This window comes from uncultured Faecalicoccus sp., from assembly GCF_944325745.1.
Classification (GTDB): domain Bacteria; phylum Bacillota_I; class Bacilli_A; order Erysipelotrichales; family Erysipelotrichaceae; genus Faecalicoccus.
The window spans coordinates 1-41,221 of the sequence record NZ_CALVBG010000004.1; the positions used below are offsets into that span (position 1 = coordinate 1).

General features: G+C 41.4%; 44 protein-coding genes, 1 tRNA gene and 1 pseudogene. 32 read left to right on the plus strand and 14 right to left on the minus strand.

The features are described 5' to 3' along the window. Positions 1-132 (plus strand): annotated as a pseudogene (locus Q0J48_RS00975) (PTS system mannose/fructose/sorbose family transporter subunit IID); the annotation flags it as partial. A gap of 95 nt (positions 133-227) precedes the next feature. Here the strand turns inward: Q0J48_RS00975 and Q0J48_RS00980 are convergent. Together Q0J48_RS00980 and Q0J48_RS00985 are read right to left on the minus strand one after the other, a co-directional pair. Continuing rightward, the gene (locus Q0J48_RS00980) at positions 228-806 is read right to left on the minus strand and encodes a hypothetical protein (protein ID WP_296240780.1); all 579 of its coding nucleotides are present in this window, start codon (positions 804-806) and stop codon (positions 228-230) included. 55 nt (positions 807-861) lie between these two features. Next, positions 862-1,749 carry an HNH endonuclease gene (locus Q0J48_RS00985; protein WP_296240781.1) on the minus strand — a complete coding sequence of 296 codons (888 nt, stop codon included), beginning with the start codon at positions 1,747-1,749 and terminating at the stop codon, positions 862-864. A 141-nt stretch (positions 1,750-1,890) separates the two neighbouring features. Here Q0J48_RS00985 and Q0J48_RS00990 point away from each other — a divergent pair, with 141 nt between their 5' ends. The 3 genes from Q0J48_RS00990 to Q0J48_RS01000 are packed head-to-tail and all read left to right on the plus strand — an operon-like array spanning position 1,891 to position 2,802. Next, the gene (locus Q0J48_RS00990) at positions 1,891-2,244 is read left to right on the plus strand and encodes a DUF6442 family protein (RefSeq protein ID WP_296240782.1); all 354 of its coding nucleotides are present in this window, start codon (positions 1,891-1,893) and stop codon (positions 2,242-2,244) included. Continuing rightward, a complete protein-coding gene (locus tag Q0J48_RS00995) occupies positions 2,241-2,597 on the plus strand; it encodes a DUF6442 family protein (protein ID WP_296240784.1) in 357 nt (118 codons plus the stop codon). Before Q0J48_RS00990 ends, Q0J48_RS00995 begins: the two co-directional genes overlap by 4 nt. Further along, positions 2,587-2,802, plus strand: a complete 216-nt coding sequence (locus Q0J48_RS01000) for a helix-turn-helix transcriptional regulator (protein ID WP_296240785.1) — start codon at positions 2,587-2,589, stop codon at positions 2,800-2,802. The genes Q0J48_RS00995 and Q0J48_RS01000 overlap by 11 nt, the downstream gene beginning before the upstream one ends. Positions 2,803-2,835: 33 nt before the next feature. Here the strand turns inward: Q0J48_RS01000 and Q0J48_RS01005 are convergent, their stop codons facing one another. Next, a complete protein-coding gene (locus tag Q0J48_RS01005) occupies positions 2,836-4,164 on the minus strand; it encodes a class II D-tagatose-bisphosphate aldolase, non-catalytic subunit (RefSeq protein WP_296240786.1) in 1,329 nt (442 codons plus the stop codon). Positions 4,165-4,350: 186 nt separating this feature from the next. On the opposite strand from Q0J48_RS01005, the gene nagB reads away from it, so the two are divergent. The 8 genes from nagB (at position 4,351) to Q0J48_RS01045 (ending at position 11,783) form a co-directional block, all read left to right on the plus strand. Continuing rightward, entirely contained in the window at positions 4,351-5,070 is a 720-nt protein-coding gene (gene nagB / locus Q0J48_RS01010; protein ID WP_296240787.1) for a glucosamine-6-phosphate deaminase, read from the plus strand. 72 nt (positions 5,071-5,142) lie between these two features. Next, positions 5,143-5,871: a class B sortase gene (gene srtB, locus Q0J48_RS01015; RefSeq protein ID WP_296240789.1), complete on the plus strand. Its 729-nt coding sequence runs from the start codon at positions 5,143-5,145 to the stop codon at positions 5,869-5,871. Positions 5,872-5,913: 42 nt separating this feature from the next. Further along, positions 5,914-7,002 (plus strand): undecaprenyldiphospho-muramoylpentapeptide beta-N-acetylglucosaminyltransferase, encoded by a 1,089-nt coding sequence (gene murG / locus Q0J48_RS01020; protein ID WP_296240791.1) that lies wholly within the window; start codon positions 5,914-5,916, stop codon positions 7,000-7,002. 1 nt (position 7,003) lies between these two features. Beyond that, entirely contained in the window at positions 7,004-7,900 is an 897-nt protein-coding gene (gene murB / locus Q0J48_RS01025) for a UDP-N-acetylmuramate dehydrogenase (protein WP_296240792.1), read from the plus strand. Further along, the gene (locus tag Q0J48_RS01030; protein ID WP_296240793.1) at positions 7,894-8,949 is read left to right on the plus strand and encodes an FtsQ-type POTRA domain-containing protein; all 1,056 of its coding nucleotides are present in this window, start codon (positions 7,894-7,896) and stop codon (positions 8,947-8,949) included. Before murB ends, Q0J48_RS01030 begins: the two co-directional genes overlap by 7 nt. Before the next feature lie 44 nt (positions 8,950-8,993). After that, the gene (locus tag Q0J48_RS01035; RefSeq protein ID WP_296240794.1) at positions 8,994-9,353 is read left to right on the plus strand and encodes an Asp23/Gls24 family envelope stress response protein; all 360 of its coding nucleotides are present in this window, start codon (positions 8,994-8,996) and stop codon (positions 9,351-9,353) included. An 8-nt stretch (positions 9,354-9,361) separates the two neighbouring features. Further along, the gene (locus Q0J48_RS01040; protein WP_296240795.1) at positions 9,362-10,996 is read left to right on the plus strand and encodes a DAK2 domain-containing protein; all 1,635 of its coding nucleotides are present in this window, start codon (positions 9,362-9,364) and stop codon (positions 10,994-10,996) included. A gap of 55 nt (positions 10,997-11,051) precedes the next feature. Further along, positions 11,052-11,783 carry a metallophosphoesterase gene (locus Q0J48_RS01045; protein ID WP_296240796.1) on the plus strand — a complete coding sequence of 244 codons (732 nt, stop codon included), beginning with the start codon at positions 11,052-11,054 and terminating at the stop codon, positions 11,781-11,783. 15 nt (positions 11,784-11,798) lie between these two features. Here Q0J48_RS01045 and Q0J48_RS01050 read toward each other — a convergent pair whose 3' ends face one another. Together Q0J48_RS01050 and Q0J48_RS01055 are read right to left on the minus strand one after the other, a co-directional pair. Next, positions 11,799-12,761 carry an L-lactate dehydrogenase gene (locus Q0J48_RS01050; protein ID WP_296240798.1) on the minus strand — a complete coding sequence of 321 codons (963 nt, stop codon included), beginning with the start codon at positions 12,759-12,761 and terminating at the stop codon, positions 11,799-11,801. A gap of 98 nt (positions 12,762-12,859) precedes the next feature. Then, entirely contained in the window at positions 12,860-13,987 is a 1,128-nt protein-coding gene (locus Q0J48_RS01055) for a trypsin-like peptidase domain-containing protein (RefSeq protein ID WP_296240799.1), read from the minus strand. A gap of 221 nt (positions 13,988-14,208) precedes the next feature. Here Q0J48_RS01055 and Q0J48_RS01060 point away from each other — a divergent pair, with 221 nt between their 5' ends. Together Q0J48_RS01060 and Q0J48_RS01065 are read left to right on the plus strand one after the other, a co-directional pair. Further along, positions 14,209-15,417, plus strand: coding sequence for a neurofilament protein (locus Q0J48_RS01060; protein WP_296240800.1), 1,209 nt, complete (start codon positions 14,209-14,211; stop codon positions 15,415-15,417). Positions 15,418-15,489: 72 nt separating this feature from the next. Then, positions 15,490-15,747 (plus strand): hypothetical protein, encoded by a 258-nt coding sequence (locus Q0J48_RS01065; protein ID WP_296240801.1) that lies wholly within the window; start codon positions 15,490-15,492, stop codon positions 15,745-15,747. Positions 15,748-15,750: 3 nt separating this feature from the next. On the opposite strand, the gene Q0J48_RS01070 is transcribed toward Q0J48_RS01065, so the two are convergent. Together Q0J48_RS01070 and Q0J48_RS01075 are read right to left on the minus strand one after the other, a co-directional pair. After that, positions 15,751-16,755 carry an isocitrate/isopropylmalate dehydrogenase family protein gene (locus Q0J48_RS01070; RefSeq protein WP_296240802.1) on the minus strand — a complete coding sequence of 335 codons (1,005 nt, stop codon included), beginning with the start codon at positions 16,753-16,755 and terminating at the stop codon, positions 15,751-15,753. A 21-nt stretch (positions 16,756-16,776) separates the two neighbouring features. Then, positions 16,777-18,036, minus strand: coding sequence for a citrate synthase (locus Q0J48_RS01075; RefSeq protein ID WP_296240803.1), 1,260 nt, complete (start codon positions 18,034-18,036; stop codon positions 16,777-16,779). 96 nt (positions 18,037-18,132) lie between these two features. Between Q0J48_RS01075 and Q0J48_RS01080 the strand changes: the two genes are divergently transcribed. The 9 genes from Q0J48_RS01080 (at position 18,133) to Q0J48_RS01120 (ending at position 28,668) form a co-directional block, all read left to right on the plus strand. Further along, a complete protein-coding gene (locus Q0J48_RS01080; RefSeq protein WP_296240804.1) occupies positions 18,133-20,052 on the plus strand; it encodes an aconitate hydratase in 1,920 nt (639 codons plus the stop codon). Between the two features lie 108 nt (positions 20,053-20,160). Continuing rightward, a complete protein-coding gene (gene nagA, locus Q0J48_RS01085) occupies positions 20,161-21,300 on the plus strand; it encodes an N-acetylglucosamine-6-phosphate deacetylase (protein WP_296240805.1) in 1,140 nt (379 codons plus the stop codon). A 126-nt stretch (positions 21,301-21,426) separates the two neighbouring features. Beyond that, the gene (locus Q0J48_RS01090; protein ID WP_296240807.1) at positions 21,427-22,104 is read left to right on the plus strand and encodes a transaldolase family protein; all 678 of its coding nucleotides are present in this window, start codon (positions 21,427-21,429) and stop codon (positions 22,102-22,104) included. Positions 22,105-22,146: 42 nt separating this feature from the next. Then, complete coding sequence (locus tag Q0J48_RS01095) at positions 22,147-23,037, plus strand: DMT family transporter (protein WP_296240809.1); 891 nt, start codon at positions 22,147-22,149, stop codon at positions 23,035-23,037. A 111-nt stretch (positions 23,038-23,148) separates the two neighbouring features. Further along, positions 23,149-25,710: an AAA family ATPase gene (locus Q0J48_RS01100; protein ID WP_296240811.1), complete on the plus strand. Its 2,562-nt coding sequence runs from the start codon at positions 23,149-23,151 to the stop codon at positions 25,708-25,710. A gap of 82 nt (positions 25,711-25,792) precedes the next feature. Then, a complete protein-coding gene (locus Q0J48_RS01105) occupies positions 25,793-26,161 on the plus strand; it encodes a hypothetical protein (RefSeq protein WP_296240813.1) in 369 nt (122 codons plus the stop codon). Between the two features lie 24 nt (positions 26,162-26,185). Beyond that, positions 26,186-26,905, plus strand: coding sequence for an NAD-dependent protein deacylase (locus tag Q0J48_RS01110; protein WP_296240816.1), 720 nt, complete (start codon positions 26,186-26,188; stop codon positions 26,903-26,905). A 43-nt stretch (positions 26,906-26,948) separates the two neighbouring features. After that, positions 26,949-28,295, plus strand: coding sequence for an MATE family efflux transporter (locus Q0J48_RS01115; protein ID WP_296240818.1), 1,347 nt, complete (start codon positions 26,949-26,951; stop codon positions 28,293-28,295). A 160-nt stretch (positions 28,296-28,455) separates the two neighbouring features. After that, positions 28,456-28,668, plus strand: coding sequence for a helix-turn-helix transcriptional regulator (locus Q0J48_RS01120; RefSeq protein ID WP_022790655.1), 213 nt, complete (start codon positions 28,456-28,458; stop codon positions 28,666-28,668). Between the two features lie 32 nt (positions 28,669-28,700). Here Q0J48_RS01120 and Q0J48_RS01125 read toward each other — a convergent pair whose 3' ends face one another. Next, positions 28,701-29,483 carry an HAD family hydrolase gene (locus Q0J48_RS01125; RefSeq protein ID WP_296240820.1) on the minus strand — a complete coding sequence of 261 codons (783 nt, stop codon included), beginning with the start codon at positions 29,481-29,483 and terminating at the stop codon, positions 28,701-28,703. A gap of 81 nt (positions 29,484-29,564) precedes the next feature. Next, positions 29,565-30,842 carry an adenylosuccinate synthase gene (locus Q0J48_RS01130; protein ID WP_296240823.1) on the minus strand — a complete coding sequence of 426 codons (1,278 nt, stop codon included), beginning with the start codon at positions 30,840-30,842 and terminating at the stop codon, positions 29,565-29,567. A gap of 166 nt (positions 30,843-31,008) precedes the next feature. Between Q0J48_RS01130 and Q0J48_RS01135 the strand changes: the two genes are divergently transcribed. The 7 genes from Q0J48_RS01135 to Q0J48_RS01160 all read left to right on the plus strand — a co-directional run bounded on the left by Q0J48_RS01135 (position 31,009) and on the right by Q0J48_RS01160 (position 34,320). After that, positions 31,009-31,371: a BlaI/MecI/CopY family transcriptional regulator gene (locus Q0J48_RS01135; RefSeq protein WP_296240824.1), complete on the plus strand. Its 363-nt coding sequence runs from the start codon at positions 31,009-31,011 to the stop codon at positions 31,369-31,371. An 89-nt stretch (positions 31,372-31,460) separates the two neighbouring features. Further along, positions 31,461-31,534 (plus strand) — tRNA-Trp (locus tag Q0J48_RS01140). Between the two features lie 543 nt (positions 31,535-32,077). Further along, positions 32,078-32,389, plus strand: a complete 312-nt coding sequence (locus Q0J48_RS01145) for a nucleotidyltransferase family protein (protein ID WP_296240827.1) — start codon at positions 32,078-32,080, stop codon at positions 32,387-32,389. Between the two features lie 64 nt (positions 32,390-32,453). Continuing rightward, positions 32,454-32,816, plus strand: coding sequence for a type II toxin-antitoxin system RelE/ParE family toxin (locus Q0J48_RS01150; protein WP_296240828.1), 363 nt, complete (start codon positions 32,454-32,456; stop codon positions 32,814-32,816). A 4-nt stretch (positions 32,817-32,820) separates the two neighbouring features. Next, positions 32,821-33,102 carry a helix-turn-helix transcriptional regulator gene (locus Q0J48_RS01155; RefSeq protein ID WP_296240829.1) on the plus strand — a complete coding sequence of 94 codons (282 nt, stop codon included), beginning with the start codon at positions 32,821-32,823 and terminating at the stop codon, positions 33,100-33,102. Between the two features lie 491 nt (positions 33,103-33,593). Continuing rightward, positions 33,594-33,998 (plus strand): CPBP family intramembrane glutamic endopeptidase, encoded by a 405-nt coding sequence (locus Q0J48_RS07440; RefSeq protein WP_366937040.1) that lies wholly within the window; start codon positions 33,594-33,596, stop codon positions 33,996-33,998. 19 nt (positions 33,999-34,017) lie between these two features. Continuing rightward, positions 34,018-34,320: a hypothetical protein gene (locus Q0J48_RS01160; protein ID WP_296240830.1), complete on the plus strand. Its 303-nt coding sequence runs from the start codon at positions 34,018-34,020 to the stop codon at positions 34,318-34,320. A 48-nt stretch (positions 34,321-34,368) separates the two neighbouring features. On the opposite strand, the gene Q0J48_RS01165 is transcribed toward Q0J48_RS01160, so the two are convergent. From Q0J48_RS01165 to Q0J48_RS01185, 5 genes are all read right to left on the minus strand, one after another. Further along, a complete protein-coding gene (locus Q0J48_RS01165; RefSeq protein ID WP_296240831.1) occupies positions 34,369-34,731 on the minus strand; it encodes a hypothetical protein in 363 nt (120 codons plus the stop codon). Between the two features lie 103 nt (positions 34,732-34,834). Then, on the minus strand, positions 34,835-35,161 hold the full coding sequence (locus Q0J48_RS01170) for a hypothetical protein (protein WP_296240832.1): 327 nt from the start codon (positions 35,159-35,161) through the stop codon (positions 34,835-34,837). Between the two features lie 51 nt (positions 35,162-35,212). Continuing rightward, positions 35,213-37,318 (minus strand): transglutaminase family protein, encoded by a 2,106-nt coding sequence (locus tag Q0J48_RS01175; protein WP_296240834.1) that lies wholly within the window; start codon positions 37,316-37,318, stop codon positions 35,213-35,215. Between the two features lie 30 nt (positions 37,319-37,348). Next, the gene (locus Q0J48_RS01180; protein ID WP_296240836.1) at positions 37,349-38,278 is read right to left on the minus strand and encodes a DUF58 domain-containing protein; all 930 of its coding nucleotides are present in this window, start codon (positions 38,276-38,278) and stop codon (positions 37,349-37,351) included. Then, the gene (locus Q0J48_RS01185; RefSeq protein WP_296240838.1) at positions 38,271-39,209 is read right to left on the minus strand and encodes a MoxR family ATPase; all 939 of its coding nucleotides are present in this window, start codon (positions 39,207-39,209) and stop codon (positions 38,271-38,273) included. Before Q0J48_RS01185 ends, Q0J48_RS01180 begins: the two co-directional genes overlap by 8 nt. Positions 39,210-39,343: 134 nt before the next feature. Between Q0J48_RS01185 and Q0J48_RS01190 the strand changes: the two genes are divergently transcribed. Next, entirely contained in the window at positions 39,344-40,456 is a 1,113-nt protein-coding gene (locus tag Q0J48_RS01190) for a polysaccharide deacetylase family protein (RefSeq protein WP_296240840.1), read from the plus strand. Positions 40,457-40,494: 38 nt separating this feature from the next. After that, a complete protein-coding gene (locus Q0J48_RS01195; protein WP_296240842.1) occupies positions 40,495-41,196 on the plus strand; it encodes a TIGR00266 family protein in 702 nt (233 codons plus the stop codon). Positions 41,197-41,221 lie beyond the last annotated feature (25 nt).

Consider the following 41,221-nt stretch of genomic DNA (forward strand, 5'->3'; position numbering starts at 1 on the left):
TCTAAGAAGGGATGGACTCCTGTTAAGTGTATCGGATTGTTCCTTGTTATCGGTATCGTTGGTGGTATCTTCGGTATCTGGGCAGGAACATATACACCACTAGTACCAGTTCCTTGGAACGTAGTTGCTTAATTGAAAGCAAATTCTCTCTAATTTCCACAAAAAGAGGGCTTCGTATTCGAAGCTCTTTTTTTCTTGTTCAAATAAAAAATGGCAAGCGTTTCTGCTTACCATTCAACGATATCTTCATTACTATCTGATTTGTTTTGAGTATTTTCCTGTTTTAAGAGAATGTATTCTTTAAAAGGTGTAATGATTCCCGAATCAATCTTTTTATGACTACCTTCCAAGATTTGTAATTGATCTTGGAATATCGAAGACTGTGTTAATTTTTCTCCCACCTTGCCGGCTTTAAAAGGAGATGGTTCCTTGTCCATTTGCATGAACAGGGTCTTTAATTCCATATATTTTGCTTGATGATCAGTTCCTGTGCTTTCATATACTTCGTCAAGAATGGCCTGACAAAACATCTTGACAACACGCATATCAACATTGCTTTTAAAGATCAAGAAAGGAATCTTGTCATTGGTTACTTTTAATGGCTGAGACGTGATGAATTTATGGATCAACGCATCATAACATTCATCAACCATCGCATCCATATATAAGTTATAGTCTGCATCGGTTTTAGCCCTTTCCTCGTCTTTGATCATCTCAAAGTAGAGCGTCGGATTGATACTGCAATGTTTAAAAAAGGTCCCTTTAGTTTTTGTGGCATAGAGTACGGGATATTGTTTTTGACTCATAGAAATCCTCCCAAATGTATTCCTATTCTACTATGATTTTTAATATTTGAAAAGTTTAGAGAGGATCTCTAAAAATGTGTTTTCGATGATATTCCATATACAATTGACGACTCTTTGTCATCAATTTAGGATCCAGATCATGGAGGGTAAAATGCTCCGGATGTTTTAAATCTCTGGACATGATGAGTTTTCCGTTGGGGCCAAACGTAATATAGCCCTGGTCAAATAAGAAATCGTGATTTCTGCATAGAAGCAATCCGTTGTTGTGGTCTGCGGCCTCAAAGATATGCGCACAGTCTCGGAAAGGCTTGATATGACTCGCAATCAACATATGCGGCATATGGATCCCGCAGATCGGGCAGGTTCGATCAAATTCATGCATTAGCGTATCTTTGAAAAAAACTTGCAGATCTTTGGAAATATCACGGTTTGTCGGGATCCCTCGCTTTGGCATGATCTTTAAGAGAAAATCTTTGCATTCTAAATTGACCATTTCCCGATCTTGATTCTTATAAGGAATCGAAGAATCTTTGTGAATAATGGAATCCGTATATAGAATGGATAATGTATCACTGATGATCTTATGGGGATCTTCTTTTTTGATGCGATCGATATACGAATAAATTTTTTTATCTTTGATCTTGATATCACATTCGGCCAATAACTCTTTTTCAAATTTAAACATTTCCCAAAATGCCAGGATCTCGGGAATACTATTATGTTTTGCCCGGGCAAAGATCACAGCACAAGGGAAGAGATCCACTTCATCGCCGATCCATTCTAAGGCATGATGCCTTTGCAAGGTGTTGAGTGTCGATTCAATATATCGTTTAGAAAATTGTGTTTCTTTTTGTACATCTAAGATCAGCTCATGGCGGGTTGGATTTTCTAAGCTGCTTCCATTGATCGCCAGGATCAACTTTTTTAAAGTGTTTTTATTCATAATTCCAGTTTACCATAGTTTATAGAAAAAATAATGGATGACTTGGATCGTTACTTGTCTTTTTCGGTCGTCTGATTGACAAGTATACTTGGCAATGCAATAATAGAATTGACAAGAAAACTTGGTAAAGGAGGCGTTGTCATGAACAAAGATGAGATTCTGCGAAGAAGTCGCAATGAGAATATAGATGGTGATGAAAGAGAAGTGCTGCTGACAAAATCCGCTGCAAACAACGGATTTAAGGCCATCGCCATTTTGTCGGGAAGCTTAATGGCTTTGGGTTGTATCGGTTTAGCTTCGGGAGATGTAACAATTCTTGGGATCCAAATGCCTTTTGACATATTGATGTCATTGATCTGGTTTATAGGTATGGGTGTCGAATGTTATTCAAAATATCAAATTCGTAAAAAGAAAAAATATTTGGTCTATCTATTCGCGTGTTTTATCCTATGCGCTGGAATTGTGATCAAATCTCTTTGGAGGTATTTTTTATGAATCGAGAAGATGTTTTATCAAAAAGCCGTTATGAAAATAAAAAGGGAGACGAAAGAGAACGTTTATTAAAATACCAATCTTATTCGATCAGTTTTGCGATCCTTGCGGCGAGTTTGATGATTGTTTCTTTTCTTTCTTATCTTAACGTGATTCATGGGAAAATCCGGATGGGAGAAATCACTTTTTCTCTATACGAATTAACATTGTTTCTGCTTTTTGAATTTGGGATCATATTTGGTCTTTCACGATTTGTTTTATTAAAAAAGAAAGTTTCTTTAATTTGGATCCTGATCAGTTTTGCGGGGTTTCTTATGTTATTTTTAGGAATCTATGGAGTCGGGCATGCAGGATGAGTTGATTTTAAAGAACCGGTTAAAAGAGGTACGTCAAGAAAAAGGACTTTCTCAGGCTGCTTTGGCAGAACTGGTAGGGGTATCTCGCAATACCATCAGCTCGATTGAGACGGGACAGTTTAATCCGACCGCAAAATTGGCGTTGATCTTGTGTATTGCCTTGGATCAGAAATTTGAAGAATTATTTTATTTTGAAGAGGAATAAAAAAGCCGATCGGTTGGGATCGGCTTTTGTCTATTATTCGTTGACCAGTTTTTCTTGGTGGCTGGCGAATGTATATTCTTCGATCGTATAAGCAACGCGGGCTTTGATCAAAGCTTCAGGTGTATTTTCCAGTTTTCCTTCTCGAACTGCCGTATATTGGATCGGCATGTATTGCGACAACAATGGGAGAGAAACCGGATGTTCTTTTAAATTGCTCAATAATGTATCCAAAGCTTTTTGAACTTTTGGATTTGGCATATAGTAACGAGAACGGTCGGAGAAAGAGTATTGACGTTTGAAGGCAATTTCTTTTTCCGTTCCATGATAATAAGGAGCCCATTTTCCTGGATTCTCTAACATCACTTCATCCAATACTTCTTTAAAATGACTCGTTTCAAAGCCATAAACTTTTGCCAATTCCTCTTCGATCATACACAAAGAGAAAATTCCTTCGCGAGCGGCATAAGTCAGACCCGGGCCCACTTTCAAGATGCCGACACCATCTTCGATCAGTTCTTTTAATTTATATTTTGTTTGATAGTCTGTAGAGTGGCCTTCAAATACCAGATTGTCATAATCTTTGATGGATGCCATCAGTTCTTTAGCACGATCACGGTCATATTCTTCACATCCGGCATCTTTTTCTTCTACACCCGGTTGAACGACGGCTGCCATAACATATTGCCAGGCATCTTGGATTCCCATCTCTTCAAAAGCTTTTTCAAAAGTAGATACGGTGGATTTGAAATCTTCTGGTCGAGTGACCTGCATGCCGGCATCTTCACTGACAGCACCGCCTGGGATGGGAACTTCGCTGCCGACGATATAAACAGGATGGATCGCATCTGGTTTTTCTTCTAACAGTTCCTGATAAGCTTCTTCACAAACTTTTGCCAATGTTGCACCACGGCGTGCAATCGTCTCATCGCTTAAACGTGTATTTGGATCATCGTCGGCGACTTTCATACTGGTATCGATATGGATCTTGGTGAAACCAGCACGGACATAATCATGAACCAAAGTCTTTGCATATTCCATGGCTTCCGCTTCTGGCTTGTTGGAAACTGTCAAAGGTCCAAGATGATCCCCGCCTAAGAAGATGCGGTCTTCCGGGAGTCCTGCTTTTTTAGCTTCGTTCAAGCAATAAGCATAGAAATCCTTCGGTGTCATTCCGGAATATCCGCCGTTTTGATCAACCTGATTGGCAGTGGATTCAATCAATACACATGAGTTTTGTTTTACAGCCGTTTCCACAGCGGCCTCAATGACAAAAGCGTTACTGGAGCAGCAAGAGTAGATCCCTACAGCTTCGCCTTGTTTTTGTCGTTTTATGATGTTTAATAATGGGTTTTGTTTTGGCATAACCTTTCCTCCTAAGACATCTTTATTATACTATTTCTGTTTGTACAAGTTTAATTTTTTCGTAAAATTTGCAAATAAAAAGTATAAAAGTGTAAACTCGTTAAAAAAGATAAAACGTTTACAAAAAATGGACTTCGAAACTATTTTCTGTATGGTATAATTTGAATAAATGACGGAGGTATTACTATGAAGGTAATTGTATGTGAAAACTATGATGAAATGTCAGCGAAGGCATTTGAAGTCATGAAAGAAGTTGTCGCAAAAGACAACGTTGTCCTGGGGTTGGCTACCGGAAGTTCGCCAGTTGGACTTTACCAGTGCATGATCAAAGATCATGAAGAAAATGGAACAAGCTACAAAAATATCCGTACGTATAACTTGGATGAATATGTAGGAATCGATCGTGACAATGCACAGTCTTATTACACATTCATGAAAGAAAATCTGTTTGATCATATCGACATCGATCCTGAAAACACACATGTTCCTTACGGAAACTGCAAAGAAGACTGCGAAGCTTATGAAGCGCAGCTGGATAAAGTTTCTATTGATTTGCAGCTGTTGGGAATCGGACGCAACGGACACATCGGATTCAACGAACCAGGTACATCTTTTGATGAATTGACTCACATCGTGTATTTGACTCCAAGCACGATCGAAGCCAACGCACGTTTCTTTGACAATGATATGAACAAAGTTCCTAAACAAGCCATCTCTATGGGAATCGGAACGATCATGAAATCGAAAAAGATCTTGTTGGTTGCATCTGGAAAAGATAAAGCAGAAGCAGTGAAAGCGATGGTGGAAGGACCTGTGACAACAGATATGCCGGCATCTGCGTTGCAAAACCACCCAGATGTGACGGTCGTGGTCGATAAAGAAGCTGCTAGTTTATTAACGAAGTAATCGAAGCCAGGGAGTTTTTGAAGCTCCCTTTTTTTATTGCGAAAAAGAGTCAAGATAGTTTATGATGAGGATATGAAAAAATGGATCTATCGGATTTTGATGATCGTCTGTCTCGTTGTGTTTGGCTTTAGCGCCTATCAGCTATGGACAATCTATTCCACGCAGAATACCGTCAAAGAAGAGACGGAAGAATTGGAAAAACTAGTCGTTTCCGATCAGGGATTTGAACCCGATTGGCAAGCCTTGCAGGCCCAGAATCCGGATATCATTGCCTGGATCGTCGTGCCGGGCTGCGAGATTTCTTATCCTGTTGTTCAAGGAGAGGATAATTCATACTATTTGGATCATACAGTCAATCAAGAATATAACCGGTTGGGATCGATCTTTTTGGATGCGAATGCTCCTTCTGATTTGAGTCAGGATAATTCGATCATCTATGGTCATTCGGTTGATATCGGAGGCATGTTTACCAATCTTTCTTATTTTGAGGATGCCGATTTTTTTACAGCCCATCCGACTTTTTATCTGCTGACCCCTGCGGCCAACTATGAATGTTCCATTGTCTTCTTTGCGAAAGATGTGGATGGGTCGGTCTACTATACGACTTCGTTTGGAGACTATCGGGAAGAAAGACTTTCGGAAATGAAAGAGAAATCTCTTTATCAAAATGCGGTGGATACATCCGAAGGGAATTTTGTGACATTGTCGACGTGTGATCTGGATTATGGTTTTGACAGCAATCAGCGTCTGATTCTGATGGGAAAGCTAAAAAAGACAGAAGAACCTATCAAAGTAGACTAAAAATCTTTGAATCTAGTATTTTTGTGATATACTTATTCAGATATGAAAATAGCATGTGTAACGGGAGGTACGGGAGGACATATCTATCCGGCATTGGCCTTGATGGAGCTGTTCAAAGAAAAGGACCCGTCCTGTGAAATTTTATTTATTGGAAACGATGATCGGATGGAAGCACAATTGATCCCCGAAAAGGGATATCCATTCGCATCGCTTCATACATCGGGTTTGGTTGGATCGCCTATTCGCAAGATGAAGGCGGTCGGTCAGCTCTTTTTTGCGTATCAAAAAAGTAAAAAGATCTTAAAGTCCTTTCAACCTGATCTTGTGATCGGTTTTGGAGGTTATGTTTCTGCACCTGTCATTTTGGCAGGGCATGCGTTGGGAATCTGTACCGTGATCCACGAACAAAATTCAATCGTTGGGAAATCCAACAAGCTGGTCATGAAGAAGGTGGACCGCATCATTACGTGTTATGAAAAGTGTGCGGATGTTTTTCCAAAAGAAAAAACGGTCTTGTTGGGGAATCCGCGGGCGACGATTGCCAAAGAGGCAAAGTTGGATCGGGCATACTACGATACCCTTGGATTGGACCCGACGAAAAAAACGATCTTGATCATGATGGGCTCTTTAGGTTCCAGCAGTGTGAATCAGCTGATGAAGGATGCTTTGAAAGGGGTCACGGAAGATCTCCAGTTTCTTTATGTGTGCGGAAAAGATAATTTAAAAGATGTTGCGTTATTTGACGGCATGGATCATGTTCATGTCGTAGGGTATGTGGATACATTAAAGATCTACGAAAAGATCGACGGGATGATCTGTCGGGCCGGGGCCACGACCTTGGCCGAAGTCACTGCTTTAGGGCTTCCTTCCATCTTGATCCCCAGTCCTTATGTAGCCAACAATCATCAGTTTTACAATGCCAGTGTATTAGTGGATCAAGGGGCGGCTTTGATGATCGAAGAAAAGGATCTCAATGCCGATTCTTTACACGAGGCGATCGTTGAGCTCTTTTTGGATGAACAGAAAATGGCGCAAGTCTGTGAGAATGCGTTACAGTTGGGAAAACCGAATGCAGCTTATGACATTATTGAGGAATGTCAACGATGTATCCAGCGCAAGAGGGGGAAATAAGATGACGATAAAAGAAAGATTGGAAGTTTACGGCACGATCTTGTGCGAAGAACCGATGAAGAAACATACGACCTACCGCATTGGCGGACCGGTCGATTATTATATATATCCCAAAAATGAAGTGGCTCTGATGCGGATCTTACAGATCTTAAAAGAAGAAAACCTTCCCTATTATATTTTAGGAAGAGGATCGAATATCTTATGTAGCGATGCTCCTTTTCATGGCGCCATCATCAACTTGGATCGAACATTAAATGATTTTTTCTTTGAGGATGACTTGTTGATTGCCCAGGCTGGATGTTCTTTGATCAATTTATCCGTTGAGGCCATGAAACACTCTTTAAGCGGTTTGGAGTTTGCTTCCGGGATCCCAGGATCGATTGGAGGCGCTCTGTATATGAATGCGGGGGCTTATAAATCGGACATGACCTCGATCTTGAAAGGGGTATTAGTACTGCATGATCAAAAGATCGAATGGATGGATCCTCAAGATCTGGACTACAGCTATCGTCATTCTTTGTTTCAGAAAAACAAAGATTGGATCATTTTAGGGGGCTGTTTTCAGCTCCAGCCAGCGAGCCAAAAAGAAATCCGAGAACTGATGGATTCTCGGCGGACAAGACGAATGGAGTCGCAGCCGTTGGAAATGCCTTGCGCGGGAAGCGTATTCCGTAATCCGGCATCGATCCCGGCTTGGAAATTAGTCGAACAGCTGGGACTTCGCGGGCATCAGATCGGCGGGGCGCAAGTGTCTTTGAAACATGCCAACTTTATTGTGAACGTTGATCAGAAAGCGACATGTCAGGATGTTTTGGATTTGATCCAATTGATCCAAACGCGGGCGAAACAAGAACATGATATCGATCTGATCACAGAAGTGGAGCGTCTGATTTGGTAGATCGATTAAAAAAACTAGATTTTCGTTTTAGTATCCGAACGACTTCCATCCTTTGCGTTCTTGTTTTTTGCATGTCTAGTTTTTTCGTGTATTTCTTTTCTGAAGATTCCAAGATCAAAGCTTTGGTCTGCACGGGCAATACTTTTTATTCGGATTCAGAGCTTTATCAAACCGCAAAAATTTCGACCCAGACAAGACCTTTGTTGACGCCAAAATTTATTTTGGAAGATCGTTTAGAAAGTCTTCCTTTGGTTCAAAGTGCTTCGGTCTATCAGGAAGGCAAGATCTTGAAGATCGAGATCACTGAACAAACGGTGATCGGCTATTATGTCTCTGACAATAAGAATTACGCCCTGCCATTAAAAGGGGATCCGATCGAAATTAGCGAAGATCACTTAGAAGACATTGTGCATTTTCCGTTGATTGCCGGTTTCTCCAAAAAACAAAGAACAAATCTTCAAAAACAATTTCAGGAACATCAAGATGTTTTAGGCAAAGAGATCATTGAGAAAATTGCTGAGATCGTTCCGTATGAATCCAGCTATGATGAAAACATGCTTCAGATCACGATGCAGGATGGAAACAAGGTATATACTTCGATGAATTCTTTGTATATGCTTTCAAACTACACCAGCTTATTGTCCTCTTTACAAGGAAAGAGCGCTTGTCTTTTCTTGGATTCGGAAAATTCGGCGATCGAAAAAGTAAATTGTGATTCTTTTGATCTTTCGAAAAAGGAAGAGAAAAAAGAAGAAGAGAAAAAGGAAAAAGAACAACAAGAAGAAAAAGAAAAAACGGAAGCAGCGCCGGAAGAGGAAGAAACAGCTGAAGATCCAGAAAAAGAAGAGAATGTATCCGAAGAAGATGCATCTTCTGAAGATGAACAACAGCCAGAAGAGGATTATTATTCTTCTACGGCGGACTGGGTCGTTGATGAAAATGCATTTGGAATGGAATATAGTGCAGCTCTCGATCTTTATTATGATTCGGGAACTTCCACTTATTATCGCTGGAATGAGACGACCTTATCGTTTGATGTGGTAAATTAACAGGGAATAGAGTATAATTATTTGTACGAACAGGAGGTATTTTTATGCCTATTAATAAGTCAACAGAATACGGACAAATTTCCATTTCTTTGGATGCGATCGCATCTTTAGCAGGGGGTGCCATCACCGAAAGTTACGGTGTGATTGGAATGACGAGTCAGAAGACGATTCGTGACGGATGGGCCGAACTCTTAAAGAAGGAAAACTATGCTCGCGGCGTTGTTGTAAGCCAAAAAGAAGAAGGATTGGTACTGGATCTTTATATCATCGCTTTACAGGGAATTCGTTTAAGTGAAGTGGTAACAGAGGCCCAGAAACGAGTAAAATACGTCCTGGAAAAAACATTGGAAGTGAAATGCCTCGAAGTGAATATCTATGTTCAAGGCGTGCGTTTAGAGAAGTAGGTGTAACGATGGAAAGTATCAACAGTGGATTGCTGAAGGATATGCTGAAGTCAGGAATGAATAACCTGGCCAATCATTCAGCGGAAATCGATGCGTTAAATGTGTTCCCAGTACCAGATGGAGATACGGGAACGAATATGAATCTGACTTTCTCAAATGGAGTCAAAGATGCCTTAAAAGAAGATGCTTCTACGGTAGGGAAGATCTGCAAAACATTGTCTCGCGGTTTGTTGATGGGGGCTCGCGGAAACTCCGGGGTCATCACATCACAGATCTTTAGAGGATTTTACCAGGCCGTCGAAGATCTGGAAGAGATCGATGCGATGCAGCTGGCCAATGCCTTGGTCAATGGATCCCGTGTGGCTTATCGCGCCGTTATGCGTCCGGTAGAAGGAACGATCTTGACCGTTGTCCGCGAAGCGGCTGACTATACTTATGCATACACTGTGACCGAAGAGATCGAAGATTGTGTAGCGGTCATGCAGAAGATGGTTGACGAAGCCAACGAATCGTTATTGAGAACACCGGAGCTGCTGCCTGTTTTAGAGGAAGTCGGCGTGGTCGATAGTGGTGGAAAAGGTCTCTGCGTGATCCTTGAAGGGTTCTTGTCGGCTTTAAAGGGCGAAGTCATTGAACTGAGCGAGAGCACATCGAATGTAGATGCTTCTCAAACGCGCGTGGAAGGACAGGAAGAAGAATACGGATTCTGTACGGAATTTATCTTGCGTTTGAATGAAAACGGAATGCGGCATTTCTCAGAAGAACAATTTAGAGAAGAACTGGCAACGATTGGAAATTCGATCGTTTGTGTCCAAGATGAAGATCTGGTAAAAGTACACGTTCATACTTTAGAACCTAAGACAGCAATCAAAATGGGAAAAAGACAAGGCCGTTTTGTGAAGTTAAAAGTGGAAAACATGCAGGAACAGCATGACAATATCTTGGAAAAAGAAGAAAGCCAGGAAGAATCAGTTCCGCAAGAACACAAAAAATATGCGATCATCACAGTGGCTCCCGGAGCTGGCGTAGATGCGATGTTCAAAGAACTGCGTGCCGATATCGTGATTGGCGGCGGCCAGACGATGAATCCAAGTACGGAAGACTTTGTCGGTGCCATCTCAAAACTCAATGCCGATCATATTTTGATCCTGCCGAATAACTCCAACATTGTGCTGGCGGCACAACAGGCACAACAAGTTTGCGAAGATCAAGATATCCATGTATTGCCAACGAAAACGATCCCGCAAGGACTCAGCGCTTGCGTGATGTTCAATCCGGAAGTCGAATTAGAAGAAAATCTGGAAGAGATGCAGGAAGCGATCAATCATGTTAAATCCGGAGAAGTCACTTATGCGATCAAGGATACGACTTATGAAGGATTGGAAATCAAAAAAGATGAATACATGGGAATCTTTGGAAAAGACATCGTTGTTTCTTGTCCGGATTGCTTAGAAGCGACGAAACGTTTAGTGGATCAGATGTTAGATGAGGATAGTGAACTTGTCACTTTGATCTATGGACAAGATTCCAATGAAGAACAGGCACAGGTAATTGCCGATTATATTGAAGAAATCAGCGAAGCGGAAGTGGAAATCTATGCCGGAAAACAGCCTGTTTACTCATTTATTCTGGGAGTTGAATAAAATTAGTGCCTGAGAGATCGGGCACTTTCTATGTTTTTAGGAGTTTTATAGTTTTATGATTTATTTGACAAGTGATACGCATCGTGAGATCGATATTCATAAGATCAACCCGGATGAATTTAAAGCGGGGTTACAAATGAATCGCGATGATTATTTGATCATCTGTGGGGATTTCGGATGCATTTGGGATGGCGCCAGCGGGGATCGTTTCTGGCTTAATTGGTTGGAAACGCTTCCTTGGACGACGTTATTCATTGACGGCAATCATGAAAATTTTGATGTCTTGAAGTCGTATCCCGAAGAAGAATGGAATGGCGGGAAAGTGCACCGGATCCGAGAAAATATCTATCATCTTCAGCGCGGAGAGATCTTCCAGCTGCAGGGGAAAACATTTTTCGCCTTTGGCGGAGGATATTCTCATGACCGGATCTACCGCACAGAACATGAAAACTGGTGGACAGATGAGATCTGCAACCAAAAAGAATGTCAAAACGCATTCAATAATTTAGAACGCGTTGACTGGAAGGTGGATTATGTTCTCAGTCATGATGTATTCGCCTCACATCCTTTTTCCCAAAGATATCCTGTCTCTTTGGAAGGATATCCGGAGGATGCGGTGGAACTGCATGGCTTCTTAGATGAGATCGAGAAAAAATTAGAGTACCAGATTTGGTTTCACGGACATTATCATGAGGACCATGTAGTCTGGACCCCTGACCAAAGACCGGTTGTCAGTTTATTTGACCGAGTCGTGGAATTAGACCAAATCAAAACGGACCTTCAATAAAGAAGATCCGTTTTTTTATAGGATATCGTCGAGATTGTCTTCGATCGTTTTTCGCAATGTATCAAAAGAATTGTTGAAACGCTGCTGGTCGTTTTCATTGAGCGGTAATTTTACGATCTGTTCCACTCCGTTGGATCCTACGACGCTTGGAGTTCCAATGAAATAGCCTTCACGGCCATATTCTCCATTTTGATAGCTGGATACCGGAAGAATGGCTCTTTCATTGTTTAAGATACAGGAAACGATTCGTTTTAGCGCAAGACCGATTCCATAATAAGTGGCTCGTTTGAGATCGATGATCTTATAGGCTTTATCACGAACATCGATATAAATGTTTTGGAGCTCGCTGAGATCAATATCATTTTCATCCAGATACTCTAATAAGTTCTTGGCTCCAATGTAAGAATGGATCCATGGGACGAAGCTGGAATCTCCGTGTTCTCCCATGATATACGCGTGGATGTTGGAATCCGCAAATCCCAAACGTTCGCTCAAAGCGTGACGTAAACGGGCGGTGTCCAGTACTGTTCCCGAACCGATCACATGATTCTTTGGAAGACCACTTGTTTTCCAGGCGACATAGGTCATGATATCGACGGGATTATTGGCAACGACCAAGAGACCGTTAAAATGATTTTTCTTTAATTCTTCACAGACGCCTTTTGTAATGTTGGCATTGATCTTAACCAGATCCAGACGCGATTGTCCTGGTTTCTGGGCCGCTCCTGCAGTCAAGACAACAATGTTGGTGTCTGCCGCATCCGCATAGGAACCCGCTGTGATCTTCATTTTTGTGTTTGCGTAAAGAAGACCATCGCTTAAGTCCATCTGTTCGCCTTTGGCTTTATCGGCATTCACATCAACCAAGACAAGTTCGTCGATTCCTTTTTCCGATAAAAGAGAATAGGCAAAACTCATGCCGACAAAACCGGTACCCACCAACATGATTTTTCTTTTTTGGATTTTTTCCTGATTCATTATTTGAGTACCTCCTATAATTACTTCTATCCCCATTATAGTGCATTTATATGGGCAAAACAAACCAGATGCACAAAAAAAAGAGATCCGAAGATCTCTTAAGCAGACTGTTGTCCCAGGGTGATCGTAACGGTCTTGGTTTGACCGTCCCGTTCAATGACCATTTCGACTTGATCGCCGATTTTGTGTTCTCTTAAAATAGCTTTGACTTCTGCGGAAGTGCTGACTTCTTCACCGCCAAAGGAAAGAATGCGATCGCCTTTTTGAAGTCCGGCTTTATCGCCGGCTCCTCCTTGAACGACCTGGACAATATAGACACCATCTTGCATCTCGCTATTGCCGAAGCTTTGACTGGAAGAGTAATCGTATAAAGAGACATTCAATGCCGGGCGGCTGGTTACCGAACCGTTTTCAATCAGCTCGTTGATGATATCCAAAGCACCGTTGATCGGAATCGCAAAGCCGAGACCTTCAATTCCTGTTTGACTTTCTTTGGCGTTGACGATACCAATCAGATTGCCGTTGGCATCAAAGAGTCCTCCGCCGGAATTTCCCGGGTTGATAGCGGCATCGGTCTGTAATAATGTCATGGTTTCGTTTTCGACCGTGATCTCACGATCCAAAGCCGAGATGATTCCGGTTGTTACAGTGCCACCCAGTTCGCCTAGAGGATTTCCGATCGCAATGGCGGCATCACCCACTTGAAGACTGTCGCTGTCGCCGATCGTTGCCGGAACAAGATCTTTGGCATCGATCTTGATCACAGCCAGATCTGTTTGACTGTCTGTGCCAATCAGTTGAGCGTTATATTGATCGCCGCTTGCCAGAGTCACAGTAATGGAAGTAGCGCCTTCAATGACGTGGTTGTTGGTGATGATATATCCATCTTCGCTGAAGATGACCCCGCTGCCGGCTCCTTGTTGGATGTATTGACCGAAGATGCTGTTTCCGCTGGAAACGGATTCTGTGGTGATCTCTACAACGCTGGGACCGCACTTGCTGGCGATATCACTGACATCGCGGATCACGGATCCGGAAGTTGAATTGCCGGATTGCTGGTTGATCGTGATGCCAGAAGAAGACCCGATGTTGTTGGCTAAATAGGATCCGCCAAAACCGGCCAACCCGCAAAGCAAGATCACGCCGATTCGAGCTCCCATCACTTTATTGAACTGCGCTTTTTTCTTCGGTTGAAATTCAGGTGGAATGTTTTGATTTTGATTCATAAGTAAGCCTCCTTTATATATCAAAAGGACCTAAACTAATTCCTTTTTCTCTTTATGGAGGTAGTATACAACTGAAATATGTCAAAAAACAAATGAGAAACATGTGAAATTTTAAGAATCTTGCACAAAAAAATCAAAAAAATGTGAAAAGTTTAGACATTTTCTGTTTTGGGCCGGTTTAAAAGTGTTATACTTAAAAAGTAGTACAAGGAGGATCTGATATGCCCGCAAAGAAAACGCAGACAAAAAGTACGACGGAAAAGAAAGGAACAAAGACCGTTGAAGAAACTAAGAAAACAAAGACGACAGCAACGAAAGCTGCGAAAACAACAACGTCGAGTTCAAAAACAACAACGAAAGCTAAAAAGACAAGTCCGAAGACAGAGACTCTCAAAAATACTAAAGCTAGCGTGGAAACTAAGGCCGAAAAAACAGCTGTAGAAAAGAAAAAACCAGCAGCGAAAAAGACAACGGCCGAGAAGGCCCCCGCTAAAAAAACAGTCGAAAAGAAAACGGCAGCAAAAAAGACAACGACCAAGAAGACGGCTGTAAAGAAAACAACAGCGAAGAAACCGGTTGAAAAAAAGACTGTGACAAAGACCAAGAAAGCCGATAAAGTGGCTCAATATGAACAGTTCTCATTGGATACATGCATCGATATGGCTCGTGCCATGGGAATTGATATGGGATACGATCAATATGCTTCCATGCTTTTGGAAGAAGTAGACGAAAAGAAGATTGCCAAATCGATCTTGAATACTTACCAGCTGAATGCCAAAAGCTATAGCTTTGATGAAGATGGATATGATGTCGATCTCATTCCGGTTCTGGTAACGAAAATCGCAGCTACTGTAGATATCAAAGCCAGCGATTTTGCCTTGATGAAAAATGAGATCCAAAAACATGCGCAGTATGAGATCTTAGCGGATGGATTGGCCAATAATGATGAATACAACGCTGATTTCGATCTGGTGAAACGCTTATTGATGATCGCTCAGCGCAAAGGCTTCACAACGATGGAACAGCTGGCGGGTGTTGTCAAAGAAGATGCAACTGCCATGATTGGGAAATTCATGGATGTCGCCTATACAGTTTTGAAAAACTGGCAATATGACGATGTCAAATATTATGAAAACTTCCTCTATGCCTTGTTGAGCCAGTTCGAGGATCTGTATCAAATCTATGAGATGCGTGCCATGATGGACATTGCGGATCTGTATATCGAACATGGAGATTATGGATTAGGGGATGCCAATTATGGATACATCCTTCGTGAAAATGAGATCAAAGACATGATCTATTATCGTTATGCGAATGCGTATAAAGACATTGATCGTGAAAAATCTCGTGCCATCTGTAATGAAGCGTTGCAGTATGTCGATGGTCGATATACTTATTATCCACAGATCATAGAATTATTGGAGAACTAAGGTTCTCCTTTTTTTCTTGATTTCTTGAGAAAGCTTGGTATCATATATAAGAAATCAAGCGAGGTGTATTACATGGCTACTCAGTCAAAGATCCCGGAATGGATCTTACAGTGTCTGGATCAATACGGAAACTGTGCATGCGGACGAGCAATCACAAAGAAATTAGGAAAGGATAAGCTTTTAGAAGAATTAGAAGCTTTAGGATATCCTTGTACTTTAGAGATCTTGGCCGATCAAAAAGAAAAAGCAGCCTATCCTAAGGATGGGACGTATATCCTGACCATGAAAACAGAAGACTATTATACAGAAGAAGACGATGAAGATTATTAAACTTCATCGTCTTATTTCTTGTAGAAGGGCATCGACAAATTCTTGGGTAGATACTTGACCGCCCAAATCTGGGGTCAATGCCTGTTGTTTAGAGAAGACAGTATCTAAAGCGCTGCGGATCTTTTGGGCAGTTTTTGTTTGTCCGCAATCTTCCAACATCATGCAGCTGCTCAACAACAGCGCAGTCGGGTTGGCAATGCCTTTGCCGGCAATATCCGGAGCTGATCCATGGACAGCTTCATACATGGCATAGTCATCTCCTTTATTACAGCTGGGCAATAGACCTAAGCCGCCGATCAAACCGCTGGTCAGATCGCTGATGATATCCCCGTAAAGATTCGGCATGACCATGACATCGAATTGTTGCGGATGCATCACCAGCTGCATGCAGGTGTTATCAACGATCAGATCGTTCGCCTGGATCTCGGGGTAATCCTTGGCGATTTCTCGGAATATAGATAGAAATAAACCGTCGGTCTGTTTTAAAATGTTGGCTTTATGGACACAGGTGCATTTTTTGCGGCCATGCCGGCGGCAATATTCAAAGGCGGCACGAATGATTCGTTGACTGGCTGTGCGTGTGATCTTTTTGATGGCAATCACGGTATCCTCATCGATTTTCTTTTCTTCTCCGATATAGAGATCTTCTGTATTTTCGCGGAATGTCACGATATCGATGTCTTTAAAAAGCGTATCCAGACAGGGATTGGATTTGGCAGGGCGAATATTGGCCCAAAGATCAAATTGATTTCTTAATGTGACATTCAAAGAACGAAAGCCTTTGCCAATCGGAGTTGTGATAGGAGATTTTAATAAGATCTTGTTTCGGGTAAAGGAATCAAGACCTTCTTCCGGAATAAAGGATCCGGTTTTGTGGTATACGGCTTCGCCGACATCAAAGATCTCAAACTTAAGATCGGCTTTGGCTTCTTTTAAGATGGTCAAGACCGCATCGGTGATTTCCGGTCCGATCCCGTCGCCGCGAAATACGGTAATTGTTTGTGTCATTTTATTATTTCCTTCCTTTCTTTATTCATCGCCTACATAGACATTGGCAGGTCGAATCAGTTTACGATTGTTTTGACGGTTTTCCAAATGATGGGCCACCCATCCGGATGTTCGTGCCATTCCAAATAATGGGGTAAATAAGCTGTCTTCAATTCCTAATAAAGAGTAGGCAAATCCGGAATAGAAATCGACATTGGCGCAAGTTTCAATATGTTTGAGCTTGCGCATTTGATATAAGGAGGCTTTTTCAAAAGCTTCCAAGGTGTGGAATTCATCCATCTTGTCTTTTTCTCGGGCAAGACTTTTGCAGGCGGTTTTGATCAGCTGACAGCGCGGATCGCTTTTTGTATAGATCGCATGCCCGATGCCGTAGATCAAGCCGGCGTGATCAAAGAAGTCTTTTTCCAAGAGTCGCTTGGCAATATTTCGTAAGATCTTTTCATCGGTCGTGGTGCCGTATTCATCAAAGATCGCTTGAAACATGGCACTGGTCTTGATGTTGGCGCCGCCGTGGCGAGGGCCTTTTAAGGAGCCTAAAGCGGCACTGATGCAAGAATAGATGTCAGTCCCGGTACTGGACATGACCACATTGGTAAAAGTGGAATTGTTCCCGCCGCCGTGATCGGCGTGAAGCATAAACAAGAGATCCAAGATCGAGGCCTCCAGATCGGTATAGTGGGTATTGCCGCGGATGATGCATAGGACATTTTCGGCAATTCCTTTATCCGGCAAAGGGTATTTTTCGATCTTTTCCTTTTTATAATGACTCAGCATGAACAAGGGCATACTGGCCAAGATATAGATTCCTTTCAACATGCGCTGTTCTAAAGTATCGCTGTCAGGATCTTTGTCATCGCCGTAAAGCTTTAAAACCTCGATCTGGATCGCATTTAAAAGATTCGAAGTTTGATAGTGGATATCGACTTGACTAGCATCGGCTGTTTTAATGAGTTCTTTGTGAAAATCTAACAGCTGACGATGCGTAGGCAATTTCCCGAAGATCAATAAAAATGCGGTCATTTCAAACCCGAGATTTTCCTGGGTTCGGCGTTGGGCAAGTTCTTCGATATCATAGCCGCGATACACCAGGCGGCCTTGAATGTGGTTCTTTTTGCCGTGTTCAACTTTATAACCGACGACATCACTGATCTTGGTCAGACCCACTTTCACACCAGTTCCGTTTTCATTTCGCAAACCGGCCTTGACGTGATAGATCCCATAAAGGGAAGGGTCGATCCGATTGATGGTTTCGTTTTCTAGATAGATCTCTTTCAGATTCATCGTTTCAATTTCCTTTCATTGATTTTCATATTATATCATAATCTTTCATTTATTTTCATTTTTTGATATAATAAGCGGCATGAAGGAGAAACAACTATGGAAAATCTAACGCAGAAGATCTTAAAAGCGCATCTTATCCGGGGAGAAATGATGGCGGGAGAACCCATCGAGATTCGTATTGACCAGACCCTGACCCAAGATGCGACAGGAACCATGGCTTATATGCAGTTTGAAGCGATGGGGCTGCCTTGTGTCAAAACGGAACTATCCGTAAGCTATGTTGATCACAATACATTACAAAGCGGGTATATGAATGCAGATGATCATGCCTACCTGCAAAGTGTCGCTTCCAAGTATGGAATCGTCTTTTCAAAACCGGGCAACGGGATTTGTCACCAGGTACATCTGGAACGGTTTGCGAAACCGGGAAAGACATTAATCGGGAGTGATTCTCATACACCGACCAGTTCGGCTATGGGATGTTTAGCGATTGGGGCAGGCGGTTTGGATGTGGCCAAGGCTATGGCGGGGTATCCTTATCGTCTGACGATGCCCAAGGTGGTCGAAGTACGTTTGACGGGATCTTTATCGCATGGTGTTTCCAGTAAAGATATCATCCTTGAGCTGTTGCGAAGACTATCGGTCAAAGGCGGTGTCGGGAAAGTCTTTGAGTATACCGGGGATGCCTTAAAGACTCTAAGTGTGTATCAAAGAGCGACCATTACGAATATGGGGGCTGAATTAGGTGCGACGACCTCGATCTTTCCCAGCGATGAACGGACCAAGGAATTCTTGGAAAAACAAGGAAGACCTCAGGATTACTGTCCTATGCAGGCCGATCCGCAAGCTGTCTATGATGAAACCATTGAAATTGATCTGAGTCAGCTGAAACCGATGGCGGCGTGTCCGAATTCTCCGGATGCGATCCAAGCGATCGAAACGTTGGCCGGGACGAAAGTGGATCAGGTGGCGATTGGATCATGCACCAATTCTGGTTATGAAGATTTGATGAAAGCTGCCATGATCTTAAAAGGGAAAAAAGTAGCTCCTCATGTTTCTTTGGTGATCTCGCCAGGTTCTCGTCAGGTGCTCTTGAAACTGATTCAAAGCGGGGCTTTGCAGATTTTTATCCAGGCCGGGGCCAGGATCTTGGAATGTACTTGCGGCCCTTGCATCGGGATGGGGCAAAGTCCGAAGACCGACGGTGTTTCGATTCGTACCTTCAACCGTAATTTCTATGGACGATCAGGGACTTTGTCCGCTAAAGTTTATTTGGCTTCTCCGGAAGTCGCGGCTGCCAGTGCGATCCATGGCGTGTTCACGGATCCTTCGTCGATTGTCTATGAAGATGACTTTGTGCCTGAACCGCAGATCATCGATGACGGCATGATCTTGTATCCCAGTGATGATTCGGAAAATGTAGAGATCATTCGCGGACCCAATATCAAACCGATCCCACAAAATACGCCAATGCCTTCTTCTCTGCATAAGAAAGTCGTGATCAAGCTGGGCGATAATATTACGACCGATCATATTGCGCCTGCCGGAGCCGAGGTCTTGCCTTATCGTTCGAACATCGAGAAATTGTCGACTTTCGTCTTTAAAAACAACAAGCCTGATTTCTATGATGTTTGTCAGGCAAACCATGGCGGAATCATTGTGGCCGGTGAAAATTACGGCCAGGGCTCCAGTCGGGAACATGCGGCTTTGGCACCGATGTATTTGGGGATCAAAGCGGTTCTATGCAAGTCGTTTGCACGGATCCATAAAGCCAATCTGATCAATTTTGGGATCTTGCCTTTGACTTTTGAAGATCCGGATGATTATGACAAGATCCAGGAAATGGATACTTTGGAACTTTCCCATTTGGAGAATTTATATAAGGATCGAACTGTTGTGGTCTATGATCAAACGTCGGGTCAAAAGATCCGGTGCCGTGTGGAATGTACCGATGCGGATCTTGATTTGATCATGGCTGGCGGGGCCTTAAATTATATTCGTCAAAATGCTTCCTAACTAGGGAAGCTTTTTTGTACAAAAAACCCATTAAAAAGTGTAACAGGATAGTCGTCAAAGCGCTTTCAGAAAAGGTATAATAGTACTGAAGAAAAGAGGTAATGAATCATGATCTTACAAAGTACAAGAGTCTGGGTCCTGAATAATTGGCTAGAGGCCCAGATCGAGATTAAAGAGGGAAAGATCCAGGAGATCTATCCGTATGGGACAAAACCGGTCGATAAGGATTATGGCGACAAACGAATCGTTCCAGGATTTATCGATGTGCATACGCACGGAGCCTATGGTTTTGATACCAACGATGCAGAAGAAGAAGGCTTGCGGAATTGGATGAAGAATATCGTTAAGGAAGGGGTCACCGGAATTCTTCCAACGACGATCACACAGAGCGAAGAAGTATTGACCAACGCGGTTAAAAATGTCGCAAAAGTGGTTCGCGATGGCTATGAAGGAGCTGAGATCTTAGGAATCCATTTTGAAGGACCTTATCTGGATCAAGTTTATAAGGGAGCCCAGCCGGAACAATATTGTGTAAAACCGGACGTGGAACAATTCCAGCGCTACTACGAAGCCAGCGATCATTTGATCAAAGTGGTGACGATGGCTTGTGAACATGACGAAGGATATGCTTTGACGCGTTTCTGTGTCGATCATGATATCGTCGTCAGTCAGGGACATTCGGGAGCTACTTATGATCAGGCACGCATGGCTATCGCTCATGGTGCCAAGAGTATGACCCATGTCTACAATGGTATGACAAAATTCCATCATCGTGATCCGGGATTGGTAGGTGCTGCTTTCCGTTTTAGAGATGTCTATGGAGAGATCATTTGTGATGGCAACCACTCTACTTACGATGCGTTGAATGATTACTTCACGGCCAAAGGACCGAATTACTCCGTGATGATCACCGATTCTTTGATGGTCAAGGGATTGCCGGCAGGAACCAAAACATTGTTCGGCGGAAATGAAATCGAATTGTATGAAGATGGAAGTGCCCACTTGACCGATACCAAAGGATTGGCCGGTTCCACACTGAATGTCAATAAAGGATTGCAGATCTTGGTGGAAAAAGCTTTGGTTCCTTGGCAGACAGCAATCAACTCTTGTACGATCAACCCGGCTCGCATGATTGGGGTCGATGATCGTAAAGGAAGCATCCAGACCGGAAAAGATGCCGACCTTGTCGTATTGAATGATGACTATAGTGTAGAAATGACATACACAAAAGGAAAAGAAGCTTTTTAGATTACGTATCAAAGCAGGCCGATAGAACGTCGGCCTTTTTCTTTCCAAACAATAAAAAACAATAAAAAACAATAGACAATCAGCGATAAGTCTGCTATATTGAAGATGCTTAGGAGGAATTTAAACATGGAATTGATTATCGATTCAGCTGACATTCAAAAAATCAAGAAATTAAATGAACTTTGTACTGTAACAGGAGTGACGACCAATCCTTCGATCTTGACGAAATCGGGGCGTGAAGCGATGGATGTGATCCAGGATCTGCTCGCCTTATTAAGCGATGATCAAAAACTGTTCATTCAGGTCGTAAAAACAGATTATGAAGGAATCATGGAAGAAGCTGAGAAAATTTCCGCATTGCGTCCAAAAAACATGTATGTAAAGATCCCGGTCACCCATGATGGTTTAAAGGCAATCAAGGAATGTAAAAAGCGCGGTATCCGTACATTGGCTACGGCGATCTATTCCGCGGAACAAGGATTCTTGGCAGCCTGCAATGGAGCCGATTACTTGGCCCCTTATGTAAACCGGATGTGTAACTATGGTGACGGGGTACAGACAACGAAAGATCTGATTGAAATGTTGAAGATCAACGAATTGCCGACCAAGGTCGTTGCGGCCAGCTTTAAAAGCACTTATCAAGTTCATGAATTGATCAAAGCAGGAATTCAAGCGGTAACGGTACCATGTGATGTCTTGTTCAATATGATCGACCATCCGGCAACAACGATCGCGGTTGGTGAATTTACCATGGATTGGCAAAAAGCTTACCAGCGTAAACAATTGTTCCCAGAGGCAGAATAATCTGCCTTTTTTTTATATTTGTTCTTTTGTATAATAGGGGACATGAGACAAAAAGGATTTTTACTTTGCGGACTCAGTGCCATGAGTTTTGGCTTTGTTCCCTTATTCACTAAAGTTGTGATGCAGGAGGGAATGGATGTTGTCGCCATCGGTTTTTTCCGTTTCTTAGGGCTAGGGCTATTTTCGCTGCTGATGATTCTAGCCCAAAAGCGCCCGTTATCCGTTGATGCCAAACAATTTCCGGCCATCGTGGTCGATTCATTCTTTCAAGTCGTGACCATGCTTCTGTTAAGTGCCTCATACTTGTTTATTCCGACCGGGAACGCTACTTCACTGCACTTCATGTATCCGGTCTTTGTGTTTTTGATCTTGTATCTTTATTATAAGAACCGCTTTTCAAAGATGCAGTGGATCGCTTTGATTTGTTGTGCCATCGGCATCGTTTGTTTTATTGATTTTGATAATATGAACAACTGGATCGGCATGGGGATTGCCATCGCATCGGGATTGACCTATGCGATCTACATGGTGATCTTGGATAAGCAAGGATTGGCCAAGATCGATCCCTTTGTCTTGTCATTTATTGGCTGTGTATTAGAGACGATCTTTTTAGCGGTCTTGGGTCTAGCGATGGGAAGTTTTCAGATGACCTTGAATGCCATGGGCATTTTCAGTCTGGTCATCCTGGCTGGCTTATCTGTTTGCGGAACGCTTTTATTGCAGGTGGGAACAAGATATATTGGTTCTGGCATGGCTTCTTTGTTTTGTTTGTTTGAACCTTTGACATCCTTGATCTGCGGGTGGCTGATCTTGAAAGATCCGTTACGCTGGGGATCGGTTCTCGGTTGTGTTTTGATTTTTGGCGGCATCTTATTGATCTTAAAACCGTCAAAACGAACAAAGGAAAAAAAGATCAAGTGGGTCAAACAATGATCCACTTGATTTTTATCTCAGTTTTAGCACTTTTAGCTTGCGAGTGCTAAAGATTGTGCTATAATACTGTTAGCACATAGAAAAGAAGAGTGCTAAAAGGAGGGATGCTCAATGGTAAATTTTGAACAAATGTCAGAAAGGCTGCAGAAGATCTTAATGGATTCTGTGAATCTGGCAAAGAGCCATCAACATGCCAGTGTCGATACGATCGATGTCTTGGAAGCCATCTATAAAGAAGATGTATTGGATGGATTGTATCAACGTTTAGGAATCGATAAGAATAGGGCCTTGCAATTGATTGCCCAGGAAAATCAGCGCGTAGCGCGTTCAAGTTCGGTCAATCTGAATTTTTCTGCAGAGGTTCAAAACTCTTTGGAAAAAGCGAGTGAATGGGCATCAAAACATGAAGAAACGTATTTGAGTGTAGCCAGCGTATGGTTGGCTTTGATGTTCAATCGCTCATATATATCAAAACAACTGGTCAAAGAATTTGGACTTCGTCAGGAAACTTGCGAACAGGCGGAACTGGAGCGCCGCAACGGCAAGAAATTTGACACGCCGAATGCGGAAGAAAATGTGGAGGCTTTAAAAAAATACGGTCGAGATCTGGTCCAGGATGTTCGGGATGGAAAGATTGATCCCATCATCGGGCGTGATGATGAGATTCGTCGGGTGATGCAGATCTTATCACGTAAGACCAAAAACAATCCGGTCTTGATTGGAGAACCAGGCGTTGGGAAAACAGCGGTTGTCGAAGGAATTGCCTGGCGAATCATGAAAAAAGATGTACCGGAATCTCTGAAAGAAAAACGCTTGATCGAATTGGATATGGGTTCTTTGATCGCGGGGGCAAAATATCGTGGAGAATTTGAAGAACGGTTAAAGGCCATCTTGGAAGAAGTCAAGAATGCCAATGGCCAGATCATCTTATTTATTGATGAGATCCATAATTTGGTCGGTGCCGGAAAGACAGAAGGTTCCATGGATGCGGCCAACTTGTTAAAGCCGATGCTGGCAAGAGGGGAACTGCATTGTATCGGAGCGACAACGTTTAACGAATATCGAAAATATATTGAAAAAGATGCGGCTTTAGAGCGTCGTTTTCAACGGGTGAATGTCCAGGAGCCAACGGTAGAAGATACGATCAGTATCTTACGTGGCTTGAAAGATCGTTTTGAATCGTATCACGGGGTACGAATTCTCGATGAGAGCTTGATTGCGGCAGCGACATTGTCCGATCGTTATATCACGGATCGTTTCTTGCCGGATAAAGCCATTGACCTTGTGGATGAAGCTTGTGCCACATTGAAAGTGGAAATGGAAAGCATGCCGCAGGAACTCGATGAGTTGCAGCGAGAGATCTTGCAGCTGCAGATCGAAAAAACGTCGCTTGCCAAGGAAGAAGATAAAAAGGCGATCGAAAGAAGAAATGAAATTGAAGAAAAGTTAGGAAAGCTGCAGAGTGAACGCGACGAGATGCATTCTCGCTGGGAAGATGAAAAAGCACTCTTAGCGCATGCCAAAGAAGACAAACAAGCTTTGGAAAGAGCTCGTTTAGATCTGGAACAGGCGCAAAACGATGCCCGTTATGAAGAGGCCGCGCGTTTACAATACTCCGTGATCCCGGAATTAGAAAAACGGATCCAGAAGCAGCAGGAGCTCAATAAAGAGGATGCTTTGATCCAGGAAACCGTAGATGAAGAGATGATTGCCAAGATCGTATCGCGCTGGACCGGGGTCGAAGTAACGCGATTGGTCGAAAGCGAACGAGAAAAGCTTTTGCACTTGAAAGATAGTTTGCGCAAACGTGTCGTTGGTCAAGATGAAGCGCTGGAATTGGTAACCGATGCGATCCTTCGAAGCAAGGCCCAGATCCAGGATGAGAATCGGCCGATTGGTTCCTTCTTGTTCTTAGGTCCGACCGGAGTCGGAAAAACAGAAGTGGCCAAGGCTTTGGCAGAACAGCTTTTTGATGATGAACGACATATTGTCCGTATCGATATGTCGGAGTATATGGAAAAACACAGTGTGGCTCGTTTGATTGGAGCACCTCCGGGCTATGTAGGTTATGATGAAGGGGGACAATTGACCGAAGCCGTTCGGCGAAATCCATACAGTATCGTCTTGTTTGATGAAGTGGAGAAAGCACATCCGGATGTCTTCAATGTGCTGCTGCAGATCTTGGATGATGGACGAATTACGGATTCCAAAGGCGTTACGGTGGACTTTAAAAACACGATCATTATTTTGACAAGTAACTTAGGTTCGCAGTATGCCTTTGAAGAAAACAATGTCGATCGTTATATGGAGGAAGTCAAACGTCATTTTAAACCAGAATTTATCAACCGTTTGGATGAGATCATCGTATTCCATGCCTTAGATGATGCGGCCTTTATTCAGATCGCCCATAAATTCATGGATCAGCTGGCACATCGTTTGGAAAACCGTGATATTCATCTGCATGTCAGCGATGCCGTCTATCAACAGATTGCCAAGTTGGGGGTCGATCCCGTTTATGGAGCCCGTCCGATGAAACGTTATATTCAAAGACAAATCGAAACCGATATTGCCAAAAAGATCATTGAAGTCGGAGCTTTTAAAGAATCGGATCTTACTATCGATCTTGTGGATGGTCAATATACTTTCCAGATCGAAGAAGTTGTATCGCACTAAAAGAGAACTGTTAGGGAAGAAACACCCTAACAGTTTTTTTGGTATAATATGTGTAGAGTGTTACATGATCAGGAGGAGGGCTATGATGAAAAGATTAATATTCTTGTTGAGTTTGTTTGTTTTTGCGGGATGCCAGAATCAATCCGGAAAGTTAACGCAAGTAGATCCTTTTCCTATCGACCAGGTGGAGCTGTCCACCTCGGGAATCTATATGATCAATTCCAACCAAGATCAGTATCTTGTTTTTCATGATTTTGGCTTAGATCCGGAAAGCGTTGAATATGAACAAAAAGGGAATGAATATATCGTTCATTTTAAAAAAGATTCCCCGAAAGAGGATGTCGTGGTGTATCAGATGAAAATCGATTCGAAAAAGGAATCGGTCATTCGTATCCTGGATGAACAGAATCAGGAGTATTCGATCGAAAATGTGATCTTAGAACAGGAATAGTGTCTTGAGAAGGAGGGTTCATTGATGGAATTAAAAGAAATGATTGAACGATCCAATCGCATTGTATTTTTTGGCGGGGCCGGTGTCAGTACAGAAAGCGGGATCCCGGATTTTCGCAGTGATAATGGACTTTATAAAAAGAAATATCCTTATCCGGCAGAGATCATGGTTTCCCATTCTTTCTTTGTCCAAGATCCGGAAGCCTTCTTTGAGTTTTATTTTAATCAGATGGTCTATCCGGATGCCATGCCCAATGAGGCTCACAAAGCGCTGGCACGTCTGGAAGAACAAGGCAAATGCAAGGCAGTGATCACGCAGAATATCGACGGCCTTCATCAAAAGGCGGGTTCTAAGCATGTGTTTGAACTCCATGGAACAACATTGAAAAATACGTGTATGCATTGTCGTGCGCACTATTCTTTAGAACAAACGATGGCTGCCAGAGACTCCAAGGGGATCCCGCGTTGTCCGCAATGTGGCGGCATCATTAAACCCGATGTTGTGCTCTACGAAGAAGGATTGGATCAAAATGTATTGTATGGAGCCGTGCAGGCTATTGAACAAGCGGATCTGCTGATCGTGGGTGGAACCAGTCTGGTGGTCTATCCGGCAGCGGGCTTGATTGATTATTTTCATGGGAAATACCTTGTATTGATCAATAAGTCAACGACGGATCGAGATGGAATGGCCAATTTAGTGATCCATGATTCTATTGGAAAAGTTCTAAAAGAAGCGGTTGACTAGAATACAGAATTCTGTATTCTTTTTTTTGGAAGGAAGGATTGAAATGGATTCACAGTTATTGAGAGGGTCGGTATCAAAATCGTTGATTTTGTTTGCGCTGCCCATGATCTTGGGAAATCTTTTGCAACAATTCTATAATGTAGCGGATACTTTGATCGTGGGGCAATGTATAGGAAGCGAGGCTTTGGCTGCCGTGGGATCTTCTTATACGTTGATGACCTTTCTCAATTCGATCGTTCTGGGTCTATGCATGGGGAGCGGTGTTTTGTTCTCTATGTACTTTGGGGCCAAAGAATACGATAAGATGAAACAAGCTTTTTTTGTTTCCTTTATAGGGATCGGAATTTTGTCCTTGATTTTGGAAGGGGGATGTTTGATTTGGATGGATCCCATCCTTCGTTTGTTGAATATTCCGGATTCAATCTATTCCATGACCCAAGATTATTTGTTTGTGATCTTCTTAGGAATCTTTTTTACCTTTCTCTATAATTATTTTGCCTCTGTCTTGCGGGCTTTGTCGGATTCTCGAACGCAGCTTGTCTTTTTAGGGATTGCCGCTGTCATGAACATTGTTTTAGATTTAGTTTTTATTTTGGTGTTTGATCTGTCAGTAAAGGGGGCAGCGATTGCGACAACCTTATCTCAAGTGTTTAGCGGTTTGGGAATCATGTTTTATGTGATGAAAAGTCGTCAAGATCTGATGCCGGCACGCTCACAATGTCAGTTTTCTTTTTCCTTGATCAAAAAGGTGGCCGATTTTTCATTGTTGACGTGTCTTCAACAATCGGTCATGAATTTTGGGATCTTGATGATCCAAGGCTTGGTCAATCAGTTTGGGGTCATTACGATGTCGGCATTTGCGGCGGCCGTGAAGATTGACTCTTTTGCGTATATGCCGGTTCAAGATTTTGGCAATGCGTTTTCGACCTTTATTGCGCAAAACCATGGTGCCAAACAAGCAGACCGTATTCGAAAAGGACTGTCTCGCGCGATCTTGATTGCCTTTGTGTTCTGTGTAATAATCTCGACTTTGATCTTTGGCTTTGCCCGACCTTTGATGGGATTGTTTATTGATCTTTCTCAAACTGCGATCATTGAACAAGGTGTGGAATATTTACGCATTGAGGGCGCCTGTTATGTGGGAATTGGTTGTTTGTTCTTGTTATATGGCTATTATCGGGGCATTGGCAAGGCCGGCATGTCGTTAGTTTTGACAATCGTTTCTTTAGGAACACGGGTTGTTTTGTCTTATGCGCTGGCTCATACGTTAGGAACCTTGATCATATGGTGGTCGATTCCTATCGGTTGGTTTCTGGCCGATCTTGTCGGGATCTTGTATGGTGTTATTTGCGAAAAAGACAATTTCAAGATTTCTTTCAAAAGTTCTTAAAGTCCCACTTTTTAATTAAAACCTCTAAATTTTTACCATTTCTTAACGAAAAGAGTTGGCCAGAGTGGGGAGGGTGGTAGTCCGTTTCGAGCTAATATTCAAAATTTGGCACCCATTAAGATATAATTTTATATATAAAGAAGTGTTTAGAGGATACGTTATGAAGTTAAAGAGGATTAGAGATCTAAGAGAAGACAACGATCTGACGCAAGCCGAAATCGCTAAGTATCTTAATGTAACCCAAAGAACTTATTCTCGGTATGAAAACGATGACCGGGCGATTCCCCTTGAACAACTCGTAAAGTTGGCAGATTATTATAATACAAGCGTTGACTATCTTTTAAATCGTACCGACAAAAAAGAACCGTATTAAAAAGTACAAGCAAAACTTGTACTTTTACGGCGTTATATTTTGTTGAACCATCCTTCTTTTTCACAAATACGATAGATCCCATCATCGATATTCGCATCCGTGACAATGGATGCTTTTTCTTTGAGTGCTTCACAGGCATTTCCCATCGCAATGCTTGTCCATTGCGGATCAAACATGACTAAATCGTTGGTATCATCTCCAAAGACGACAACGTCTTTGAGATCTCCTTGGATCTCTTTTATCATATCGAGTATGCCCTGATGTTTGGCATCGTATTGAAAGATCAGGTATTCGGGTTCAAACCGAATATGACCAATCGTATCTAAAAGCTTCAGATCCTTTTCTTGTTCCGGAAGAATGGACAAATAGATCTTATAGATAATGTCTAATTGGTCATAATCCAGTTTTGGATCGATGAAGTATTGGGTAGGTTCCTTACGCTCGCCGGCTTGTTGTCGGAACAAGTCGTTCTTGGCATAAACATTGACAGAATCATTTAGCTGTAAAAGGATGCCGATATTGTGTTCTTCGGCTTCTTTGATCAAAGCGATGGCTTTTTCACGGTCTAAAGGAATATTGCGAATCAAAGTATCATCGATGACAAGGCCTCCGCCTCCGCAGCAGACCATATTATGTAAGCCGACTTCTTTCATAAAATGGATAGATTTATAATGTGCTCTTCCGGTTGCGATGGCGACAAAATGGCCGGCTTCCTGGAGCTTATCCAAAGCGAGTTGAGCACTGGGAACGATCTTGTTGGTTTTACGATCCGTTAAGGTTCCATCGATATCAAAGAAAAAGTATTTTTTACGCATAAAGTCTCCTTTCAGAATATTTGGCAGTTAGATTATAGCTGGATTTTCCATAAAAAAAACAGAGAAAATTGAATTTCTCTGTTACATTTGATGAATATAGATGTTGTTGACGCGATCTGGTCCTACAGAAACCATGGAGATTCTGACGCCCGTAAATTCTTCAATAAAGTGGATGTAATCTTGACAAGCTTTTGGAAGCGCATCGAAAGAATCGATCTTCGTGATATCTTCTTTCCATCCTTCGAAGACTTTGTAAACTGGTTTTGCCTTTGCGACATCGGCTTGATCGCTTGGAATGTAGTTGTATACTTTGCCGTCGATCTCATAACCTGTGCAGACATAAAGTTTATCTAAACCGCTGAGGACATCGATCTTGGTCAGTACGATATCGGTCAATCCGTTCATCATGGTTGCGTGCTTGACGACTAACAGATCCAACCATCCGCAACGTCTAGGACGTCCAGTCGTAGCACCGTATTCAAATCCTTTTTCGCGGATCCATTGACCCGTTTCGTCATTGAGCTCGGTAACAAAAGGACCTTCGCCTACACGTGTCGAATAAGCTTTTACCACACCGATCACGTTTTGGATCTTACTTGGAGCCACACAGGCACCCACGGTGACACCGGCACTGGTAGGAGAAGAACTCGTAACATAAGGATAAGTTCCATAGTTGATATCCAACATAGCGGCTTGAGCGCCTTCAAATAAGACGACCTTATCTTGATCCAAAGCATCGTTAACGATATGGGTCGTTTCCTTGATCATTGGAACGATCTTATCGTAGATGGCTTCGAAGTCTTTGACCATCTGATCATAGTCCATGGTTTTTCCATCATAGACTTTTGTGAAGAGTTTATTTTTAAAATCAAGACATTCTTTTAAACGAACTTTGAAGTTTTCAAAGTTGATGAATTCGTGATAACGGATCCCTCGTCTAGCGTATTTATCTGCATAACAAGGGCCGATTCCTTTTTTTGTGGTTCCGATCTTATGACTGGCAGCTTGTTCTTCCAGTTCATCTTGATAACAATGATACGGCATCAGCATTTGTGCACGATCGCTGATGACAATGTGATCACAAGGGAATCCACCATCTTCCAATGTCTTCATTTCCTGAAGCAGTACAAATGGATTGCAGACGACTCCTGGACCGATGATGCATGTGGCATTTGGATTGAGTACTCCACTTGGAAGCAGATGCAGTACATGTTTCTGACCGTTTACGATCACGGTATGACCTGCGTTGTCACCTCCTTGGAAGCGAACGATCATGTCAGCTTTTTGTGCTAAGACATCAACGATCTTTCCTTTTCCTTCATCACCCCATTGGGTCCCTACAATTACTTGGCTTGACATATGAAAAAAGCCTCCTTAAACAATACAGAAAAATTATATCAAAACTGAAAATATAGTCAATTTGGATTCTGGAAAACCGGGTCGATTCGACAGGCAAAAATAAAGTTAATCTTTTGATTTTCCCATATTTATCGTATAATTAATCCGAAGAGGAGAAGATCATAAGATGAAAAATAGATTGTCGAAAAGAGAGTTGGATATCATGGAAGTTTTGTGGGGCAGTGACAAGCCTCTTTCTGCAAATGATATTTTGACTGCCATTCCGGATATTACAATGAATACCATTCAGCCGAATTTGAAGAAGCTGATGAAAAAAGGATATATCGAGGTCAGCGGTGTCGGTTATACTAAGAATTCCATCACAAGACAGTTTTCCCCATTGATTACACAGGCAGCTTACATTTCTCGCTATTTGAATACAAAGGCATTTAAGGATCTGTCTTTGTTCTTTGTGGATCAAACTTCAAGCGTGGAAGAACTCGATCAGCTACAGTCTTATATTGAACAAAAACGAAAAGAAATCCAGTAATCACAAAGGGCATGAACAATGCCCTTTGATCTTGTGGATAAAAATTCATTGAAACCCATTCGAAAGTATGCTAGAATAAACAAGCGCTTAGGGGTATAGTTCAATGGTAGAACAGCGGTCTCCAAAACCGTTGATGTGGGTTCAACTCCTGCTACCCCTGCCAGTTAGAACATGAAAGTGTCAAATCTGCTTTATATAAAGTATGCTTGGCACTTTTTTTATATCTTTATACAAAGGTTGACTGTGATTTTGACTGTGATTTAAAAATTTATAAACCACTTAATAAAAACAATACAGAATATTCTTTTTGATAAAACCACACCCAAAAATCGTTCTAATATGTGATTGATCCAAAAAAGCTATGCTTTGGGAAATATGAACTCAGTGTCACGAACTTGATTATTGTTCATTGCTTGCTATAATAAACATATAAATGGGCTGGTCATTAGACCCGGGTCCACATATTCTGACGGGTGTGACATCCGTTTTTTTTTGTTCGGTCATGTAATGGTAAGATTTATAAATTATAATAACGATATACTTCAAAGCACCAGACTCTGAATCTGGAGAGTTTCGGTTTGATTCCAAGGCTGTTGTACGATGTTACTTTGCTTCGGTTGATAGTCGTACTCACAATTTGTTTCCTGATCAGAAGAAAATGAATGGGAGCCTATCAAACTAGTTATTATGCTGAAAGGGAAAAGTTATGGCAAGAATTTATACAATAAATGAAATTAAAGAAATATCTTTTCCTATATTTAAACAATATCCAATGATAAAAAAGGCTTATTTATTTGGTTCTTATGCGAGACATGAAACTGATGAGCAAAGCGATTTAGATATTATTATAGCTTTAGATTCTTATGATACTCATTCGAAAAAAGTTGCATATGGAGTAATGGTTGATTTAGAAGAAGTGTTTTCTAAACAAATTGATGTGATAACAGAAGAGAACGCAAATAAAATAATGCCAAAGACTACCAATAGAGATAAAGTATTAATTTATGAGCAAATTTAATAGGAATGTTTCGTCATTGACAATATAGGATATATCCTATATTCTGGTTTTAGAAAGGGTCAAAGTGTTTGAAATTCATTTTTATAGGACAAAAAACGGAGATTGTCCAATTGAAGATTTTTTAGATGCTTTATCTCCGAAATTGAGAAGTAAATCATTGCAGACAATAGATTATCTCAGAACTTTTGGAAATGAATTAAGAGATCCGTTCTCGAAAAAGATAGAATGGAAAAATGAATCTATCTTTGAACTCCGTGTTAAACAAAGTAATAATATTATTCGAATTTTTTACTTTTTTTGCATAGGAAATCGAATCATATTAACAAACGGCTTTGTTAAGAAAACTCAAAAAACACCAAAAAAAGAAATTGAAAAAGCAATTAAATTAAAAAAAGATTATCTTAAAAGAGATAATGAAGGGGAGTGAGATCATGAAAGATGATTTTCAAAAATATTTAGACAAACAGCTAAAAGATTCCGAATTCAAAAAGGAGTGGGATAGTTCTGAAGTAGAACGGGAACTCATAAAATCTTTGATTGAAGCTAGGAATCGAGGACATATTACACAAAAACAGTTATCAGAATTAACTGGAATCGCTCAATCTGATATTTCTCAAATTGAAACTGGAAATGCTAATCCGACAATCTCTACATTAAACAGATTGGCCGAAGGATTAAATTCAAAACTAAAAATTACTTTTGTACCAAAATAATTTAAAAACAATAGCAATTGGTCTAAAGGGACTGCGGAACATCCATTAGAGGCTTTTATAAGCCCCTTTTTTTAATTTCGAATGAATGTACCTAAATAGAGGTTGCAAAAATATTAATGGGGGGGGAGGATAATTTATTTATATAAAACGATTAAGGATTTTTCTTCTGTTTTGGAGTTTTAGTACATGGCTTTAAAAATCGCAGTTCATTATATATTAGTTTTTTATTCACTACTGTTGTTTATGGGATCACCGCTGTGATCCATTCAGAGATAATATTCAATATCATACAAATCATATTCTATGCGGTTATATTTTCCGGTTTATTTTATTTTGAAATAGGTATTCAAAAGAATACTCTTTGGGAAGGATTCAAACGACAACTGTAGGATATATATTTTTTAGTTTCCTTATTGCTTTCGGGAATTGTTTTTCTGTTGCTGGTAATAGGGACAAGAAGCCCGATTGCTTATGTTCAAGGCTCTTTCCATTTGGGATCCATTTTCTATTATGTTTATAGAAATCTGATTTTTGCGGCCTTTGTGGAAGAGTTTATATTTCGAAACTGTTATCTCAAGGAATTATCTAAAAAATATGCTTTTTTCTTATCTTCCATTATTGTTGGTTTTCTTTGGATTTTCTTACATCTGCCGAGTTACATTTTTCAAGGTTTTGCGATAATGGATATTTTCTTTTATCTTTTGACAGGAATGATCAAAGGAATTCTTTTAGCTTATATGATGAAGTTGTTTCATAATGTTTTCATCAATACTCTTTTTCATTTTAATATGGGTTATACTTCAGAGATTGGCTTTCTGATCTTGTTGCCTGTCATATTTTTGAAACTGAATGAGAAAGTTTTTGGGAACAAAAAGCAGGAAACTCTTTTAAAATGAGGAAAGCGAGGTTGTTTATATGAGTGCAGCCGATTTGGCAAAAGGGATATCTTTATTAAAGATATTGGCCATTGTCTTGATGTTTTGTTGTTTATTGCTCTTGCATAAGTATACAAGTCTATCTAAGAGTCGCAAACTTGAGATCTTGAATAAAGTTTTAGGATTGGTTTGGTGTTTATTATTTATATTCATCATTGAAATCGAGCAATTTCTCTCTGGAAAATTAGAACTCGGGACGATGTTGCTAGTTGTGGGAAACATTGTGTTTGGAACTCTTACAATTAGCCTTTTGATTTTCTATCAATATCGCTCAATAAAATGAAATAATTCGCATTAAAAAGAGTGCCCGGGGGGGCACTCTTTCTTTTGGTTATTGGATTCGTTTGTCGATTTTCTTTTTGATCTTTTCGGCAAGTTTTGTATCTTCGTGATAGATATCGCTGTTCATTCCTGTTTTACGATCGGAAATGTAGATCGGATGGATCGATCCATCTTTTAAAACAAGTTTGATTCCGACATAAAACTGTGGCTCAAAGGGACCGCTGAGAAAAGTCGTGCCTCCTAGTACTTGATGCGAAAAAGGTTGGGATTTTCCTCGAAAGCCCGCATCTTCATTGAGAACAGATGCCTTGGCGATATCTTCATAACGGATCGTTTCTGGAGAACCAATGAGAATGGTCAGTTCATTTTTCTCATCATCGAATTCGACACATGGGAATTTGTTTTCTTTCATGGTGATCACCTCCGTTGCCTTGTGTCTTTCTTTATTTCATTATACAACGGGGGGGGGTAGAATTGTCTATTTTCTAAATTATTTGAAAAAAAAGCTAGGACGTCTAGCTTTTTTCTTCGATCCAACCGACTGGTGTGGTGTAGGTATATTGGAATACTTCAAATTCAGGATCATACTCTTCATAAGTTGCTTCGTAAACGATCTTGATCGATGTGTTTGGAATGGCCATGGTCACGAGATTGAAATGAATGTTGTCTTCATTCGACTTCAAAGGAGTGAGATCCACAAGGGTATTATCGAGCCACTCATTTTCAACCTGAGTGATTGTTTCTTTGATCGCTTCTTCCGATAGATCCGAAGACAATGGAGAGTCAACGCCCAGCTGTTCCAAACGTTTTGGCAAATCTTGTAGTTTTTTATATTGAATCATGTTATTTCCTCTTTTCGTCCTCTCTAAGATAATCTTTTTTGAGGCAATCTGTCAAATGATAAGACATCGAATATATCGATAAAAGAGAAGTTTAGGTTTAGGTAATTTCTTTTCTATCACTTTTTTATATAAGTTAAGAAACCGAGGAAGTTCATTTTTCGAAATCGAGTGCGAAGAATAATAAACTTGATGAGCCAGATCTTGCAGCTTTTGGATCGTTTCGATCGGAAGCTCTGGTAAGGCTGAATGCACTTGATGCACGAAGTCTTTTTGCGTAAAGCTGGTTTCTTCTAATCCCGGGACGACCTTTAACATATCCAAGATGGAGGCAATATAATTTTTTGCCTTCCAATGTCGCATTGCTTTTAGATGATGCAGATAACGAATCGCAAACACAATGATCAAGCTCAGGCACAGAATGATAAATATGACCATGAACAAAGGTTTTATCTTGTTCCAGTTTCTAGAACCTGCAAATCGATTTTGATTCAACAGGGAGAAATTGGAAGTATCATTTTTGATCAAATCTTGGAGTTCTTCTTGATCCAGTCCAGGATATGTCGCATGGATCTGTCCGTTAGAATCCGGAGTCATTTCGACCGGGGTCCAGCCCACACCTTCAAAATACAGCTCGACCCAGGCATGTGCATGATCTTCTGGAATCGAAGCGATATAATGGCCATGATCTTCTTGGAAATCATCAGGATAGACGACATATCCGCTGACATAGCGTGCCGGGACGTCATACATTTGATAGAGTAATGCGGCTACTGATGCATAGTGGATACAATATCCTTTTTGTTGGTCAAAAAGAAATGCTTCTACGACATCCTGGCTTTGTGACATATACCCTGGAGTCCGTGTATATGTTGTATAGTCTTGAAGCAGGCGTACGATCATGGCGGTAACGGCGTTGCGATCGTTCTTAGGGTTCTCTTTGACCAGTTGTTCTAATTTTGGAAGATTTTCTGTTTCGACATCTGTATACGCAAGCTGGATCGATTCTTCGTATGCCTCATTAAAAAAACGCTGATCTTGTGAATATTCTTCCTCGGCAATCAAATCTTTTTGATTCAGATCCAGATAACTGGTCGCATAAAGAGTCTTTTCTTTGATAAAAGAACCTAAGGAATAATAAGGCAAAAGATTCTCATAATCGATGAGATCGGATTGAATCATGATTTGCTGCGGCTCACAATCGGTTTCTTCTGCCAAGGTCATTTGTAAAGAGGTGAGTCGATTCTTGATTTGATAGGGAGAGATATACCTAGAATAGGCGCTTTGGATAAGAGATTCCAGTCGGTTTTCCGTATCCTTTTCCCATTGACCATCCTGATAAGTTGAGCCGGTAAAGCTTTTAAAATAAAGAGGGCTTTCAATGGGTTCATCGCTTTCGACAGTAAACAACAGGGTATCATCCGGATAGTTGTTTCCTCTCCAAATTACACCTGAATTCGCATGGTGAGAATCAATCTCTCCTTTTTGAAAAACGTCATTGATCGTTTCTTCAAAACGGGTGGCCATTTGCGTGGCTGGTGTTTCGATCACAAAAGTGAGCATCCATCCTAAGACACAACCGATTCCGATCAAACCAAGAGGAAGGATCCAATTCTGGGATCGGGTTTGAAAAAGGGGTTTATACCAGACGAAAACTAGAAATCCAAATAATAAAGGGATCCAGTATCCTGAAAAAGAATATCCAGAGACCGCAAAGACACTTAAAAAGAGAAGGATACCGAGAGTAAAGATCCAAGGTTTTGGCCATAGAACCAGAAAGGTAAATAACCACATCATCAAAAAAATGACGATGAGGCTCAGAATGCCATTGATCTCTATAGGCATTTTTGTCGCATAAAGAATCAGATCCATCTCTTCGACCAATCTGTCCCAAAGAAGAATGGAACTCAACAGGATCAGAAAATGACCAATGGCCAAGATCCATATGGATCGATCGGGAAATAAGAAATTCAGTGCTAAATAGATGGTTCCGATACCAAAGAAGCCTAAATAAAGAATAAAGGGCACTTCAATCAATGTGATCGATGCGATGCATGCGCAAAGAAAAAGAATCGCACCATAAAACAACACACTATCCAAAAGGGTTAGTCTGTGCTGTGATGAGGTGCGATTTTTCTCGATCAGTTTGGAAGGTCGCATAGGGTTCTCTTTTTGTATGAATCAACGATTTTATTGTGATGAGATCACTAGATCCGGCGGTTCGCCAGGCAAGGTCACAGGAGACAAAGCTTGATGGGCCAAGAGGTTCGCAAAAGTATGATCCAATTCTCTTTGGTGATCGATACGATAGGCAGTATCGTTCTGATCTTGGGTCCACCATAAGATGACGGGCTGTTTCTGAATTAAAAATCCGAGAAGGATCGAATAGACTTTTTGATAAAAACGAGCATCTTCCAGTTCATCTTGCGGCGTAAAACAAGCTTGGATCAAAGGTGTCTTGGCTTGTTCTTTTTCATAGTCCTTGACCCATATCGTGTCGGTTCGGGAACTCAGTTTCCAGTGAATATGATGAAGTGGATCTTGTTCCTGATATTCACGAATATTTCGAATTTCAAAAGAAGGTTCGCCCACTTGGCCGATCCGCGTTTCGATCTTAAGATCTTGTGATCCTTGTGAGGCTTGTTTCATTTCTAAAAAGATTGGAACCGGATCTGGAAGGATCACAATCGGGATCGTCGTGTTTTCCTTCGTACTTTTGCGATGAAATAAGCCTAACCAGTCATAGATCCAGATCTTATGAAGACTCAGTTCAAAGAAGCCGCAGTCTTTTGCGGTAAAAAGCAGAGGATCTTGTAGATTCAATCGTAAAGATGTTGAACTGTACGGATTTTTCAGTGTACAGAACAAACGAATCTTTCCTGGCTGCAGGGGCTCTTTTTTAACATAAAAAGGATTAGAAACGCATTCATTTTTATGGACAACGATCATCGGCTCTTTTATGGAAAGATGGATTTGTTTTCGGAAAACCCAAGTCAAAAGCCATAAGAAGAGAGCGATGATCAATTCGGCACAAAAAAACCACAGGCCCCAAAGACTTTGAAAGAGGGCACAGATATAGAAAAATAGGATATGGATCACAAGCAGGAGTAGTTTAATCATGATCTTTAACCTTGATTGTTTCTAAAAGTTCTTGAATGATATTTTCTTTGGTACGTTTCTGAGTATATGCTTTAGCGCCGAGAACAAGCCGGTGAGAGAGAATATAAGGGACTTGTTCTTGGACATCTTGAGGAATCACATAGTCGCGGCCCTGGATCCAGGCAGAGGCTTTTGAACACTTGACTAGAGCCATGGTAGCACGAGGGCTGGCACCCATTTGAAGGGTCTCCATTCTTCTGGTCTCGCGGACCAAACGCACGATATATTCATAGATGGCCGGATCCATATAAATGGATTGGATCTCTTCCTGAGCTGCTTCGATCATCCACGGTTCTATAGAAACCGGCATTTTGTCGATTTTAGGTTTCGAGTCTAACTCATGAGCGAGCTTCAATTCATCTTGATAAGATGGATAGCCTAAAGAACATTCCACTAAAAAACGGTCCAGCTGTGCTTCGGGTAATGCTTGCGTGCCGATGGCCTGATCCGGGTTTTGGGTCGCGATAACAAAGAAAGGATGCGGTACATTGCGCGTGATCCCATCGACAGTCACTTTGCCTTCTTCCATGACTTCTAACAGAGCCGATTGTGTTTTAGGAGAAGTTCGATTGATTTCATCAACGAGGAGAACATTACAAAAGACAACACCGGGATGATATAAAAATTTCTTGGATTCGCGATTTAAAACAGAGAATCCGGTCAGATCGGTAGGCATGACATCCGGGGTAAATTGAATTCTCTTGAAATCTAAGCCCAGTCCTTTGGCAAAAGCCAAAGATAATGTGGTTTTACCAACACCAGGAAAATCTTTGAGAAGTACGTGACCCTGACATAAAAAAGCCAGCAAGATCTCGCGGATCACTTCGTTTTTACCAAAGATGATCTTTTGCAGGTTTGATAAAAAGGGCGAGAAATGATTTCGTGTGTTCATAAGGGTTTCTCCATTCTATTATCATTTTATCATGGATTTGTTGATTATTATTCCCAAACCGAGTCTTTAGCATTTTTTACAAGAATTCGATATTTCGTTAAGGCAATCGTGAGGGGATGTGATAGAATTCAATTATGGCAAGAATCAATCGAAAAAAACAAAGACGAAATTTAATGATCTTAGGAATCGGTTTCCTAGTTTTTTTAGGGACTTGTATAGGGATTGTTTCTGGGGTCAAAAGCTTATTTCGAGAGCCGGAAAAAGAACCGGAAAAAGTTCAAGAAGAACCGAAGATCACAAAGGCTGATTATCAAAAGTACGCTGTCGATGAATCGGGAAATATTCCGGTCATGATGTACCATGGGATCCATGATCTAAAAAACAGTGAAACGGAGTATACGGGAGGCAATGTGGATGCGGATGGTTATCAGCGAACAGCCGAAGCATTTCGAGAGGATTTGGATTTCTACTATGAAAATGGATATCGAATGATCCGCCTGGAAGATTACATTCATGGACAGATCGATGTAGAGCTCGGGAAAACGCCTATTGTTTTGACTTTTGATGACGGCTTGGAAAACAACATCCGCGTCTTAGGAAAGGATAAAAAAGGAAATCTAAAGATCGATCCCAATAGTGCGGTCGGAATCTTGGAAGAATATAAGGAGAAGTATCCGGATTTTAACGTGACGGCAACCTTCTTTGTGAACGGCGGCCTTTTTAACCAGCCGGAATACAATGAGGATATTTTAAAATGGCTGGTCAAACATGGATATGATGTAGGAAACCATACGTACTCTCACGTTGATTTTACAACCACAGATGGTGTGACGGCCCAATCGGAAGTGGGCAGTGTCTATGCGATGTTAGAAGAGATCATTCCGGATCAATATGTTCATATCGTAGCCTTGCCTTTTGGTTCTCCGTATACTTTTGATCATCCTATGATCCCTTATATCCAGGAAGGGACTTATGAGGATGGCTCATACAAGACGGAAGCCATGCTGCAGGTGGCATGGGAAGCCGATTATTCACCTTACAATAATCAGTTTAATCCAGCTTTTATCAAGCGAATCCGGGCTTACGACAACAATGGAGAAAATTTTGATATTCAGATGAACTTTGATGCTTTGGAAACAAACCGATACAGATCCGACGGAGATCCGGATACGATCGTGATTCCGGAAGAAAAAGAAGAAGTTTTGGGAAATACGTACGAAAAGAAAGTGATCACATATTCGGTCTAAGGCTTCTATGGTAAAATGAGACCAGGAGGATACGGAGTATGAAATATCAAGTGATTGGCGACAGCGATTGTCCTATTGTTCAAATTGCTTTGGAAAACCAGGAGAGAGTCAAGGTGGAAAGAGGATCTATGGTCTATATTTCCAATGTCAGTTTGGAAGGGAAGATGAACAGTTCTAAAAAAGGACTTGGAGGTGTTCTGGGTGCGATCGGACGCAGTATGACCAGTGGAGAAAGTATGTTTATCACGATGGCCACAGGAACTTCTGATCAAGGTGTGATTGGGATCGCTCCACCGATTCCGGGCAAGATCCACGCACTGAAAGTCGGAGGTTCTACGCAATATCGTTTGAATACCGGTGCTTTTTTGGCTTGTGATCAGAATGTGGAATATTTGATGAAAAAACAAGATCTGGGCAAGGCGATATTTGCCGGGACCGGAGGACTCTTTGTGATGGAAACACAGGGAGAAGGAGATATTCTAGTTTCTGCCTTTGGTGATCTTCTAGCTTTGGAAGTCCATGAGGGCCAGCCGCTGACAATCGATAATGAACATGTCGTGGCATGGGATGCCTCTTTACAATATGATATTCGTGTCGCATCAGGAACATTTGGCTTTACGACCGGAGAAGGGCTTGTGAATGAATTTCATGGCCATGGCACAGTCTTGATCCAAACGCGTAATGTCCATAATTTTGCGGATGCGATTCGTCCATTCTTACCTACATCTTCAAGCAACTAAATGAAAACTGAACCTCAAAATTCTG

Coding starts and splice junctions, on each gene's coding strand:
- Q0J48_RS01075 (WP_296240803.1), bottom strand. CDS start 18,036: ATGAATCTGAAAGAGATCTATCTAGAAAACGAAACCATCAATCGGATC.
- Q0J48_RS01045 (WP_296240796.1), top strand. CDS start 11,052: ATGATTTATTTGACAAGTGATACGCATCGTGAGATCGATATTCATAAG.
- Q0J48_RS01160 (WP_296240830.1), top strand. CDS start 34,018: ATGAGTGCAGCCGATTTGGCAAAAGGGATATCTTTATTAAAGATATTG.
- Q0J48_RS01005 (WP_296240786.1), bottom strand. CDS start 4,164: ATGCCAAAACAAAACCCATTATTAAACATCATAAAACGACAAAAACAA.
- nagA (WP_296240805.1), top strand. CDS start 20,161: ATGATCTTACAAAGTACAAGAGTCTGGGTCCTGAATAATTGGCTAGAG.
- Q0J48_RS01050 (WP_296240798.1), bottom strand. CDS start 12,761: ATGAATCAGGAAAAAATCCAAAAAAGAAAAATCATGTTGGTGGGTACC.
- Q0J48_RS01090 (WP_296240807.1), top strand. CDS start 21,427: ATGGAATTGATTATCGATTCAGCTGACATTCAAAAAATCAAGAAATTA.
- Q0J48_RS00990 (WP_296240782.1), top strand. CDS start 1,891: ATGAACAAAGATGAGATTCTGCGAAGAAGTCGCAATGAGAATATAGAT.
- Q0J48_RS01105 (WP_296240813.1), top strand. CDS start 25,793: ATGATGAAAAGATTAATATTCTTGTTGAGTTTGTTTGTTTTTGCGGGA.
- Q0J48_RS01165 (WP_296240831.1), bottom strand. CDS start 34,731: ATGAAAGAAAACAAATTCCCATGTGTCGAATTCGATGATGAGAAAAAT.
- Q0J48_RS01110 (WP_296240816.1), top strand. CDS start 26,186: ATGGAATTAAAAGAAATGATTGAACGATCCAATCGCATTGTATTTTTT.
- Q0J48_RS01000 (WP_296240785.1), top strand. CDS start 2,587: ATGCAGGATGAGTTGATTTTAAAGAACCGGTTAAAAGAGGTACGTCAA.
- Q0J48_RS01035 (WP_296240794.1), top strand. CDS start 8,994: ATGCCTATTAATAAGTCAACAGAATACGGACAAATTTCCATTTCTTTG.
- srtB (WP_296240789.1), top strand. CDS start 5,143: ATGAAAAAATGGATCTATCGGATTTTGATGATCGTCTGTCTCGTTGTG.
- Q0J48_RS01180 (WP_296240836.1), bottom strand. CDS start 38,278: ATGATTAAACTACTCCTGCTTGTGATCCATATCCTATTTTTCTATATC.
- Q0J48_RS01145 (WP_296240827.1), top strand. CDS start 32,078: ATGGCAAGAATTTATACAATAAATGAAATTAAAGAAATATCTTTTCCT.
- Q0J48_RS01080 (WP_296240804.1), top strand. CDS start 18,133: ATGGAAAATCTAACGCAGAAGATCTTAAAAGCGCATCTTATCCGGGGA.
- Q0J48_RS01070 (WP_296240802.1), bottom strand. CDS start 16,755: ATGACACAAACAATTACCGTATTTCGCGGCGACGGGATCGGACCGGAA.
- Q0J48_RS01155 (WP_296240829.1), top strand. CDS start 32,821: ATGAAAGATGATTTTCAAAAATATTTAGACAAACAGCTAAAAGATTCC.
- Q0J48_RS01120 (WP_022790655.1), top strand. CDS start 28,456: ATGAAGTTAAAGAGGATTAGAGATCTAAGAGAAGACAACGATCTGACG.
- murG (WP_296240791.1), top strand. CDS start 5,914: ATGAAAATAGCATGTGTAACGGGAGGTACGGGAGGACATATCTATCCG.
- Q0J48_RS01185 (WP_296240838.1), bottom strand. CDS start 39,209: ATGAACACACGAAATCATTTCTCGCCCTTTTTATCAAACCTGCAAAAG.
- Q0J48_RS01040 (WP_296240795.1), top strand. CDS start 9,362: ATGGAAAGTATCAACAGTGGATTGCTGAAGGATATGCTGAAGTCAGGA.
- Q0J48_RS00995 (WP_296240784.1), top strand. CDS start 2,241: ATGAATCGAGAAGATGTTTTATCAAAAAGCCGTTATGAAAATAAAAAG.
- Q0J48_RS01100 (WP_296240811.1), top strand. CDS start 23,149: ATGGTAAATTTTGAACAAATGTCAGAAAGGCTGCAGAAGATCTTAATG.
- murB (WP_296240792.1), top strand. CDS start 7,004: ATGACGATAAAAGAAAGATTGGAAGTTTACGGCACGATCTTGTGCGAA.
- Q0J48_RS01065 (WP_296240801.1), top strand. CDS start 15,490: ATGGCTACTCAGTCAAAGATCCCGGAATGGATCTTACAGTGTCTGGAT.
- Q0J48_RS01060 (WP_296240800.1), top strand. CDS start 14,209: ATGCCCGCAAAGAAAACGCAGACAAAAAGTACGACGGAAAAGAAAGGA.
- Q0J48_RS00985 (WP_296240781.1), bottom strand. CDS start 1,749: ATGAATAAAAACACTTTAAAAAAGTTGATCCTGGCGATCAATGGAAGC.
- Q0J48_RS01115 (WP_296240818.1), top strand. CDS start 26,949: ATGGATTCACAGTTATTGAGAGGGTCGGTATCAAAATCGTTGATTTTG.
- Q0J48_RS01190 (WP_296240840.1), top strand. CDS start 39,344: ATGGCAAGAATCAATCGAAAAAAACAAAGACGAAATTTAATGATCTTA.
- Q0J48_RS01195 (WP_296240842.1), top strand. CDS start 40,495: ATGAAATATCAAGTGATTGGCGACAGCGATTGTCCTATTGTTCAAATT.
- Q0J48_RS01055 (WP_296240799.1), bottom strand. CDS start 13,987: ATGAATCAAAATCAAAACATTCCACCTGAATTTCAACCGAAGAAAAAA.
- nagB (WP_296240787.1), top strand. CDS start 4,351: ATGAAGGTAATTGTATGTGAAAACTATGATGAAATGTCAGCGAAGGCA.
- Q0J48_RS01130 (WP_296240823.1), bottom strand. CDS start 30,842: ATGTCAAGCCAAGTAATTGTAGGGACCCAATGGGGTGATGAAGGAAAA.
- Q0J48_RS01135 (WP_296240824.1), top strand. CDS start 31,009: ATGAAAAATAGATTGTCGAAAAGAGAGTTGGATATCATGGAAGTTTTG.
- Q0J48_RS00980 (WP_296240780.1), bottom strand. CDS start 806: ATGAGTCAAAAACAATATCCCGTACTCTATGCCACAAAAACTAAAGGG.
- Q0J48_RS01125 (WP_296240820.1), bottom strand. CDS start 29,483: ATGCGTAAAAAATACTTTTTCTTTGATATCGATGGAACCTTAACGGAT.
- Q0J48_RS01175 (WP_296240834.1), bottom strand. CDS start 37,318: ATGCGACCTTCCAAACTGATCGAGAAAAATCGCACCTCATCACAGCAC.
- Q0J48_RS01170 (WP_296240832.1), bottom strand. CDS start 35,161: ATGATTCAATATAAAAAACTACAAGATTTGCCAAAACGTTTGGAACAG.
- Q0J48_RS01095 (WP_296240809.1), top strand. CDS start 22,147: ATGAGACAAAAAGGATTTTTACTTTGCGGACTCAGTGCCATGAGTTTT.